Raw genomic sequence first — 57671 nt, 5'->3', positions numbered from 1 at the left:
GCGCGTGCGTGTCCACGCTCGGCCAGGCGCTCGACATCGCCTCGTCGTTCGACCCGAAGGCCGTCGGCGTGACCGTCGACACGTTCCATATCTTCTGGGACCCGCAGGTGCTCGACTCGATCGCCCGCGCCGGCCGCGAGGGCCGCATCGCCACGTATCAGGTGTGCGACTACCGCACCCCGTTCGAGAAGGACGTGCTGCTGAGCCGCCACTACATGGGCGAGGGCATGATCGACTTCAAGCCGCTCACCGAAGCCGTGGCCGCCACCGGCTGGCGCGGCGACATCGAATGCGAGATCTTCAACCAGGCCGTGTGGGACACCCCGTTCGACGAGGTCGCCAGGCGCGTCTCCGACGCGTTCGACAAGGAAGTGGCCCCGTACTGGCCGGCCGACTGAGGCGTGAGGATTCCTGCATACGGATGACGAAAGGGACGAGGCCCGAATCGTGGCTTCGTCCCTTTCTCCGTGGTGCGGGCGTGATGCGGGCGAGTCCATGATGTCCACATAGCGCGGCGGACGCGTCGGAAACATGGCCGCCGGCGTATCCTCGCACGAGGTCGTAGAAGTGCCTTGAGGAAGGAACCGCCGTGATCGCGGGATTTTCAATACTGACGCTGTTTCTGATCCTGCTGGCCGGCGTCGGCGCAGGATTCGTCGGCTACGCGGTGGGCGCGTCCTCGCTGGTGTCGTATCCCGCGTTGCTCGCGCTCGGCATTCCGCCGGTACTGGCCAACGCCAGCAATACGGTCGGAGTGGTCGGCACCGGCATCGGCGGCCTGATGGGGGCCCGCAAGGAGCTCAAAGGCCAGGCCCTGCGCTCGGCCGCCTACATCGGCATCGGCGCCGTGGGCGGCGTGATCGGAGCGCTGCTGCTGCTCGGCCTCGACCCGAGCGTGTTCGAATTCCTCGCGCCGCTGCTCATCCTGTTCAGCGCGCTCATGATCGCGTTCAACCCGCGCGGACGCATGCAGGCCAAGCAGGCCGCGCGCGCGGCACAGGCCCAGTTGGACGGCGCCGCCCCGGGCGACTTTGACCAGCTGGTGCAGCCCATGAGCCAGGACCGCTGGTGGGTGTGGCTCGGCGTGGTCGCCGTCGCCGTGTACAGCGGCTACTTCGGCGCGGGCGCCGGCACGGTCGCGCTCGCGGTGCTCGACGCGGCGAACATCGGCCCGTTCCACAAGATCAACGCGTTGAAGACGCTGATCGGCACCGGCGCGAACATCACCGCATCCGTCGTGTTCATCGTGCGCGGCGTGGTCGACTGGCCGGCCGCGATCATGCTGTGCATCGGCTGCTTCATCGGCGGCTATATCGCGCCGCCGATCACGAGGAAGATCCCGGCGAACGTGATGCGCGCCGCCGCGGTGATCGCCGGCATCGTATTGACCATCGACCTCGGCATCAAGACATACTGAATACCGGCCCGCGTTCGCCGGAACGACGATGCCCGCCGCCGGACCCATACCTATGGAACGGTCCGGTGGCGGGCATCGTCATATGCGCCGCGTCGTCAGCTTTCGGCGACGGCCTGGATGGCGACCGCGCCGACGAAGTTGATCGGCTGGCTGAAGTTCGGCTGGAAGAACAGGTCGGCGCCGGCCAGCTGGTCGATCGTGAACCCGGCCTGGATGGCGACGGACACGACGTTCGCGGCCTGCGAGATGTCGTGCTTCGACAGGAACTGCGCGCCGAGGATGCGCCGCGTGGCCGGGCTCCACACGATCGTCGCCGTCACCGGCGTGGTCGTGAGCATGAAATCGGGTCGGTAGTCCTGCGTGATCGTCGTGGATTTGGCCGCGATGCCGCGCTTCTCGGCGCCGCCCAACGTCAGTCCGGTCGCGCTCATCGCCAGATCGTACAGCTGGACCGCGCTCGTCGCCTGCGTGCCCGGGTAACGCTTCGTGGCGGACACGATGTTCTCGCCGATGAGCAGGCCCTGGCGCACCGCGTTCGTGGCGAGCGGGATGTAATCGTCCGCGCCGGTCGGATTGTACCGGACCGTCGCGCTGTCGCCGGCCGCGAACACGTCCTCAAGCACCACGTCGTCCGGCAGACAGGCGCGCATGTAGTCGTCGACCACGATCGCGCCGTTGCCCAGCATGCGCAGCTGGTCGCGGAACAGCGCGGTGTTCGGGCGGAAGCCGGCGCCGAGAATCGCCACGTCGGCCGTGTACTCGCCCTTTTCGGTCACGACGGTCACGCCGGAGCCCTCCCTGCCGTCGGAGCCGGCTGCCGGACGGAACGCGACGACCTTCTGGCCGAGCGCGAGCGTCACGCCGTGGGATTCGAACGCGCGCTCCACCTCGTCCGAGACGCTCCGATCGAAATTGTTCGCCAGCACGCGCGGCAGTGCGTCGACCAGCGTGGTCTTGACGCCGATCTCGCTGAACTGCTCGGCCAGCTCCGCGCCGATGTATCCGGCGCCGATCACCACGGCCGACTTCGCGCTCTTCGCACGCTCCTTGATCGCCAGTGCATGGTTCCAGTTCTTGCACAGCATCACCGTGCCGGCCGCCATCGCCGCGTCCAGGCCGTCGATCGGCGGGATGACCGGCGCGGAGCCGGTGGTGATCACCAGCTTGTCGAACGCGTACTCGGTGATCTCGCCGGTTTCCAGGTCCTTCGCATGCAGGGTCTTGCCGGTCACGTCCACGTCGAGCACGTCGTGACGCATGTGCATCGTCGCGCCCGCCCCGGCCAGCGCCTCGGGCGACGAATAGAACATCCTCTTCGGATCGGACACGTGGTCGCCCACCCACAGCGCGATGCCGCACGACAGGAACGACAGCGAATCGTTGCGTTCGAACACGTGCACGGTCCAATCGGGGTGATGCTGCAGGATCGACGTGGCGGCGAACGTGCCGGCGTGCGTGCAGCCGACGATGGCGACGGTGGTCATGAAAGATGCTCCTTTGCTTCAAGGCGACGTTGTCAACCACCCATTGTGCCATCAATCGGCGCCATCCAAGGGGCCGGCTCAGCTGTCAGCGGTATCGGCCGACGAGGGATCCATGCCGGTCTGTCCGAATGACGGACGTGTCGCGACATTTTTCGCGGCGCGCGCGACCGGGGATTGCGCGGCATGAGAACGCCCTATAAGTAACGCTTATGCAAGCCGGTTTGTGCCGGAAACGTTTACCGTCGTACCGTCTTAGGCGTCACGAACGTAAAGCCGGACGCCCGCCGCGCACACCATGAGACATCGAACGGAGGAACGCATGACCGTCGTCACGACACCCGAACAGTACGCCGCCGAATGGGAACGTTGGCATGCGGCGCGCGTCGCCGAACTGGCGCGCCCGGACGGATGGCTGTCGATCACGTCGATCACCTGGCTGCTGCCCGGCGCGAACAAGACGATCGAAGGCTTCCCCGGCTCCTTCCGTGCCACGAAGGACGGCGTCGCCTACACGCCGGACGCGAGTGAGCCCGCCACGGTCCGCGCCACCGGCGAAACGGTCGACGCGGCCGCCACGTTCGCGCCGCAGGTCGACGGCGCATCCGTCACCCTCGCCGCCGGCGGCAAACTCGCCGAGATCATCAACCGGTCCGGCTCCTACGCCGTGCGCATCCGCGACCCCAAATCGCCCGGCCTGCTCGCCTTCCACGGCGTCGACCACTTCGAACCGAACCCGGCATGGGTCGTCCCCGCCCGCTTCGAACGTTTCGAACAGCCGCGACGTGAACAGGTGAACTCCGTGCTCGGCACCGTCACCCACAACAAGCAGGTCGTCGGACTGCTGCACTTCGCCATCGACGGACAGGACCTGACGCTTGAGGCATACGACGACGGCGCGGAATCGCCCACCGTGATCTTCACCGACGCGACCAGCGGCGACGAAACCTACGGCGCCGGCCGGTTCCTGTACCTCGCCGACCAGCTCGACCGGCCCGATCCCGTCATCGACTTCAACCGCGCGATCAACCCGCCCTGCGCGTTCAGCGAATTCTGCACCTGCGCCGTCGCCTCCCCGCGCAACCGGCTGTCCGTACGTGTCGAAGCCGGCGAGAAGAACCCGCACAACCACTGACATCCGTTCCGGCACGGTCCCGGCCGTCCAATCATCCGCACAGACCTTTTCCAAGACAGGAGCACAACCCCATGAACAAGACCATCCGCACCGCAATCGCGGCCGTCGCCGCGCTCGGCCTGATCGCACTGTCCGCCTGCGGCACCGCCAACGACAAGTCCGGCACCGAGCAGACGGCCTCATCCTCCACCAGCGTCCCGACCATCAAGACCGGCGTCCTGCAGGTCGCCTTCGCCACCGCCGACCCGCCGTCCTCCTACCTCGACGGCAACACGCCGGCCGGCTACAACGTCGACCTCATCAACAAGATCGCCGACGGACTCGGCCTCAAGGTCGAATGGAAGAGCGCCGACTACAGCGTGCACATCCCCAACATCGCCAACGGCACGTGGGACACCTCCACGCAGGGCGCGCTCGTGACCCCCGAACGCAAGAAGCAGGTCGCCTTCTCCGAGCCGATCGACTACGCGCAGGCCGTGCTCATCTCCCTGAACTCCGCCAAGTTCTCCACCTTCGCCGACGCGGCCGGCAAGAAGATCGGCGTGTACACCGACGCGCACCAGAAAGTCGCCGAGGAGCAGATCCCGAACGTCCAGATCGTCAAGTTCCAGGATCAGGCTGGCGCGCTCAACGCGCTGCGCATCGGTCAGGTCGACGGCTACGTCAACGGCCAGAACAGCGGTCTCAAGCAGGCCGCCGACAACAGCGACCTCGTCCTGTCCAAGTCCGTGTCCACCGGCCAGGTGGCCATCCCGCTGCCGAAGGACAACGAGAAGCTCGTCAAGGCGTTCGACGAGCAGCTCGACAAGCTCGCCGCGGACGGCACGCTCAACGAGCTGCACAAGAAGTACTATCCGAGCGTCGACGTGCCCGAGGACCTCAAGAAGGCCTACGACACGTTCTCCGAATGACCGACGGCCTTCGCGGCCCGCGCATCCGTCATAGCAGCCATCGTCCTAGCAGTCACCACAGGCATCACACATCATGAAGAACCCATTCGTCGACTGGGACATCTACCGGCAGGTGTTCCCCACATACATCACGCAGGGCCTGGGCAACACCATCCTGCTGTCGCTGCTCGCGGCGCTCATCGGCACCGTGTTCGGCATCCTGCTCGGCGCGCTCGCCGGCAGTCGGCACATCGTGATCCGCGCGGTCTCGGCCGTCTACACGAACATCATGCGCGCCCTGCCGGCCATGCTCACGATCTACATGATCGGCCAGGGGCTGCCTCTCGCCGGCATCAAGCTGTTCGGCGACAGCACCTATGGCTATGCGGCGTTCGCGATCGGTCTCATGGAGGCCGCCTACCTGGGCGAGATCTTCCGTTCCGGCATGCAGAGCGTCGATCGCACGTACGTCGAATCCGGCATCTCGTTCGGCCTGCCGCAGTGGAAGATCCTCGCGACCATCATCCTGCCGATCGGCATCCGGCGGATCATCCCCGCGCTCGCCAACCAGTACATCCTCATCATCAAGTCCACGTCGCTGGTCTACCTGCTCGGCCTGTCGATCGAACAGCGCGACCTGTTCTCGATGGCCAAGGACGACGTCGGCCTGACCGGCTCGCTCGCGCCGCTCGTCATGGCCGGCGTGGCGTACATGATCCTCATCCTGCCGCTCACCTGGCTGGTGGAATGGCTCAACAAACGGCTCAACCGGCGCTACGGCACGGCCGGCGGCGGGCTCGAGTCCAACACGGAGGCGTGACATGACCCAATCGCAGACCGACACCACGGCCGCATCGCAGGCCGGGAACGACGGCCAGTCCGACCGGACGGCCGTTTCCTTCGACCATGTGAGCAAGCGGTTCGGCGGGCGCACCGTGGTCGACTCCGTGAGCTTCACGGTGGAACAGGGCAGCACCGCGGTGATCATCGGACCATCCGGCTCCGGCAAATCCACCGTGCTGCGCATGATCAACCAGCTGGAAACCCCGACGAGCGGCACTGTGCGCGTGCTCGGCAAGGACCTGGCGGATCCGGCCACCGACATCCGCGCGCTGCGTTCCTCCATCGGCATGGTGTTCCAGCACTACAGCCTTTTCCCGCAGCTCAACGTCGTCGACAACGTCGCGTTCCCGCTGCGCCACGCGCAGGGACTCGACAAAGCGGCGGCGCGCAAGGCGGCGCTCGAAGCGCTCGAACAGGTCGGCATCGCGAAGCTCGCGAACCACTATCCGGACCAGATATCCGGCGGCGAACGCCAGCGCGCCGCCATCGCGAGGGCGCTCACCACGAAGCCGAAGATCATGTTGTTCGACGAGGTGACCTCGGCGCTCGACCCCGAACACGTCAAAAGCGTGCTTGAGCTCATCGCCGGGCTCAAGGACCAGGGCATCACGCTCGTCGTCGTGACCCACGAGATGCGTTTCGCCCGGCAGGCGGCCGACACCGTGCTCTACATGGACGGCGGTCACCTGCTCGAAACCGGCAGCAGCGACGAGATCTTCAACCATCCGCGTTCGGAACGCCTGCAAGCGTTCCTGTCCGCGGTCGAATGACCGGCGGCGGCCCGAACCGTCAGTCGGACCGTCAGCAGAGACAATCAGCCACATAGTCAGCCGAACGGCACGAAAGGACACGAACATGACAGGAAGACTCGAAGGCAAGACCGCGATCGTGACCGGCGCGGCGGGCGTGATCGGATTCGCGACGGCGAAGCGGCTCGCCGAGGAGGGCGCGAACGTCGTGCTCTCCGACATCGAGGCGAAGGCCGACGACCTGACGGCCAAGGCCGGCGAGATCGAGGCGGCGGGCGGCTCGGCGAGCGCGTTCGCGGCCGACATCACCGATTATCCGCAGGTGGAGGCGCTGTTCCGTCACGCCGTCGACACGTACGGCCGGCTTGACGTCGTGCATGCGAACGCCGGCGTGCTGTGCCGCACCTCGTCCAAGGACACCGTCGGCGTGCAGGCCGAGCAGTGGAAGCAGGCGCTTGACGTGAACATCACCGGCACCTGGCATACCCTGCAGGCGGCCGCGGCGTACTTCCGCGAGGCCGGGCACGGCGGCAGCATCGTCATCACCAGTTCGGTCGCCGGCGTGCGCGGCGGGCTGAACAACTCCGCGTACAGCGCCACCAAGCATGCGGTGCTCGGCCTGCAGAAGACCGCCGCCCATGAGCTCGGCCGTCTCGGCGTGCGCGTGAACGCCGTGCTGCCCACCGGCGTGAAGACCCCGATGTTCGTGCGGCCCGCCCGCGTGGTGCAGGCGCGCCCCGACCTGAAGAACCCGACCGTGGAGGATGCCGAGAAGGTGTGGAAGCACACCAACCTGCTCGGCGTGCCGTGGGTCGAGGCCGTCGACGTGGCGAACGCCGTGCTGTTCCTCGCCAGCGACGAGGCTCGCTACATCACCGGCATCCAGCTCATCATCGACGCCGGCCAGACGCAGATCAACCCGTTCTCCGTGATCGAGCGCTGGCTGAGCGACGAAAGCGCGGCCGGCGATGAGTGATCCGGCGGCGAACGCTCCGGTGGCGGGCGGACCGGCGGACGCGCTGCAGCCATGGCTGGAGGAACGGTTCGTCTGGTTCCATCGGCATCCGGAGCTTTCCCACCGGGAGACCGGCACGACCGCGCGTCTTGCCGAACTGTTGGACAACGCCGGCATCGAGATCCTCGACACCGGATTGGACACCGGTCTGGTCGCGATCGTGCGCGGCGGGGCGGTCGACTCGGACGCGGAGCCCCGGCCGACGGTCGCGTTGCGCGCGGACATCGACGCACTGCCGGTCGACGAGGACACGGACCTGCCGTACCGGTCGCTCACCCCCGGCGCCATGCATGCGTGCGGGCACGACTTCCACATGACGACGATCCTCGGCGCCGCGCTGCTGCTGCACGGGATCGCCGACCGTCTGCCCGGAGACGTGAAGATCGTCTTCCAGCCGGCCGAGGAGGTGCCGCAGGGCGGGGCGAGCGAAGTCGTCGACACCGGCGCATTGGGCGACGTGCAGGCGATCTTCGGCGCGCACACGACCTCGCTGCTGCCGGTCGGATCGCTGGCGATCGGCGCGGGGCCGATATGCGCCGCCGTCGACCAGTTCACGATCGACGTGCGGGGCACCCAGACGCACGGCGCGCACCCCGACCGCGGCGTCGACGGCATCCTCATCGCCGCCGCGACCGTGCAGAACCTGCAGTCCGTGGTCAGCCGCAACCTGTCGCCCACGCATGACGGCGTCGTGTCGGTCGGGCGTTTCGTCGCCGACGGCGCGTGGAACGTGATCCCCGAACAGGTGACGATGGAAGGCACCGTACGCAGCTTCCACGCCGAAGACCGGCCGATGATGCGCCGACGCGTCGAACAGGTCGCCGAAGGCACCGCCGCGACGTTCGGCGGCCACGCCAGCGTGACATGGAGCGCCGGGCCGCCGTCGGTCGACAACGACCCCCATTGGACCGAGCTCATGCGCCGCACCGCGCTCGAAGACGGGTTCACGGTCGTCGAACCCATCGCCACGATGGGCGGCGAGGACTTCGCCTGCTACCAGCAGGTCATCCCCGGCGCGTTCATCAACGTGGGCACCGGCGTGATCGAGGCGTCCAACCACAGCCCCCGGTTCCGCGTCGATCCGGCCGCGCTCGCGCCCACCGCCCGGTACATGGCGCACGTCGCGCGAGCGGCGCTCGCCGAACTGGCCGGAGCGAGCGGCGCCGGACACTGAGAGACGAGGCCGGCCGGCGCGTTTTCAAGACGCATGCGCGTCACTCCGGCCGATGACGGCTAATATGTCCGTCGTCACCAACTCAAGCAATCAGGGAGCAAACCAGCCATGACGGACCTGACCACCAAGGCCATCCATGCCGGATACGATCGCGCGGACAACGCGCGCGCGGCGAGCGTGCCGATCTACGCGTCAGCCGCGTTCGACCTGGAGAACGCGGCACGGGGACGGGCGCTGGCGGCCGGCGAACTGGACGGCTTCGAATACTCGCGCGTGGCCAATCCCACCGTCGACGTGCTTGAACGCCGCCTCGCCGCCCTCGAAGGCGGCGTCGGCGCGGTGGCCGTCTCCTCCGGCATGGCGGCCGTCTCCTACGCCCTGATGTGCGCGGGGGAACGCGGCGGCCGCATCATCGCGTCGCGCAACCTGTACGGCGCGTCCGTCGACGCGCTCGACGACTTCCTGCCCGGTTTCGGCATCGACGCCGATGTCGTGGACGACATCAACGACCTCGCGCACGTCGAATCGCTGATCGGACCGGACACGCGCGCGATCTACACCGAGACCGTCGCCAATCCGGGCACCGAAATCGCCGACATCGAAGCGCTCGCCGACCTCGCGCACCGCCACGGCATCGCGCTGATCGTCGACAACACCGTGCCCACGCCGTACCTGCTGCGGCCGATCGAATTCGGCGCCGACATCGTCGTCCACTCGACCACGAAAGGCATCACCGGACACGGCAACGCGATCGGCGGCGCGATCATCGACGCCGGACGCTTCGACTGGGCCAACGGCCGGTTCCCGCAGTTCACGCGGCCGCAGCAGGTCATCGCCGACGCGGACGGCACGCCGCGCAGCTTCGCCGGCGCGTTCGGCCGCGAGGCGTTCATCCGGCGCGTCCGCATCAAGTACCTGCGCACGTTCGGCGCGGTGCAAAGCCCGTTCAACGCGTACCTGACGCTCGTCGGGCTGGAGACGCTGCCCGAACGCGTGTCGCGCCAGGTCGCCACCGCCACGAAGATCGCACGCCACCTGACCCACGTGCCGCACGTGCTCAAGGTCAACTATTCCGGGCTCGGCAACACGCCGCAGTACGAGCTCGCCGCGAAATACCTGCCTAACGGCGTCGGCCAGATCCTCTCGTTCCTCGTCGACGGCGACGTCTCCAACGTGCGCCGCATCCTCGACGGCACGACGCTGTTCTCCTACGTGCCGAACATCGGCGACGCGCGCTCGCTGATCGTCGACCCGGCGAACATCACGCACCGCGAAGTGCCGGACGCCGTGCGCCGCGCGGCCGGCGTGACCGGAAACCTGATCCGCCTGTCGATCGGGCTGGAGGACGCGGACGATCTGATCGCCGACCTCGACCAGGCGATCGCGGCCGCGTACTGACGGGCCGTTTCGCGCATCCGTCCCTCACATCCGCCGCGGCGCCGTGGCAGTTGCCGGATCCGGAGGAAAGCCCCCGTTTGCGGCGGTCATAAGAAACGCGTATAGCCACGCCGCCGGCCGGCCCGCGGCGATCGGCTATGCTCGGAAACCGTCCGACAATCGACGACACATCTCAAGGGGGTGCTCCATGACGAGGTTCAACACGCAGCTGGTCCACGGCCTGCCGGTAGGGGACAACAACACCGGTGCCGTCAACCCGCCGATCTACAACTCATCCACGTACGCTTATGAATCGGTCGACAAGATGCCCCGCTGGGATTACGCCCGCTCCGGCAACCCGACCCGCGACTTCCTCGAACGACAGATCGCGCAGCTCGAACACGGCACGCGCGGCTTCGCGTTCGCGTCCGGCCTCGCCGCGATCCACGCGGTTCTGTCGATCTTCAAGCCGGGCGACCGTGTGGTCGTCGGCAAGAACATCTACGGCGGCACCTACTCGCTGTTCAACGAATACTTCGCCGAACGAGGCATCACGTTCGAGCCGGTCGACACCGCCGACTACGAGGCGCTGGACGACGCGGTGTCCGGCCGCGCGCGCGTCACCTTCGACGGGCGTCCGCTGGAAGCGTGCGCGCCGGCCAAGGCCGTGTATTTCGAAGTGCTCACCAATCCGCTCCTGCAGGTCAACAACGTGGCGCGGATCTCCGAGGTCGCGCATCGCCACGACGCGATCGCGATCGTGGACAACACGTTCGTGACCCCGTACCTGCAGCAGCCGCTCGACCTGGGCGCGGACGTCGTCATCCACTCGGCCACCAAGTACCTGGCCGGCCATTCCGAGGTGAACGCCGGACTCGTCGTGGTCAAGGACGAGACGGTCGGCCGCGGGATCTACTTCGCGCAGAACCGTCTCGGCGGCGTACTGCCCCCGGCCGAATGCAACGACGTGCGCCGCGGCATCCAGACGCTCGCGCTGCGCATGGACCGCCAGCAGGCCAACGCGCAGGCCATCGCCGAATACCTGCTCGTGCACCCGCTCATCAAATCCGTGAACTATCCCGGCGTGCGCGGCGACAGCGCCCGCGTGCTCAAGGAGAACGGCCTCAAGGGCTTCGGCGGCGTGCTCTCGTTCGAGGTCGTGCCCGGTGTTGACCCGGGCATCGTGCTCGACAACCTGAAGATCTTCCGCCTCGCTGTCTCGCTCGGCGCGGTCGAAAGCCTCGCGGAACTGCCGTGTCGCATGACGCATTTCGAACTGCCGAAGGCCGAACGGCTCAAGGTCGGCATCACCGACGAGCTGGTGCGTCTCGCGGTCGGCATCGAAGATGCGGCCGACCTGATCGAGGACCTCGGCCAGGCGCTCGACAAGGCGTATGAGGCGTATCTGCAGACGCACGCCGAACTCGACGTGTTCGCGCAGGTGTCGTCTGGCGTGTTCGCGTAGGGGCGTGTCGGAATCGTCATGGCGGATGCTCACCCCCTCAGTCAGCTGCACTGACAGCTCCTCCTTCAGGGGGAGCAGACCAGCCGTTGACATTCTCTTTTCGTTGGCTTGGATATCGCATGATATCCAAGCTTTTTTATTGCGTCGGCTCATATGGTTGGTTATAAGTTTGGTTGGTGAAAACAGCTTCGGTTATAAACTGGGCTGATACCTCGGTATTGGGATAAGCGAACGCGAAAACGGCGGAATTCCGCGGTTTGTGGACGATCATGCGCTAGAGTGGAAATCACTTCCGCAAGGGGAACGCAACCCGGTATGGGACAGCATGACAGGTTGCGAACAGAAGGGCGGAAACCGAGAGAAAGCAATCAGTTCTCCCGATCTCACATCAATCACTTGCAGTTTCGATGATCGTAGCAGCGACATCACCATCTATCGCGGCCGATCCATCGAAACCAACGGGGAAGAGGGGATACCAATCATGATCACCGAACATCGCAGCGCAATACTGAAGGCGGTCGCCGTCTTCGGCACCCTGCTCGCGCTCATGCCGGTCGCCGGATGCAGCATCATCACCACGGACGGCGGCGGCACAAGCAGCGCGAACACCGACAACAACGCCACCACCAAGCAGGTCAAGGACTTCGGCACCATCGAATTCCCGAAGTCCGGCTCCCTGTGCAGCTCGCCGATCGCCATCGCCGTGGAGATGGGCTATTTCAAGGAGGAAGGCATCACGCCGAAACTGGTCACGGCCGACGCGGAAACCCGCAAGGTCGGCCTTGACACCGGCCGCTTCCCGATCACCAACGGCGACTTCCAGTTCTTCCCGTCCATCGAAAAGGGCGTGAAGACCAGCGTCGTGGGCGCCCTGCACAAAGGCTGCATCAAGATCGCCGTGAAAAAGGGATCCTCGATCAAGACCGCCGCCGACCTCAAGGGCAAGACCATCGGCGTGGACGAGATCGGCGGCACGCCGTACATGGCCGCCAACCTGTGGCTCGGCGACGCCGGCCTGAACGTCGACCAGAAAAACGGCGACGTCAAGTACCTGCCGTTCGACGACGCGAACCTCGAATTCGAGGCCCTGCAGAACGGCCAGATCGACGCGGCCGCCCTGTGGGACCCGCTGCCGACCATCCAGGAGCAGAAGGGCACCGTCGACATCATCTTCGACCTCGGCTCCGACCCGAAGTTCTCCAAGCGTTTCTGCTGCTTCATCTACGGCTCCAACAAGGTCATCAAGGAGAACCCCGAGGAGATGGCCGCGATCCTGCGCGCGCTCAACAAGGCGCGCGACTACATCGCCCAGCACCCGGAGGACGCCGCCAAGATCATCACCGAGAAGAAATACTCGACCATCACCGACCAGGCGCTCGCCGTCAAGCTGTTCAAGGACTACGACTACGCCGTGCAAACGGACGAATCCAGCCTCATCGAAAGCGACGTGGACTACTTCGTCGACGGCCTGAAGAAGATCGGCTTCCTCGAGACCTCCGACACCTCCGGCTTCGCCAAGAAGATCTACCAGAAGATCGATCTGTGACCGATCGCCTGTAGTCCGGCCGGACGCTTCTCTACGCATGACGGAAGCGTCCGGCCTGACATACCGAAAGGAATCATCATATGAGTAGCGTCACCGTCGATCTCGCCGAATCCGCGGCCCCGCAAGCGCGCCGGTCCGGGCGGGATCAGTCAGCCGTCAAACCGACGCCGCTGTTCACCCGCCGCCGCAACACGGCCGCGAACACCGTCGCCTCCGCCTCGGACGCGCATTCGCCGGCGCGATCGACGGTCGCGCTGCGTTTCCTGCCGTATCCGCTGGTCGTCGCGTTCACCGCCGCCGGCTTCGTCATCGCGCTGCTGGCCAACATCCTCGTCCCGCAAATCGCCCCCGTCGAATTCAAACAGGGCCAGCTGTGGATCCTCGCCCTCAACGGGCAGGAGGCGTACCAGGGACTGCTGGTCATCCTCGCGCTCGTCTACATCGCCATCGGACTGGCCGATGCGCGCAAGCCGGCGGCCGCGGCCCGTTTCCGCTACCGCGCGCAATTCAGGTTCGCGGCCGGCCTCGCGCTCGCCGCATGGGACATCGCCGGCACCAAGATCCAGTCGCTGCCCCAGCCGTTCTTTCCCGGCCCGGCGCAGGTGCTCGAACCGTTCCTGACCAGCGGCGACTACATCGCGCTCAACACGTTCTACTCGCTGCGCCTGTTCGCCGCCGGATTCATCGTCGGCGTGATCCTCGGCGTGGTCACCGGCGTGCTCATCGGCTGGTTCTCACGCGCCTACTACTGGGTGTTCCCGGTGCTCAAGATCACCGGCGTGATCCCGGCCGTCGCATGGATGCCGTTCGCGTTGACGCTCATGCCGACGCCGTTCATCGCCGCCGTGTTCCTGCTCGTGATCTGCTCGTGGTTCCCGGTCGCGTTCCTGACCGCGCAGGGGATCCAAAGCACGCCGAAGATGCTCGTCGAGGCGTCGCGCACGCTCGGCGCGAGTACCCCGTACATCCTGTTCCACGTGGCTATCCCGCACGCGATGCCGAGCATCTTCACCGGCATCGGCATGGCCAACAGCCTGTCGTTCCTCACGCTCATCATTTCCGAGATGATGGGCCAGCCGGGCGGTCTCGGCTACTACATCGACCAGGCGAAGGTCTGGTCCGCATACAACGAGATCCTCGCGGCGATCGTGGTGATGGCCGTGCTGTTCTCGCTGATCATGAAACTTATCGAACTCGTGCGCGGCCGCGTGCTGCGCTGGCAGAAGGGACTGGTGAAATGAGCGACGTACTGACATCCCCGGTCGAAACGGTCGCGCGATCCGACGAGCGCGCCGGCGAACGGCCGCTGATCTCCATCAGCCATATCGAACGCGACTTCGTGACCGACAACGGCGACGTCGTGCAGGTGCTGTCCGACGTGAACCTCGACATCGCCCGCGGCGAGCTGATCTCGATCATCGGCCCGTCCGGCTGCGGCAAGACCACGCTGCTGCGGCTCGTGTCCGGACTCGACCAGCCGCAGCGCGGCACGGTGACGTTCAAGGGGCGCCCGGTCGACGGACCGAACCCGGAGCGCGGCTACGTGTTCCAGCAGGGCAGCCTGTTCCCGTGGCTGACCGTGCGCGAGAACGTGGCGTTCGGTTTGAAGGCGCAGGGCGTGTACAGGCAGCGCAAGGACGAGGTCGACGAGTACCTCGCCAAGGTGGGGCTGACCGGGTTCGAGAACGCGTATCCGCACCAGATCTCGGGCGGCATGGCGCAGCGCGTGGCGATCGCGCGTGCGCTGATCGACCACCCGGAGGTGCTGCTGCTCGACGAGCCGATGGGCGCGCTGGACTCGTTCACCCGCGCCGACCTGCAGGACCGGCTGCTCGACTTGTGGGAGCAGTACCACATGACGATGATCCTGGTGACGCATGACGTGGACGAGGCGATCTACCTCGGCAACCGCGTGGTCATCATGTCGCCGCGGCCCGGACGCATCAAGAAGATCGTGCCGATCGACCTGGCGCACCGCGACCGCGTGTCCGACGACTTCACCGCGTACCGCAAGGCGCTGCTGACCGACCTGCACTTCACCGTGCACGGCGGGGAGTAGGCTGCCGGAGTTTGCGCCGCCCGGGGGATGAGCTGTTCGCTCGTCCCCCTTTTTCGTTGTTGCGGCTGTGACCGTCGGGATTGTGATTGCCGGAAATAGTTGCGCTGGGAGTTCGGCAGTGCAACTATTTTCGGATGATAAGGACGATTTCCTGAAATAGTTGCGCTGGGAAACCGGCCGTGCAACTATTTCCGGACGATGGGAATGATTTCCCGAAATAGTTGCGCTGGGTAACGGAGAAAATGCGCTGGGAAGGGAGACACGTGCCCGGGAATCGGAGAACATGCGCATGGGACCCGGAAGGCAACGAAACCTGGCATCGACCTTTCGGCGATCGATGCCAGGTTTCGTTGATATCGGCTGATATTGAACGATCTCGGGTCAGGCGCCATAGGTGGCGGCGAATGCCTGCGTGAGGTCGGCGATCAGATCGTCCGGGTCTTCCAGTCCGATCGACAGGCGGATCGTCGTGGGCGTCACCCCGGCGATCTCGCGCGCCTCGGGCGTGAACTCGCGGTGCGTGGTGTTCGCCGGGTCGACGATCAGCGACCGTGCGTCTCCGATGTTCGCCAGATAACTGAACAGCCTCACATGGTTGATGAACGCGGCCGTCTGCTCGGCGCCGCCCTCCAGCTCGAACGACAGCACCGATCCGATGCCGCTCGGGAAGTCGCGGGCCACCAGCTCATGCTGCGGGTCGCCGGACAGGGCCGAATAGTTGACCTTCCTCACATGCGTCTGGCGGGCCAGGAACGCGGCCACCGCGGCCGCCGACGCCGTCTCCTTGGACACGCGTTCGCCGAGCGTCTCCAGGCCGATCAGCTGCAGGTACGCCTCGAACGAGCCGAGCACCGCGCCGCCAAGACGCAGGTACTTGAGCCGGATGCGACGGATGAACGCGAGCGGCCCGGCGGCCTCGACGAAGCTGCGCGGCGCGCGGCCCGCCGCCTCGCCGAGGATGAACTCGGGCGTGGTGAACTGCGGGTAGCGGCCGTTCGCCCAGTCGAACGAGTCGCCGGATGTGACCACGCCGCCGATCGCGTTGCCGTGGCCGCTCAACGCCTTCGTGGTCGAATAGACGACGATGTCCGCGCCGTGCTCGAGCGGACGGTACAGGTAGGGCGTGGGCAGCGTGTTGTCGATGATAAGCGGCACGTTGTGCCGGTGCGCGATCGCGGCCAGCGCGTCCACGTCGGTGACGACGGTGGTCGGATTGGACACCGATTCGGCGAAGATCGCCTTGACGTCGTCGCCGATCTGCGCTTCGACCTCGGCTGGATCGTTGATGTCACGGACGAACGTGGTCGTCACGCCGAACTGCGGCAGCAGCGTGCGCAGCAGGTCGAACGTGCCGCCGTAGATGTCGTACGGGGCGATGATGCGTCCGCCGCCCTCCGCCGCGTTGAGCAGCGCCGCGTTGATCGCCGCCATGCCCGAGGCGAACGCGACGGCCTCCTTCGCGCCGTCGAGCTCGGCGATGCGCTTCTCCAGGAAACCGACGGTCGGGTTGGCGACGCGCGAGTACAGGAAGCCCGGCGTGTCCCCGTTGGCGACCGCGTGGCCGCGCTGCGAGTTCTCCAGCCAGAACGCGGCGTTCGAATAGATGACCGGCGTGACCGAATCCAGGTTGGCGGCCGGATCGTACCCGGCGTGCACCTGCGCGGTGCCGAAACGATGATCTGCTGTCATGAAATCCCCCAATGATGACGTGTGACGCATGATGTCGTCGGAATATGCGGATGATGTGATTGCCGGGTGCAAAACGGTACGCGCCGGCAGGTGGCTCACAATCTACCATGCCCGGCATTGCGCCATTCCGGGCCGATCATCGGGAAAACTTATGGTCGCATACACGCAAAAATTAGAACGGGACATTCCGCTATACCCGCTGCTTATACCGGCGGACGGCCACCGGTTATAGCGAGGTGCCGACTGTGCCTCCCGAACGGTTGCGACATTTCGCCCCGATGACCGGCCCAAACCTCAGGTTATGACGAAAACGGCGGAAAACCGCGGTTTTGCCGGGTTGACGACGGTGTAATCGTCCCATACGATGCAATCAACATCAACGCCATGCAGGGGATGCGCGGCGGACATTCAAGGGGACTTTCCATTTCGGTCATCAGGGGGAACCATCGTGACGAACACCACCGACGCAACCATCGCGGACGCAGCGGGCGCAACCGCGGCGGGCATCACCGAAGCACAGGCCGAAGCGGTCGAATTGACCCGCCGGCTCATCCGTTTCGACACCCGCAACAACGGTGACGGCACCTGCAACGAGCGTCCGGCCGCCGAATGGGCCGCCGAACGGCTGCGCGAGGTCGGCATCGAGCCGACGTTAAGCGAAAGCGCCCCGAACCGCGCGATCCTCGTCGCCGACATCCCCGGCGCCGACCCGAGCCTGCCGACGCTGCTCATCCACGGCCATCTCGACACCGTGCCCGCCAATCCGGACGACTGGTCGGTCGACCCGCTCGCCGGCGTGGTGCAGCCCGATGAGGACGGCATCGAATGCGTGTGGGGCCGCGGCGCGGTCGACATGAAGAACATGGTCGCGATGTCGCTCGCCGCGATCCGCTCGCTCGTCAGGCGGGGCGTCACGCCGCGCCGCAACGTGCGCTTCGTGCTGCTGCCCGACGAGGAGGCCGGCGGTCATCTCGGCTCCGACTGGGTAGCCGAACACCGCCCGGACATCTTTGCGAACATCGGATTCGTGATCAGCGAGACCGGCGGATTCTCCGACTACGTCGACGGACGGCGCGTCTACTACGTGCAGGTCGGCGAGAAAGGCGTGCAGTGGTTCCGGCTCGACGCGCGCGGCACGCAGTCACACGGCTCGCAGATCAACCACGACAACGCGGTGGTGCGCGTGGCCAAGGCCGCGACCCGCATCGCCGATTACCGTTGGTCCGCCGACCTCAACCCGGTGACGCGCGCGCTGCTCGGCGGACTGGACCGGATCGTCAACAAGCGGGATGGCGAGGTCGCGGACGGCGACCTGTACTCGGACGGCAACGTGCGCAAACTGATCGACGCGGCCGGCGCCACCAAACCGTGGATCGCATCGTCGCTGAGCAACACGTTCAACGTCAGCTCGATCGACGCGGGCAGCACCGTGAACATCGTGCCGGCCAAGGCCAGCGCGCTGGTCGACGGCCGCGCCCTGCCCGGCCGGGAGGACGTCGTGTTCGGCAAGCTCAAGGAACTCGCCGGCGACGGCATCGACATCAGCCCGATCCACCGCAGCAACGGCTACCTGATCGACCCGAACGGTGAACTGTTCACCGGCATCACCCGCGTGCTGCGCGAGCTCGACCCCGACGCGGTCGTCCTGCCGTTCCTTTCGTCCGGCGGCACCGACAGCAAAGCCGTCGTCCAGCTCAACCCCGGCGCGCAGTCGTGCGGATTCATCCCGCTGCTTGTGCCGCAAGGGTTCAGCTACATCGCCCAGTTCCACGGCATCGACGAACGCGTGCCGGTCCAGGCGCTGCACTTCGGCGAACAGGCGCTCGAACGGTTCATCGCCACGTTCTGACGGACGCGAGCCGTCACGGTTCGTCGTCGTCCGCCGCAAACCGCCGTACATCAAGATTTTGACCACAAGTCGACACCAACCACACCACCATCCACCTCAACCAAACAACCCAAACCACCGACCACCGACCCGAACCAACCACACCATAGAAGGGAACCCGCCCATGACCAGACTGCTCACCTCCGAATCCGTGACCGAAGGCCACCCCGACAAGGTCTGCGACATCGTCTCGGACACGATCCTCGACGCCTACCTCGAGCTTGACCCCGACTCGCGCGTCGCCGTCGAAACCTCCGCCAAGGACGGCCTCGTCGTCGTCGAAGGCGAGGTGTCCGCGCCCAGGACGCTCGACCACGTGGCCCTCGTGCGCAAGGCCATCGCCTCCATCGGCTACACCGACGCGGCCAGCGGCCTCGACCCGGAAGGCGCCGGCGTGATCAACAACATCCGTCCGCGCGAATTCGACAGCAACGACGGCGGCGCATGGGGCAACTACGGCGACGACAAGAAGGTCAGCAAGGAGGAGGCGTACAACACGTTCGGCGGCGACCAGGGCCTCATGGTCGGCTACGCGTCCGACGACACGAAGGCGCTGCTCCCGCTGCCGATCTACGCGGCCAGCCGCCTCGCGGAACGCCTCGCCTACGTGCGCAAGAACGGTATCATCCCGCTGCTGCGCCCGGACGGCAAGACCCTCGTCTCGGTCGAATACGCGAACGACGACATCACCGACCCGCGCGCCATCCGCCACATCCTCATCTCCACGCAGCACTCCGACAAGCTCGCCCTCGACGACGTGCGCGAACAGGTGCGCAAGGAGGTCCTCGAACCGGTGCTCGCCACGCTCGATGTGGACGCGTCCGAAGCCGAGGTCGTCATCAACCGCTCCGCGTTCATCAACGGCGGCCCGAAGGCCGACGCCGGTCTGACCGGACGCAAGATCATCGTCGACACGTACGGCGGCATCGCCGGCCACGGCGGCGGCGCGTTCTCCGGCAAGGACCCGCGCAAGCCCGACCGTTCCGCCGCCTACGCCGCACGCTGGGCAGCCAAGAACATCGTCGCCGCCGGCCTCGCCCGCCGCGCGCAGGTCCAGCTCGGCTACTTCAACCGCGTCGCCCGACCGATCACCATCGACGTCGAGACGTTCGGCACCGAAACCGTGGACCGCACCAAGATCCAGGAAGCCGTCGCCAAGACCTTTGACTTTCGCCAGCTCGCCATCATCGACGAACTCGACCTGCGCCGCCCGATCTATCGCAAGACCGCCGCGTACGGCCACTTCGGCCGCGATGACGCCGACTTCACCTGGGAGCGCACCGACAAGGTCGAGGAACTGCTGAGGAACGTCAGGTGACGGCTTCGACGACCTTGACGGCCGACCCGTTCCGCCGCGAGTACTTCGACGATTTCGAACGCGACCATCCGAACATCTTCGCGTCGAAACTCGACCTGCTGCGCGTCGCGATCACGTTGAACGGCACCCGCGGCATCGGCCGGGCCGTATCCGTGGGCGCCGGCACCGGCTCGTACGAGGCCGCGCTGCGCGAACGGGGACTCGTGGTCGACCGGATCGTCGAACCGTCCGCTAACCTCGCCGCCGAAGCCCGCGCCCGCGGATTCGACGTGATCGAAGCGTTCGCGCAGGACGTGCCGTTCGCCGACGATTCGCTCGACACCGTGTTCTACAACGGCAGCGCGTTCGGATTCATCACCGAGACGGACCTGCGTGATCTGTTCCGCGCCCACTGGCGGCAACTCAGGCCGGGCGGCGTGCTCGCCCTGCTCGACGTGCCTCCGGCCAGCGCGCTGGGACTTGCGGTGCAGGCGTCGTTCGAACTGCCTGGCGGAGGATACGTCTCGCAGGTGCTGAAGGCCAGCTGGTACAGCGACGACACGCCGCACAAAACCTACTGGCGCACGGCCGAAACCTACCGAGAACTGTTGGAATCGGCCGGATTCGCGGACTTCCGCACCTGGCAGACGCTGCGACGGCACCTGATCTACCAGAACGACTCGCCGGAGCCGGTCGCGGAAGGATACCGGGAAGGCAGCTACGTCGCGCTCGTCGCCGTCAAGTAGACGGCTGGCGGATCGTAAGAGAAGGGGAGAGAAGATGACCATTACGACAACCGGCAAGATGTCTGTATGGCTGAAGCGGGCTGCGGTCGGCGTGATCTGCGTGGTCGCGCTGACCGGACTGGCGGCCTGCGGCGACGCGGGGCACGCGGCGCACGTTGGACAGTCGACGACGCAATCGGTGACCGGCGACACGACGGACGGCGCGACGTCCGATCAGTCGACATCGACTGACGACGACGCTGCCGCCGATAACGGTACGGCTGACGAGCAGGATACGCACGCCGATCATGCGGACCATACCGATCACGCGCATCACGACAACCAGTCAGCCGACGGTCAGTCGGACACCACCGACGACCAGTCGGCCGATTCGACCGGCGACGACACCACGTCGGCCATCGACGCGGCGACCTCATACGACCACAGCTGCTGCTGACTGAGGCACAGCTTCGAACAAGGCATAACGGCTTTGCTTCCCCTTGTCAGGGGAACCGTCGGCGGAAGCTGACTGAGGGGACGCAAAGTCACCACGTCACATTCACCGAACCACACACCGACAACGACACTCACGTAAGGGGAACCATCATGGGGGAAGCCTACTTCGACCGCTATCAGGACAACGGCCGCATTCTGGACGACACCTGGAAGGCGCGGCCCAACATCTACGAATCGCGCCTCAGGCTGCTGCACCGGGCGCTCACCACCAAGGATCCGGGCAAGATCCTGTCCATCGGCATCGGCTCGGGCATCTTCGAGACGCTGCTGCGCTCGCGCTACGGCATTGAGGTCGCCGAAGCGGTCGAACCGTCCGCCAGCCTCGGCCAGGAGGCGCGCAGCAAGGGCCTCAACGTCGTGCAAAGCACCGCGCAGGACTACGACTACGCCGGCGCACCCTACGACACGATCGTCTACAACGGATCCAGCTTCGGCTTCATCCCCGACGACGAGATCGAGGCGACGTTTGCGCGCAACCGTGACGTGCTCGCCGAAGGCGGCCGACTGGTGCTCACCGACGTGCCGGAGGAAAGCGCGCTCGGCATCATTCTGAAGCTCGCGCAAAAGTACGACATCGACCGCAACGACATCGACGACCTGCTCGCCGGCACCACGTTCTTCAATCTCAACACGCACGCGTACAAGCCGAACTGGCATCCGATCACTTGGTACGCGAACCTGCTCACGCGCATCGGCTTCACGAACGTCCGCTACTTCCAGACCGTGCTCGCCAACCCGCCCTACCAGAAGGACGAGGTCGAGGAGCCGATCGAGGGATTCACCAAGGGCAACTACGTGGCCATCGTCGCGGAACGCTGAACCGGCCGGCACGCCGCGCGCGTTGCCATGCCGGACTCATGTCGATCGGGGAGACGTACATCACGGTATCTGCTCGATTGACCGGCTCGCGGTGTTCTACAGCGGTTTGCTCAGGGCTGGCTTGGCCAGCCCTTTTTGTGTTGCCGGTGTGATCGTGTGACGCGTTTGTCGTTGTGCCGGATCGATTTGTATGCCGGGATTGGTTCGCGTATCCGTCGCATGGGCCATACCGGTTGCTGCTGCATGTCGTCTGTCACACCTTGCCGAAAACGTCATATGAGGGCCGGTGAGACAAACGACGATATGCAAGAACCGGAATGAAGCATGGAGATCGTTGATATTGCAACGATCCCGTGACATGGAAATTGGCGCACCGATTGCATACGGTCGTTTTTTGTCGTGGTGCGACAAAACCAGCTGTCACACCCGGCGATAATTCGGGAAATATCGAAAGTGCGACAAATGAGGCATGCTTTGCGAAAATATCGGCTCCGTGATGAGAGCCGTGCCGAGTCCTCGTGATCATGGTTTCGGCCGTTCTCATATCACGGTTGCGCTGCCTGCGCGACGATAGCGCATGAAAAAGGGGATATGCTACGATCGCATATCCCCGAGGCCCGGTAACGGCAAAGATCACCAGGTCGGGATCTCGGCGCCCTTGGACTCGTTCTCCATCAGCTCGCGCACGTTGTCCTGATGGTAGGCCTTGATGACCTCCTTGTAGATGTCCTTGTCCTTATCCTCGGTGCGCGCCACGATCACGTTGATCCACGGCTTGTTGATCGCCTTGCTCGGGTCCGGGTTGATCTTGAAGATCGAATCCTTCTCCGGGCTCTTGCCGTAATCGACCACCGCGTTCGCGTTCGCGATGCCCGCGGCCGCGTCCTTGAGCGAGCTCATGATCATGTTGCGGTCGGTCGGCACCAGCTCGATGTTCTTCGGGTTGGACGTGATGTCCTCCTCGGCCGGGTACACGCCGTTCGCCGGATCGTTCTTCTTCGGGTCGATCTTGAGCACGCCGGCCTCCTGCAGCACGATGAGCGCGCGGCCGCCGTTGGTGACGTCGTTCGGGATCAGGATCTTGTCGCCGTCCTTGAGCTCGGAGACGTCCTTGATGTTCTCGGAGTAGATGTTCAGCGGGCTGATGTACGCCTCGCCGATCACCGTGAACTTGTAGCCCTTCTCCTTGATCTCGCCGTTCAGGAACGCGTAGTGCTGCTGCGCGCTCAGGTCGACGTCGCCCGCGGACAGCGCCTGGTTGCCGAGCACGGCGCTCTTCATCGGCACGGTCTTGACGCGGACCTTCGCGCCTTCCTTCTCGAGGTTCTTGTTGACCTGGTCCCACAGCGGGTCGTCGGTCGAGGTGGTCAGGGCCACCTTCAGCGTGGTCACGCCGTTCGCGTCGGTCGAACCGCACGCGGCGGCGGTGACGAGCATGCCGAGCGCGGACACGATGGCCAGTCCGGCGCGCAGGGCCTTTCCGATTCCGGTTCGAGTAAATCTAGTGTTCATTCTTCCTCCCGATGAACGTTCCGATGGTTTGGATGATGGTGATGAAGATCAGCAACGCGATCACGGCCGCCACGGTCACGTCGAGCTGGTTGCGTTCGAAGCCGTAGCGGTTGGCGTAGTCGCCGAGACCGCCGGCGCCGATCGCGCCGATGACGGCGATCTCGGAGTTGAAGCTGATGCAGGTGATGGTGGTCACGCGAGCCAGTCCCGCGATGCTCTCGCGCAGGTACACGTGCCAGATAATCGACAGCGGCCCGAATCCCATCGACTGCGCCGATTCGATGAGCGTCGGGTTCAGGCCGTTGAACACGGACTCGACCTGACGCGAGAAGAACGGCGTGATGCCGACGATCAGCGGGAAGATCGCGCCTTCCACGCCGATGGCCGTGCCCGAGATCAGTCGCGTGAGCGGGAACAGCAGGGCGATCATGATGACGAACGGGATCGAACGGCACAGGTTGACGAGCTTGTCGAGAAACTCGAACACCGGCCGGTTCTCCAGCAGGCCCCCCTTCTTCGTCACGCACAGGACCATGCCGAAGAACAGGCCGAGCACGAACCAGAACGGCGCGGCGGTGAAGAACATCTGCAACGTCTGGATCAGCGACTCCACGAAGACGTCCGGATTCTCCATCACGTCCGGGAACAGGGTGTTCAGGATGCTCATCGCGCGTCCTCCTTCTCATGTGCGGTGTGGTTTGCGGCCGCGGCCCGGACGTCGGTCGTCTCGTCGGCGTCGCTTTCGGCGGCCGCCACGTCGCCCGGCTCGATCAGCGTGGTGCGGATGCCCTTGCCCTTCAGGAACTCGAGCGCCTGGTCGATTTGCTCGTCGCTGCCCTTGTATTTCGCGACGATGCTGCCGAGCGGGTAGCCGTCGACGATGTCGAGCGAGGCGAACAGGATGTTGACCGTCAGGTCGAATTTCGTCGAGATGATCGACACCAGGCCTTCCGACACGGTCTTGTCCACGTACTGCATGTGGATGAGCCGCTCGCCGGCCGCGGTTTTGAGAATCGGCGAACGCTTGGCTATCAGCTCGTAGATGCGGCTCAGGCCGGTCGAGTTGGAAACGAAGCGGCGGGTCAGGTCGGCCTTCGGATCGGAGAACACGGCGAACGCGTCGCCCTGTTCGACGATGGTGCCCTTGTCGATGACGGCCACGTCGGTGCAGATCTGCTTGACGACGTCCATCTGATGCGTGACCACGATGATGGTCAGGTGCAGCTGCCTGTTGAGCCGTTCGACCAGTTCGAGGATCGTTTTCGTGGTGTCCGGGTCGAGCGCGCTCGTGGCCTCGTCGAGCAGCAGGATCTGCGGGTGGTTGGCGAGCGCGCGGGCGATGGCGACGCGCTGCTGCTGGCCGCCGGAGAGCTGCGACGGGTATTTCTTCGCCTGGGATTCGAGTCCGACGAGCTGGAGCAGTTCGGTGACGCGTGCCTTTTTCTGTTCGCGGTTCAGGTTCGATTTGCGCAGCGGCAGGGCGACGTTGTTTTCTACGGTGCGTGACGGCATGAGGTTGTATTGCTGGAAGACCATGCCGATTGATTTGCGCAGTTCGCGCAGTTCGGTGGGCTTGAGATCGGGCACGTTCTTGCCGAGGACCGTGAGCTGGCCGCCGGTGGTGGATTCGAGGCCGTTGAGGCAGCGTACCAGTGTGGATTTGCCGGCGCCGCTCAGGCCGATGATGCCGAAGATGGATCCTTCGTCGATGGTGAGGCTGACGTCCTTGAGCGCCGTGTACGGACCGTTCGCCGTGGTGTATGTCTTGTTGAGATTCGTGATCTCGATGATGGGTTTCGCCATCGGGCAGCGTCCTCCTTCTCTGGCTATGAAATTTCAAATAAGTCCCAACGATTGTCGAGACTAGCCGGGGAGACGGTGCGACGCGGCGGGTCGTTTATCGGCGTTGCTTATGACCGGTTACAAAAGGGCGGCAGTTGTTGTGAGCGCTCACAGCAACTGCCGCCCTGTTGTGCGGATCGGTCACAGGTCGTGGTCGAAGTAGATCACGTCGGGACGGGTCTTCCATCCCTGGTGCTTCCAGAACTCCTGGCCGTTGACGTTGTCGACCAGGACGAGGATGCCGACCTTGACGATGCCGTTGGCCTTGAACACGTCCTGAACGCGGTTGATGAGCGTGGTGCCGATGCCGTGCCCGCGCCACTGCTCGTCCACGGCGACGTGGTACAGGTAGCCCTTGCGTCCGTCGGTCGCGCCGAGCACGGTGGCGACGATCTTGCCGTCGCCGTCCGTGGCCGCGAGGCAGCTGTCGGGGTTCTTTGAGATCAGCAGCGCGATGCCGCCGTACGTGTTGTTCAGCGACTGCAGGTGCATGCCGGGGGTGCGTTCCCACAGCGCGTACGCCTCGTCGTAGTCCTCCGGGGTCATGCGGCGGATATGGACGTTTTCGTCCTGCCAGTTGGTCATTCTTGTTCCTCTCTTTTGCTGGTTGTGATGCTTGTTATCGCGTATTGGTATGGGATCGTACGCACTGTCGTGCGTACGATGCTGTGTTGTTAGCGGCTTCGCCGCGGTACCCCACCCGCCCGACCTGCGTCGGGCATCCTCCCCTAAGAGGGGAGGGAGAGGCAATTCGCTTTCCTCCTTAAGAGGGGGAGTAAATTTATCCCTGCTTCTTTCCTCCCCTCTCAGGGGAGGATGGCGCGAAGCGCCGGGTGGGGTACGCGGCGAAGCCGCCGGAAACACAGCATCGCGCGAAGCGCGATCCCATTCTCACTTCGCGCGCGCCAGGTTGTCGTACGGTGCGATCTCGTGCGGGCTGGTGCCGCCGGTGATGATCGCCAGCGCGTCGTCCAGCGACTGCTGGGCCATGTTTTTGACCGCGATGTCGGTGAAGAACGCGATGTGCGGCGTGATGATCACGTTGTCCATCGCGTTGAGCCTGTCGTAGTACTCGTTGCCGGTCGGCTGGTCGGGGTCGAGCTCGTTGCCGAACAGCTTCGCCTCGCTTTCGAGCACGTCGATGGCCGCGCCGGCGATCACGCCCCGCTCGAGCGCGTCGATGAGCGCGGGCGTGTCGACCACGCCGCCGCGCGAGTTGTTGACGAAGTACGCGGTCGGCTTCATGTGCGCGAACCGTTCGGCGTTCATCAGGTGCCTCGTGGTCGCGTCGAGATACGTGTGCATGGTCACGACGTCGGCCCGCGCGAGCAGCTCGTCCTTGCTCACCCACGTGAGGATGCCGTCGAGATCGTGGTTTTCGGCGATGTCGTTGCCGAGCACGGTCGCGCCGAGCGCGTGGAAGATGCGCGCGACGGTCGAGCCGATGCGGCCCACGCCGATGATGCCGATGGTCAGTTCGCTGATCTCGCGCGAGATCAGGCCGTGGACGGAGAAGTCGTGGCGCTTGGCGCGCGCGTCGAACTGCGGGACGTGGCGGATGAGGCGCATGATGTGCGTGAGCGTGAGCTCGGCCACGGCGGTGGGGGAGTAGGACGGCACGTTGGTGACGCGGATGCCGTTGCGGGCCGCGGCGGCAAGGTCGATGGTGTCGTAGCCGGCGGAACGGATGGCGATCTGACGGATGCCGTAGCCGGCGAGACGGCGGTAGAAGTCGGGGTCGGCGCTCGGGGCGCTGCGCTGCTTGTAGGAGATGCCGTCGAAGCCTTCGACGGTGTGCAGCGTGTCCTCGTGCAGCTCGAACGGGAAGCATTCGACGTGCACGCCGTGTTCGGCGGCCCACTGCTGGGCGAACGGCAGTTCCTCGTCGATGGTGTGGTAGAAGGCGATCGAAGTCATGTGCGTGGTGTCTTTCCTAATCGAAAACGGATAAGTGAATGAGGGAGGGAATTGTCGTTCCGAGTCATTTTCCCTTGGCTCCCCTTCGGGAGAGCTGTCAGCGAAGCTGACCGGGGGTGAGGAAGCAATCGCCTCAAGCCCTGTCGCGGAACGCCGCGATGCGCGCGACCGCTTCCCGCAACGTGTCGAGGCTCGCCGCGTAGCTGAACCGGAAATACCGCGACGGCCGGCTGGTGAACGCCTCGCCCGGCACGCCGGCGACCTTCGCCTCACGGGCCAGCAGCCGCGCATAGTCGAAGCTGGATCCGTCGAACCCGTCGGGCACGGCCACGTACAGGAAGAACGATCCGGTCGGGTTCGCGGTCCGGTATCCGAGCCCGGTCAGCCCGTCCACCAGGAAATCGCGGCGGCGACGGTATTCGGCGACCATCCGGTCGATCGACTCGTCGCCCTTCTCGTAGGCGACCTGCGCCGCGTCCATCGTGAACATCGCCGCCGTGGACACGTGGATCTGGTGCACTTTCGCGATGAACCCGGCCAGCTCGTGCGGCGCGGCGAGGAAGCCGAGCCGCCATCCGGTCATCGCGTATGTCTTCGACGTGCTGTCGACCACGACGGTGCGATCCGGCGCGAACAATGCGATCGACGGCGCGGGCCGCGTCTCGTAGCTGATCTCCGCATACACCTCGTCGCTGAGCATGGTCACGTCGTATCGTTCGACCACGTCGGCCAGTGCGCGCAGCTGATCGGCCGTGTACGTCACGCCCGTCGGATTGTTCGGCGAGTTGAGCACGAGCACCGCGTCACGCCCGGCGACGGATCGCAGCGCGTCCTCCAGCGCCTCCGGCGTGAGCACGAACCCGGTGCCGGTCGTGTCGATCTCGATCTGGTCGGCGCCGGTGAGCTTGGCCATGTTCGCGTACAGGCCGAACCCGGGAACCGTGTACAGCAGCGCCGCGCCCGGATGCAGCAGCGCGGTCAGTGCGCTGCTGACTGCCTCGCTCGCGCCTTCGGTCACGATGATGTCCTCCGGCGCATATTGCAGGTTGCGCCGGCGCGCCAGATAGCCGCTGATCGCCTGACGCAGGCCGGGTGTGCCGGCGTTCGGCGCGTAGTGCGTGCGATTGCGGGCGAGGGAATCGACCGCCGCGTCCTTGATGAACTGCGGAGTGGCGAAGTCCGGTTCGCCCAGCGTGAGCTTGAGAATGCCCGGAATCGTCGACGTTTCGGCGTCGAACGAACGGATGATCGATGTGGTGAGCGTGCGCAGCTGCGGAATGACCGCGTTCGCCGGGTCGAATCCGGCTTCCGCGGTCCGCTGCGATGTGTTGTCGGTTGGTTCGCTCATAGGATGCTCCCGGATGACTGGTGATGGTTGGATTGATGATTCGTGTTGATGCGTGTGGTTGCCGTTACGTTGCCGATGCTCGTGCGATTCGTGCGCCGCGTTCTCAGGTTCCGGCGTGCAACGCGGCCACACCGGTCCGCCGCGCGATGACGGCCAGCTGGTCGAACGTCGCCTGATCGATCGGCACGTCGGTTCGGTTGACTCGTGCCGCGGCACGTTCCTTGTCGCCGGGAACCAGCACGTCGTGGCCGTCGACCGACGGCAGGGATCGCAGTCGTCGCGCCAGATCGGCCACGCGGTCCGCGACCGCGTCGGCGCCGCCGAACACGGCCGGATCGATCGCCGCGAAGCAATGGCAGATATGCTGTCCCTTCATGTCCAATGACAGCAGGCCGCCCGACAGCACGCCGGTCAGGATCTCCACGACCAACGCCAGGCCATACCCCTTGTACCCGGCGTTGGTCTCGCCCGCGCCTCCCAGCGGGGTCAGTCCTCCGGTACGCGGCGTCGCGCGCACGTTGTCCATCGCGCGGGCCGCATCGTGTTCCACGCTGCCGTCATCATTGACCGCCCAGTCCCCGGGAATCGGCTCCCCGATCTTCTCCAGGACTTCGATCTTGCCGAGCGAGACGGTGCTGGTCGCCGCGTCGTACACGATCCGGTCGTCGCCGCGGCCCACCGCGAACGCGATCGGATTGCTGCCGAGCGCGGGCGTGCCGGAGTGCGTGGGCACCGTCAGCGGATTGCTGTTCGTGCTCGCCCAGCCGATCAGCCCTTCGTCGGCGGCCATGCGCGCGTAGAATCCGGCCGTGCCGAAATGGTTCGAATCGCGCACCGCCACGATGCCGATGCCATGTTCGCGAGCCTTGGCGATCGCCAGTCGCATCGCGTCGCGCGAGACCAATTGCCCCATGCCGCTGTGGCCGTCCAGCACCGCGCCGGCCCGGTCATCGCGCACGAGTGTAGCGCGGGCCGCGGGGTCGATCATGCCGTGGCGCAGCTTGTGATCGTACATGGCCATGCGCTGCACGCCATGCGAGGCGATGCCGTGCCGGTCCGCGTCGATCAGCGAATCCGCGATGAACGCCGCATCGTCGGCCTTGAAGCCACGGGCGACGAACACGGCCGTCAGAAAGGCCGACAGTTCATCCGTGTCAACCCGCACATGAGCGCGCATGACCGCCTCCCATTCCGTCATTTTCGTCGTGAAACCCCCGTCCGGACGTCGCACAACCAACAGGACGTCCATATGACAAGACCGAACCTATCAGAATGCGATGCACCCGACCGTGGCGTGGCGTTCGCAAAAACCGATAACCTGCTACAACCCGAGCCTGTACCGGCGGATGGGGATCGGGACCTCAGTCGTTCGTCTCGCTCTCGCCAATCGGGATCGCCTGCGTCGCATCTTTGGCGGCGCAACGAATTTCGGAAATAAGGGGCCATCTCCGAACATCGTTGGCTGAGCCGTAGCCGGCGCAACAATTCTCGGAAAAGAGCGGCTTCGGTCGGAATTTGTTGCGCTGAGATATCGTCAGCGCAACAAATTCAGGCCGAGTGGGGTTATTCCCCGGAATAGTTGCGCCAAGATTCCGTCAGCGCGACCGTTCTTGGAGCCCGCGGACTGCCCATGCCGAACCGGTTGCAAGACGGTATAGATTTTTCGTATGCGAGGGACGGCGTGGCACAGGGAACCGCGGTGTTGAGTGGATACGGAACGTTGAGGGGTGCCCGAGGCATCGGGCATGTCACAGAAGGGGACAGACCATGGCCGACACCGCGCTGCAACGGGAACTGGAAACCTACTACCGCTGGTTCCACCAGCATCCCGAACCCTCGTACCGCGAATACGAGACGACCGCGCATATCCGGCGGATTCTCGAGGAACACGGCATCGAGATCCTCGATTCCGGACTGGAAACCGGCTTGGTGGCACGGATCGTCGGCGCGGTGACAGATGGTACGGATGACACGGATGATCGGATCGGCAGCGAGGCCGCCGGCACATCGGATATTCCGGGCGCGGCGGACGCCCCCGGAACCGGCCATGTCGTCGCCATCCGCGGCGACATCGACGCGCTGCCGATCACCGAGGACACCGGCGTGCCCTACGCCTCGCTCAACCCCGGCTGGCTGCACGGCTGCGGCCATGACTACAACCTCACCACGGCGCTTGGCGCGGCCCTGCTGCTGCAATCGCGACGTGACGCGTTCGCCGGCGCCATCAAGGTGATCTTCCAGCCCGCCGAAGAGGTCGCCGCGACCAAGGACACGCCCACCGGAGCCGTGAGCGTGCTCGACACCGGCATCCTCGACGACGTGGAGGCGTACTTCGGCGTGCACGACACGAACGCCGCCGAACCCGGAACGGTCCTCATCGGCGCCGGCCCCGACTCCGGAGCGGTCGACAAGTTCCGCGTGCGCATCCACGGCAAGGGCACGCACGCCGCCCGTCCGCACGGCGGCATCAACCCGATCCGCACGCTCGCCGCGCTCATCGACGGCATCCAGTCGATCGCCGGACAGGACGTCGACCCCACCCATCCGCGCGTCGTCACCGTCACCCACGTCGAATCCGGCAGCACATGGAACGTCATCGCACCTGACGCGTTCCTCGAAGGCACCGCCCGCACCGCCTACCCCGACGACCGCACGGTCATCCACGACCGGCTGCGATCCATCGTCGACGGCATCGCCGCGGCCTACGGGGCCGACGTCGAATTCGAATGGGAATACGGCTCGCCGTCCGTCGTCAACGACCCCGCGTGGTCCGCGCTCGCCGCGACCACCGCAACCGATCTGGGACTGAACGTCGAGCCGCCGGTGCCCACGCTCGGCGGCGAGGACTTCTCCTATTATCTGCAGCGCTCGCCCGGAACGTTCATCCACATCGGCGTCGGCAACGGCGACCGCCCGATGCACGGACCGACCTTCTGGGCGAAGCTCGACGCGCTCGCCGACGGCGCCGACCTGCTTGCCACGCTCGCCGTGCGCGCGCTCGCCCGACTCGGCGAGTGAGCGCCGTCGCCCTCCGGTCGAACAGACGATGATCCGGGCGGTTCGCATCGCACGCTGATAGGATGGAAGGCGGGAACCGGCGTCGAAGGCGGCGCCGGCCTGAATGGAAGGGGATACCATGCCGCTCATCGTCACGGCCGTGGTGGTAATCATCGTCATCGCCCTGCTGAGCGCCGCGATCTTCGTCGTACCGCAGCAGCAGGCGTACATCATCGAACGCTTCGGCAAATTCCACAAGGTGCAGTTCGCCGGCATCCACGCACGCATCCCGTTCGTGGACCGCATCGCCACCAAGACCAACATGCGCGTCAGCCAGCTCAACGTGCAGCTCGAGACCAAGACGCTCGACAACGTGTTCGTCACCGTCGTCGCCTCCACGCAGTTCCGCGTGAACGCCGAGAACGTGGCCACCGCATACTATGAGCTGCGCGACCCGGCCGGCCAGCTGCGCTCCTACATGGAGGACGCGCTGCGCTCCGCGATCCCGGCTCTGACCCTGGACGACGCGTTCGCCCGCAAGGACGACGTCGCGTTCGACGTGCAGAAGACCGTCGGCAACGAGATGGCGCGCTTCGGCTTCACCGTCGTCAAGACCCTGATCACCGCGATCGATCCGAGCCCGCAGGTCAAGAATGCGATGGACTCCATCAACGCCGCCCAGCGCGAGAAGGAAGCCACCCGTCAGCGCGCCGAAGCCCAGCGCATCCAGATCGAGACGCAGGCCGCCGCCGAGGCCGAGAAGACCCGCCTGCAGGGCGAGGGCCAGGCGAACTACCGCCGCGAGATCGCCAACGGCATCGTCGACCAGATCAAGAGCCTGCAGGCCGTGGGCATGAACATCAACGACGTGAACAACGTCGTGCTGTTCAACCAGTACCTCGACGTGATGCGCTCGCTGTCCGAGTCGAAGAACGCGAAGACCGTCGTGCTGCCGAGCGCCACGCCCGGCGGCTACGAGACGCTCTACCGGCAGATCACCGAGGCGATGCTCACCGCCAACGAGACCAAAGGCGACGACGGCGACGCGCCGTCCGTGCGCGCCAAGTAGTCCGACGGCATCTGCCGTCCGCGCATGAGGCCGTGACCCGGCGACGGAACCATCCGTCCCGCCGAGCCACGGCCTTTTCCATGTCCGCGAAGGACGCCGCCCGGCGGCGCGGCCCCCGTCGGCGGTCATACAATGGGCCGTATGAACAGGATGATCATCAACTGCCTGCCGCTGACCGACGAGGAACGGCGGGCGTTTCGCGACGCGACGGACGGCACCGACGTGCGACAGGAATTCACGGGCGTGGCCGCACAGCGCGGCATGATGGGCTGGAAGGCCGTCGTGCCGGAGAGCCTGCGCGAATCGGCCACGGCGGTGATCGGCAACATCTCGCCAGCCGACTGCGCGCACTATCCGAACCTCGAATGGCTGCAGACCTGGAGCGCCGGCGTCGACCCGTACCTCGCGCCCGGCGTGCTGGGGGAGCGGACGCAGGTCACGAACGCGACCGGCGCCTACGGGCAGTCCGTCGCCGAGCACCTGTTCGCGATGATGTGGTCGCTCATGAAGAACATCCCGATGTACGCCCGTCAGCAGAACGACAACCGCTGGCACGACCTCGGGCGGGCGCTCTCCCCGGCGGGCGCCACGGTGCTGGTGATCGGCACCGGCGACATCGGCTCGCATTTCGCGACGCTGTGCAAGGCCGTGGGCGCGCATACGCTCGGCGTGCGACGCGATCCGTCCCGTCCGGCCGACGGCCTCGACGAGATGCACGGGTTCGACGAACTGGACGCGCTGCTGCCCGACGCCGACGTCGTGGCCATGGCCGTGCCCGCCTCGCCCGACACCCATCACCTCATCGACGGGCGTCGCCTCACGCTCATGAAATCCACCGCCGTGCTGCTCAACGCCGGTCGCGGCACCGCCATCGATCCGCGCGCGCTGGCCCGTGCGCTGGCCGAGGACCAGCTGCACGGCGCCGGTCTCGACGTCACCGAACCGGAACCACTGCCCGCCGACAGCCCGTTGTGGAAGGAGCCGCACTGCCTGATCACCCCGCATGTCGCCGGCGGCAACCATCTGGCCGTCACCGAACGTCGCATCATCGCGATCGCGCTCGACAACGTCCGCCGCTACGCGCACGGCGAGCCGCTCGCCAACCGCCGGAAGTGAGTGCGGGCATGGGCGCGACAGACCGGTCCTCGATTGCTTCGGACGATATCGTCCGCGTTCATGCCATTGTCACCGGACTGGTGCAGGGTGTGGGATTCCGCTACTTCGCCGTGACCAAGGCGCGCGCGATCGGCGTGACCGGCTGGGTGCGCAACCGCTACGACGGATCGGTCGAAGCCGAGGCGCAGGGTGCGCGCGCCGACGTGGAACGGTTCATGGCCTGCCTGCAGTCAGGTCCGCGGTTCTCGCGCGTCGCCCATGTCGCCGTCACGGACATCGCCGTGCGTGACGACGATCCGCGGTCGTTCCGCGTGTTCGCGTAAGCCGTTGCGTTGAGTCGTCGTGCCCGCGCCGGCATCCGGCCGTACGACGTCTCGTCTCCGCGCTCGCACGGCCGGACGGTGGGTATCGGACGGCTTGCGCGGCCGAAGACTCGCCGCGCTTGTCGTTATTCTGATGCTGTGCTAAAATCTGAAATTTGCGTATATGCATGTCATATTGCGGGCATGCTGACAAAGACGAAGCGCCCGCAGTTTCAGGCATATGGCGGCCTGAACGGCGCTTGTCGGGGAACTAAGAACAGTATCGAACGAACAAGCGAGCGATAAGGAACGTCCATTGGCTACTGAGTCTACGACGAATACCACCACCATGATCGCACGCGCCGACCAGCACGACATTGACGTGCACAAGGCGTCGGACCGTGTGAACTTCGGCTCCATCCGCGAGCCCATCGATGTGCCCTACCTGCTGGGCGTGCAGACCGACAGCTTCGACTGGCTGATCGGCTCGGAGCGCTGGAAGAAGCGCGTCGAGGAGGACGAGAAGAACGGCACCAACACCGTGCCGCATATGTCCGGCCTCGATGAGGTCTTCAACGAGATCTCCCCGATCGAGAACTTCGCCCAGACCATGTCGCTGACCTTCTCGGACCCGTACTTCGAGGAGCCGCGCCACACCGTGCAGGAGTGCAAGGAGAAGGACTACACCTACTCCGCGCCGCTGTATGTGAACGCTGAATTCGAGAACGGCGACACCGGCGAGATCAAGTCCCAGACCGTGTTCATGGGCGACTTCCCGCTGCAGACCCCGCACGGCACCTTCATCATCGGCGGCACCGAGCGAGTCATCGTCTCCCAGCTCGTGCGCTCCCCGGGCGTCTACTTCGACCGCTCCACCGACCGCGCGTCCGGCAAGGAGGTCTTCGGCGCGAAGATCATCCCGTCGCGTGGCGCCTGGCTCGAGTTCGAGATCGACAAGCGCGACGTGCTCGGCGTGCGCGTCGACCGCAAGCGCAAGCAGTCCGCGATCGTCTTCCTCATGGCCATCGGCATGACCAAGCCGGAGATCCGCGACGCGTTCGAAGGCTACCCGCTGGTGCTCGACGCCCTCGACAAGGAGACCGTCGAAACGCAGGACGAGGCCCTGACCGACCTCTACCGCAAGATCCGCCCGTCCGACACCGCCACCCCGGAAGCCGGCCGCAACCTGCTCGACTCCTTCTACTTCAACACCAAGCGCTACGACCTGGCGCGCGTCGGCCGTTACAAGATCGACCGCAAGCTCGGCCTCGAGCACGAGATCAACGATCGCTCGCTCAAGCGCGAGGACATCATCGCCACCATCAAGTACCTGGTGACGCTGCACGCCGGCGACGCGACCTTCCCGGGCAAGCGCAAGGGCCAGGACGTGGACCTGCGCGTCGAGACCGACGATATCGACCACTTCGGCAACCGCCGCATCCGCCAGGTCGGCGAGCTGATCCAGAACCAGCTGCGCACCGGCCTGTCCCGCATGGAGCGCGTCGTGCGCGAGCGCATGACCACGCAGGACGCCGAGGCGATCACCCCGCAGTCGCTGATCAACATCCGTCCGGTGAACGCCACCATCAAGGAGTTCTTCGGCACCTCCCAGCTGTCGCAGTTCATGGATCAGAACAACCCGCTGGCCGGCGTGACCAACAAGCGCCGTCTGTCGGCCCTGGGCCCCGGCGGCCTGAGCCGCGACCGCGCGTCCATGGAAGTGCGAGACGTGCACCCGTCCCACTTCGGCCGCATGTGCCCGATCGAGTCCCCTGAAGGCCCGAACATCGGTCTGATCGGCTCGCTGGCGACCTTCGGCCGCGTCAACCCGTTCGGCTTCATCGAGACCCCGTACCGCAAGGTCATCGACGGACAGGTGACCAACGAGGTCGAATACATGACCGCCGACCAGGAAAACGACCATGTGATCGCCCAGGTGAACCAGAAGCTCGACAAGGGCGGCAAGTTCGTCACCGACACCGCGCTGGCGCGAGCCGACGAGGAAGAGGCGGTCGACGTTCCGGTGAGCTCCGTCGACTACATGGACGTCTCGCCGCGCCAGATGGTTTCGATCGGCGCCTCGCTGATCCCGTTCCTTGAGCACGACGAGGGTCACCGAGCGCTGATGGGTACCAACATGCAGCGTCAGGCCGTGCCGCTGGTCGAATCCGAGCGCCCGCTCGTGGGCACCGGTTCCGAATGGCGCGTCGCGTACGATTCCGGCGACGTGATCATCGCCGACAAGGCCGGCGTCGTGACCTACGTGTCCGCCGACCTGATCCGCGTGATGAACGACGACGGCACCCAGTCCAGCTACAAGCTGGCCAAGTTCCAGCGTTCCAACCAGACCACCTGCTACAACCAGCGTCCGATCATCAAGAGCGGCGAGCGCGTCGAGGCCGGCACCGTGCTGGCCGACGGCCCGGCGATCGAGAAGGGCGAGATCGCGCTCGGCAAGAACCTGCTGGTCGCGTTCATGCCGTGGAACGGCTACAACTACGAGGACGCCGTGATCATCTCGCAGCGTCTCGTGCAGGACGACACGCTGTCCTCGATCCACATCGAGGAGTACGAGATCGACGCCCGCGAGACCAAGCTGGGCGCCGAGGAGATCACCCGCGACCTGCCGAACGTGGGCGAGGACGCGGTGGCCAACCTCGACGAGCGCGGCATCATCCGCATCGGCGCCGAGGTCGAGGCCGGCGACATCCTCGTCGGCAAGGTCACGCCGAAGGGCGAGACCGAGCTGACCCCGGAGGAGCGCCTGCTGCGCGCCATCTTCGGCGAGAAGTCCCGTGAGGTGCGCGACACCTCGCTGCGCGTTCCGCACGGCGAGACCGGCACCGTGATCGCGGTCAAGGAGATCACCCGCGAGGATGCCGAGGAGGACGGCGACGAGCTGCCGAACGGCGTCAACCAGATGATCCGCGTGTACATCGCGCAGCACCGCAAGATCACCGTCGGCGACAAGCTGTCCGGCCGTCACGGCAACAAGGGCTGCATCTCGCGCATCCTGCCGGAAGAGGACATGCCGTTCCTCGCGGACGGCACCCCGGTCGACATCATGCTCAACCCGCTGGGCGTGCCGTCGCGAATGAACCTCGGCCAGGTGCTCGAGCTGCACCTCGGCTGGATCGCGCACTCCGGCTGGGACATCTCGCTTGACCCGGACCTCGAGGCCGAGTGGAAGAAGTACGTGCCGGCCGGCGCCGAGAAGGGCGAGCCGGGCACGCCGATCGCCACCCCGGTGTTCGACGGCGTCAAGCCGGAGGTCATCAAGGGCCTGATGAAGTCGACCCTGCCGAACCGCGACGGCGACCAGATGGTCGGCGAGGACGGCAAGGCGTGGCTGTTCGACGGCCGCACCGGCGAGCGTTTCGGCAAGCCGATCTCCGTGGGCTACATGTACATGTTGAAGCTCCACCACCTGGTCGACGACAAGATCCACGCGCGTTCCACCGGTCCGTACTCGATGATCACGCAGCAGCCGCTGGGCGGCAAGGCCCAGTTCGGCGGCCAGCGCTTCGGCGAGATGGAGGTGTGGGCCCTCGAGGCCTACGGCGCCGCCTACACGCTGCACGAGATGATGACCACCAAGTCCGATGACGTGGACGGCCGCGTGCGCGTCTACGGCGCGATCGTCAAGGGCGATAACCTGCCGCCGGCGGGCATCCCCGAGTCGTTCAAGGTGCTGCTCAAGGAAATGCAGTCCCTGTCGCTGAACGTCGAGGTGCTCAACGCCGAAGGCGTGGCCATCGACATGAAGGACGAGGACGACGACCCGGTCTCCGCAGGCGACGATCTGGGCTTCAACATCGGTGCCCGCCCCGACGCGGCCGCCAAGGAAGACCAGAAGGCCGAGACTCCGGAATACCAGTGATCCGCAAGGCGTGCGGCCTGGCTCGGGCGCGGGGAGGAACGCGGCAATGCGTTCCCTCCGCGCCGGCGCCGACCGGACGCCGTCCCACGAAACCGTGAACGATCCGACGCGTGCGACGCGTCGAACAACGTATCGAAACCATCGATAGATTTACAGACAGGACAATAGAGTGCTGGACGTCAACGCATTTGACAAAATGAGGATCGGCCTGGCCACCGCCGACGACATCCGCGGCTGGAGCCACGGCGAGGTCAAGAAGCCCGAAACGATCAACTACCGTACCCTCAAGCCCGAGAAGGACGGTCTGTTCGGCGAACAGATCTTCGGCCCCACCCGTGACTGGGAGTGCGCCTGCGGCAAGTACAAGCGCGTGCGCTTCAAGGGCATCGTGTGCGAGCGATGCGGCGTCGAGGTGACGAAGTCCCGCGTGCGCCGCGAGCGCATGGGCCACATCGAGCTGGCCGCCCCCGTGACCCACATCTGGTTCTTCAAGGGCGTGCCGTCGCGACTGGGCTACCTGCTCGACATCGCGCCGAAGGACCTCGAGAAGGTCATCTACTTCGCCGCGTACATGGTCACCAAGGTCGACGAGGAGCAGCGTCACCAGGACCTGCCGGACCTGCAGGACGAGTTCGACACCGAGATCAGCCACCTGGCCAAGCGCCGCGACAACGAGATCGAGGAGCGTGCCAAGAAGGTCGAGGCCGATCTGCACGAGCTCGAGGACGCCGGCGAGGCCACCGGCGCCAACAAGGCGAAGCTGCGCAACGGCGCCGAGCGCGACATGGCGGCGATCCGCCAGCGCTACGACGACCAGATCCAGCGCCTGAACGCCGTGTTCGACCGCTTCAAGAACCTCAAGGCGGGCGACATGGAAGGCGACGTCGACCTGTGGCGCGAGATGGAGGACCGCTACGGCGACTACTTCGAGGGCTGCATGGGCGCGGAGGCCATCAAGAAGCGCCTGCAGGACTTCGACCTGGAGGCCGCGTCCAAGCAGCTGCGCGAGGAGATCGACACCGGCTCCGGCCAGCGCAAGGCCCGCGCCCTCAAGCGTCTGAAGGTTATCAACGCGTTCCTGACCACCGAGAACAAGCCCGAGGCCATGGTGCTCGACGTGATCCCGGTCATCCCGCCGGATCTGCGCCCGATGGTCCAGCTCGACGGCGGCCGTTTCGCCACCTCCGACCTCAACGACCTGTACCGCCGCGTGATCAACCGCAACAACCGTCTGAAGCGACTGATCGAGCTCGGCGCCCCCGAGATCATGCTCAACAACGAGAAGCGCATGCTCCAGGAGGCCGTCGACTCCCTGTTCGACAACGGCCGTCGCGGCCGCCCGGTCACCGGCGCCTCGAACCGCCCGCTCAAGTCCCTGTCCGACATGCTCAAGGGCAAGCAGGGCCGTTTCCGCCAGAACCTGCTCGGCAAGCGCGTTGACTACTCGGGCCGTTCCGTGATCGTCATCGGCCCGTCGCTGCGCATGCATCAGTGCGGCCTGCCGAAGCCGATGGCCCTCGAGCTGTTCAAGCCGTTCGTCATCAAGCGCCTCGTCGACATGAACTACGCGCAGAACATGAAGAGCGCCAAGCGCATGGTCGACCGCGGCGACACCGAGGTGTGGGGCGTGCTCGAAGAGGTCATCTCCGAGCATCCGGTGCTCCTCAACCGTGCGCCTACGCTGCACCGTCTGGGCATCCAGGCGTTCGAGCCGATCCTCGTCGAGGGCAAGGCCATCCACCTGCCGCCGCTCGCCTGCGCCGCGTTCAACGCCGACTTCGACGGCGACCAGATGGCCGTGCACCTTCCGCTGTCCGCGGAGGCGCAGGCCGAGGCCCGTTCGCTGATGCTCGCGTCCGACAACATCCTGAAGCCGGCCGACGGCCACACCGTGACCATGCCTTCTCAGGACATGATCCTGGGCCTGTACTGGCTGTCCACCGTGCTTGATGGCGCCAAGGGCCAGGGCCGCGTGTTCTCGTCCATCGCCGAGATGCAGATGGCGCTCGACCTGCACGAGATCGACATGCAGGCCAAGGTGCTTGTGCGTCTGCCTTCCGACTTCGTGCTGCCGACCGGCTGGGAGCCGGGCGAGGTCGAGGTCGTCGACCCGGAGCCGGGCAGCCCGGCCGTGGTCCGCGAGGAGCGTTTCAAGGACGGCACCGTCCTGTTCGCCACCTCCATGGGCCGTCTGCTGTTCAACGAGACCCTGCCGACCGACTATCCGTTCGTCAACGAGCAGGCCCCGAAGAAGGTCCTGTCCCGCATCGTCGACGACATCGCGACCCGCTACTCGACCGCCCAGGTGGCCGCCACGCTCGACGCGCTCAAGGATCTCGGCTTCACCCGCGCGCCGTGGTCCGGCGTGACCTTCGCGTTCTCCGACGTCACCGAGCCGCCGGAGCGCGAGGCTCTCGTCGCCGAATCCGAGGCCCAGGTCAACAAGATCAACCAGCAGTACGACCTCGGCTTCTTCACCGAGGACGAGCGTCGCCAGGCGATCATCGACGAGTGGACCAAGTGCACCGAAAAGGTGTCGGACGCGGTCGTCAAGCACTTCGACCCGCGCAACAACCTGGCCATCATCGTCCAGTCCGGTGCACGAGGCAACATGACCCAGATCAACCAGATCGCGGGTATCCGTGGCCTGGTGAACAACCCGAAGGGCGAGGTCATTCCGCGACCGGTCGAGTCGAACTACCGTCAGGGCCTGTCCGTCCTGGAGTACTTCATCTCCGAACACGGCGCCCGTAAGGGCCTGGCCGATACCGCACTGCGTACCGCCGAGTCGGGTTACCTGACCCGTCGTCTGGTCGACGTCTCGCAGGACGTGATCGTGCGCGAGGAGGACTGCGGCACCAAGAAGGGCCTGCCGATGCGCGTGGCCGACCGCAATGCCGACGGCACGCTGCAGCTCGTCAAGGCTGCCGACGGTGGTCCGTACTCCCGTCTGCTGTCCGCCGACGTGGTGGATCCGGCCGACGGCACCACCGTGCTGTACAAGCGCGGCGACGCGCTGAGCATGGACGTGCTCAAGGACCTCGTGGCGCATGGCGTCGAAGAGGTCAAGGCCCGTTCCGTGCTGACCTGCGAGTCCAAGCGCGGCGTGTGCGCGAAGTGCTACGGCTGGTCGCTGGCCACCAACAAGCTGGTGGACGTCGGCGAGGCCGTCGGCATCGTCGCGGCCCAGTCCATCGGTGAGCCTGGTACCCAGCTGACGCTGCGTTCCTTCCACTCCGGCGGCGTTGCGGCGGCTTCCGACATCACGCAGGGTCTTCCTCGTGTCACCGAGCTTTTCGAAGCCCGTACCCCGAAGGGCGAGGCGCCTATCGCCGAGTTCCCGGGCGTGATCAAGACCGACGTGGAAGCCGATCATGTGTACCAGATGACGCTGACCCCGGACGACCAGTCCGTCGAACCGATCGTCTACAGCGTGACCCGTCGCGCGCCGCTCAAGGTCAAGGACGGCCAGCACGTCGAGGCCGGCACCCAGCTGACCGAAGGCTCCGTGGATCCGAAGAAGATCCTTCGCATCCTCGGACCTCGCGCCGCTCAGGTGAACATCGTCGAGGAAGTGCACACCGTGTACCGCGACCAGGGCGTCGACATCCACGACAAGCACATCGAGGTCATCGTGCGCCAGATGCTGCGCCGCATCACCGTCATCGACTCCGGCGACACGTCGCTGCTGCCGGGCGAGCTGGTCGATCAGGCGCGCTTCAAGGAAGCGAACATGAACGCCGTGAAGAACGGCGGCAAGCCCGCCGCCGGCCGTCCGGAGCTCATGGGCATCACCAAGGCCTCGCTGGCCACCGACTCGTGGCTGTCCGCCGCCTCCTTCCAGGAGACGACGCGCGTGCTCACCGAGGCCGCCCTGAGCCAGAAGGTCGACGACCTCAAGGGCCTCAAGGAGAACGTCATCATCGGTAAGCTCATCCCCGCCGGCACGGGCCTCGCCCGTTACCGCAACGCGGTGGTCGAGCCCGACAAGGCGATCCGCGACACCATCTACCCGAACTTCGGTCTGGGTGGCGGCACCGACGCGGACACCGACTTCTCCGATGCCGACCTGTCCGACGTGGACTTCGCGAACATCGATTTCGGCGATCTGAAGCTCGGCGACGACTTCAACCCGGACGACTACCTGGACGACCAGGGCGGCCAGGGCGATTTCGAGTGATCCGAGGGGATCGCGAACGAGGCTTCCGCGCATAGGAGCGGAAACCCTAGGCCACGAACATGAGCCGATCTGAGGGGGCGGCCGGAAGGAATTGACCTTCCGGCCGCCCCTCTGTCGTTCGGAGCTTCTTTGTGGCATACCATTTCCGCGTGTACGGCCATACGGGGCGACGCGACGGATGCCATGCGGGGGCTGCGAGGATGGGGAGGCGAGCATGCCGGCGGCGAGCGTCGCGGTCGGTGCCATGCATGAGTTGCGGGGACGGGGACCATTGGGCGGGAATGTCGCGTACGAATCCTGGCTGTCGGTCGTGTGGCGTGCGATTGCATGGCGTGCGATTGCATGGCCTGTGGTCGCATGGTGCGCGGCCGCGGACATGGTTCAGCACCGCCCGATCATTCCGCGGCAGGACAGTCTTGCCCTCACGCGCCGCGGCCGGGAACACGCCTTCAGCAGGCCCCGTCGTAGGAGCATCACCTCCTTCCAATAGGTGCGTGCATCATCATCGTCCGGCGTACGACCGGAGAACATCGCATCATCCGCGAACCGTGCCGCGGCGAGCAGCCGCATGACCAGCCTCGTGACGGAATCCGTGCCGGTGCCGGGAAGGGCTTCGGCGATCCGTCGCGCCTGCTCGAGTCGGGTCGCCGTCCCCCGGGTCTCCTGCGGAACAAGCATGCCGCATTGCAACGCCTGCGCCATGAGCGCGCGCCATCCCTCCTCGATCCGGCGCCCGGGCGAACCGCGGCAACGGATAACCGTCGTCATCAGCCATTTGAACGCCATCAGGGACAGGCACGCGGACAGCATGACCCATACCGGACCGCCGTACGTCAGCACCATGACGACGATACGCGCCGCTATATGCCATGGGGAATCGGGGGCTGCGGGTTCGGCGTCGTCGCCTCCGACCGTCGACCGTCCCTGTACCGTATGATCCTCATCCGGCGGGTCGGTCAACGGCGGCAGCGGATGGCGCATCATCGTCCGCGCTTCGGGGATCGACTCGGCATTGGCCTCAAGGGTATGCGATTCCTGCGGCGACGGGCGGAACATGACCCATCCCAGTCCGTCCAATTCGATTTCCACCCATGCGGCGATATCGTTGCCCGTGAACTCCACATGGGTCGTACCGTCCGCCCGGACCACGGTACGACCCATGTCCGGATCGCCCGTCTCGTCCTTGGGCAGGAAACCCATCACCACGCGGGAGGGCAATCCCACATGGCGGGCCATCAATGCCATCGCCGAAGCGTACTGCTCGTCATCGCCGACCATGACGGTGCCGGACACCAGTTCGTCAAGACGTTTGCTTCCATGGCCCGGGGCCGACGGGTATTCGTCCCGGCCCCCGTGCGAAAACCATCCGCGCTCCCGCAACGCGCGCGTCAGCAGTTGGGCCGCATGCCCGTCCGACCGCCGGGCGGACACGGCATCGTCGGCGAAACGCCGCAACGATTCGGGAATCTCCTCGGGAGCCGGAAGAACGGCATTCCCCGCATCGGCTTCGGCGACGGCGGAATCATCCGGTTCGGACACGACGGTACCGACCTGCACGTAGGAGGTTCCCCGTCTGAGACCATGGGGCAATATCGCCGAACCAGTGGCATCATCGTGGAACGCGACGCCGTCGACGGCCTCATCCGATACCGCGATGGCGGATACGGTGCCGGCGGTCGGCAGCCATATGTCACCGAAATTCACTCCCACGGTGAACGTCGCCGTAAACGGTTCCCCGGTTGTCTGCCCGCCCGTTCCGGTCGCGTCCGGTCCGGAACGGGCGGGCGAAGACGCCGAAGGCTCCATTGGCGCAGGCGTCGCCACGGAGCGTATGCGACTGAATCCTTCCCGTCGCGATGATGCGCGTCGCCCGGCAGACAGGTTCCACACGGTGCCGTCGAACGCCTCCATGACGGCGAGTCGTATCGGCGTTCCGGCCGGCAGTCCCGTGACGCTCAGCGCGACGTCGTCTCCGAACCGCTTGACATAAGCCCGCATGCCGCTGAGCGGACTCGTATGATCCTGCAGGATGACCGGAGGCTCATAGCGGTCCCGTAGCGTGAAACGTCGCGCTTCGACGAGTCCGCAGACGGCCATGGCCGTCAGAACGGTGACCAACGTCATCGACACGGGGATTCTCCAACGCGCGAACGGCCGGATCGTCTTGCCGTGAACATGTTGCGCGCCGGCATGTCTTCGTGACGTGGCATCGGTCCGGGACGACGCATGCGCCTGCCGGGATGAGGAAGGGGCCAGAGCGGCCAGCGTCATCAGCGTGGCGGCGATGCCAGCCTGCGCCCGCAGGAATCCAGCAGCGGTTCCCAACGACGCGCACAGGCCGAATGACGCCATGGACAGCACCGGCGTCAGCACAACCGGCATCATTCCGACGCGCGGGCGAAGCGGCGCATGCCCTTCGAACAGACAGACCCCCAAAAGGAGCGAGACCCACAGGCAGATGGTCCATACCGCGGACAGCGACCCATCGGAGGTTCCTATCGGCGGGGCCACGGCAAGCAGATACTGAAATGAGCCGACCGTTCTCACCCACCCTTCGGACACCACGGAGAACATGGATGCCCGGTCCGAGCCGCTTATGCCGCCGACGGCCAGCGGGCCGACGAGGAACTGTCCGGCCGACAGCAACGACAGCCTGAGCCAAGGAACGATCCGTGACATGACACGGTCGAATACGCGGCCCGTCTCCCGGATGGCGTCGCTCCGGCCGGAAGCACGGCCGGGCATGCCGGATTGCCCGGTGTCGCGCGCCGTGGAACCCATGACAAGGGGAAGGACCGCCGCGGACATGCCATATACGCATGCAGCCAAGGCGACGAAAGCCCAGCGCAGAACATCCCCGTAGACATCGATGAGATTGGACGATGCCAGCAACGGCAACGATACAGGCAGACACATGCGCCTCAGGACCGATGACCGGTCATGACACGGAACGGAACGAGTGACGACGTGACCGGTCATATGATCGCCCCCATGACCTTCGGCAGATCGGCCAACGCGCCCACGACCGCCACCGTGCCCCATGCCGCCGTCCTAACGGAAGGTCTTTCGCCAAAGCGGATACGGAACGACACCTGACGTGTGCCGGACGTTTCGTCCCGCGTGTGATGACCCGTCCATTCGGGAGACGTCGCCGACCCGGAGACCATGAACCGGTATGCGACTCCTTCGCCGCCGGACCACATCGTGGATGTAGGGAGAGCGGAGGCCTCCGGGCGTTCACCGCGACCGGCATCGGACCCATTCGGCGCGATCCCGCTGCAATGATCCAGCCACGCCGGCACGGATGCCGGGCGCAACGTCCATGTGCCGTCCGTGACGATCAGCGGGCGGCGAACGGACAGGCACGCCTCGCCCAAGGACGCGTACACCGCCACGGCGAGCTCGAATTCGTCCGATCCGGAGTAACCATTCGGATCGGCATCCACCGCCATCACGGTGGCGATCCGCATCCATGGCTCATATTGGCGAACCATCGGCACGCCGGTCTTCGCCGAACTCGGCCAGTGGATGCCACGCACGGGATCCCCCGGACGGTATTCGCGCAAGGACAGGAAATCCAGACCGTCATCGACCGTGCCGTTGACGGGGGATCCCTCCGGCGATCGCAACGAGCCGGAGGCCGGCAGGAGACACCACACGGTTCGAGGCCAAACCCGCACCGTAATGGCGTCGGACATGTACCGTCGGCGCAAGACAAGACCGAACGGATCGCCGACACGCATGCACGCCGGTCCGATACGCAATATGGTGCGTGACGACGCCGTCCATGAACGGTCCAAGGTCACGGATGCCCCATCGGCCAACGGCGGAATCTCGAACCACTCCTCCGTGCGGGACGTGGACGACGGTTGCGGGACCGAGGTTCCCGTCGCGTCGTCGAAGGAACGCGTTCCGGCGATCGGAACGACCAGCCGGATGACGAACCGTCGTTTTCCGCAGCCGAACCGTCGTCGTGCGCCATACGATGCCGTGAGCCGCAATCGAACCTCATCGCCCTGCACGATGGCGTCGGGAGCTTCAAGCGTGACATGCAACCGGCCGCCGCCCCGTGCCATCAGCATCGCGTATGCCAGCGGAATGCCGAACGCCATGCCGGCCGACAGAAATTCGCGCCATCCGGTCAACGGCCAGACCATGAGACACACCAAGGTCATGCACGATGCCGTCCATCCGCGTGGGGACAAGCCGACCGACCTTATCCGGTCATCCAGCATCCGACGCAAGCGATGCATCCGCACTGGCGGAAACGATACGAACATGCCGGGCATCGACGTACCTCCCCTCATGCGTCTCTCTGCGGCATACGCTTGCGCGCGTACGCGGCAGAAGGTTTGCCGGACTTCGATGAGGTGCCTGATCGGGGAACAGGCACCTCATCCAACGCCCGCGACACCACGGTTCCGCCGGTGTCTCCCGCGAGCACCGCATCGGGACGGAGCGTCAGACGATGCGCGATCACGAACGGGGCCAACGTCTTGATGTCGTCGGGAATCACATGACCCCTGCCGTCGGCTGCGGCCCAAATACGGGCGCATCGGACCAACGCCAATAACCCGCGAGTCGAGGGCCCGCTTGCCGTGGCTTCGGAGCTTCTGACATGTTCGACCACCCGAACCGCATAATCGAGCATGCCGGCGGCGACATGGATGGATCCTGCCATGCGCCTCAGTGCCAATACCCGTGGTCCGTCAAGCACCGGTGACACCGTGGCGGAACGGTCCGGAACGTCAAGCTGACGCGCCAGGGCCAGGCTCGTCTCATGACCGGGATGCCCGAGCGCGGCCACGATCATGAAACGGTCCAGCTGCGCTTCCGGAAGACGATAGGTGCCCAGATGATCCGCGGGATTCTGCGTGGCGACCACCATGAACGGCTGCGGCACGTCATGCACGGTGCCGTCCGCCGTCACGCGGTGCTCATCCATGACCTCCAGAAGCGCCGACTGGGTTTTCGCCGACGCGCGGTTGATCTCGTCGGCCAGGACGATGGACGCGAACACCGGTCCGGGGCGAAACGAAAACGATGAACTGTCCCGGTCATAGAACGTCACTCCCAGGATGTCCGACGGCAAGAGATCGGCGGTGAACTGGATTCTGCCGAACGAAACGTCAAGGGAACGGGCAAGGCCCTTCGCCAACTGGGTTTTGCCGGTGCCCGGCTCGTCCTCGATCAGCACATGACCGTCGGCCAGCAATGCGGTGACGCACAATCGCACTGGCAACGACTTGCCCACCACGACTTTGCCGATATTGTCCGCCAGCGCGTCGAATCCCCGCTTCAACGCGAGAACGGCATCCGTATCGTCGCAGGAGGCCGTATCATGTCCGGGCCTCCCATTGACGGTCATGCCCTGCGATGCGGTCATGCCCTGCAGAGTCGAAATCCGTGATCCGGCGTACTCCGGGACACGGTGGACCGGCCCCTCGTCCGCATCGGTTGGAACGGACCGGTGTGGGAAGCCCATAGGCCGGTTCGGCCGGGAACGTGTGTCATCGTTCCTGATCCACGTCGCATCGTCCGAGGACGTGATGAGTGTCGTGTCATCCATCATGCCTCCTTGCCGGGTATGCGGCCGGACTGCGTAAAGACGTTGCCGGCTTGGCCGGTTCCGAATGGCGCTCGGCCTCGGGAACCGGCGTGAACGTGATGCTGGTGCCGGCAGGCGCCGCCGACGCCTTGAGCGGATGCACCGTCGCGGTTATCGTCAACGCGGCGGCATCGCCCTTGCCCTCGTCGCGGTCCGGATCGTCTGAGAACGGCGCATCCTCGTGCGTCGACTGCCGGAGCCGCCGCCATAGGTGACGAATCGAGGAGGAGTCCTTCGGTGTGGGGCCACCGCCTTCCTCGATCTCGTCGAGTCTGAACGATGCCGACGGCTCGTCGCATCGCAGTTCCCGCGACACGGAACCTCCCAGTATGATCTTCGAACAGCCGGCGTTGCGCAGGTTGCCCAATGTCACGTTCACCGTGAACGTATCGGCGTCCTGTCTTACGTCCACTTGCGGAGGGTCGGGGTCGCTCCAGACGAGGGCATCGTCGCCGGACGTGCCGGAGACGCCTGCGCCCGCCTGGTTGTGAGCCGTTACCGTTGCCCGGAATCCGACGCCGTCAAGGACCGTTTCATGCGCGACGGCGAACGTCGCCTGCGTCGCATCCACGGTTTTCGTGTCGCGATGTCCGCCGGCCGTGTCAGACAACGTCACGGTATACCGTTGCGGACGGCTTCCCGCATACGACGGTTCCTGCCATCGCACCGTCACGGTGCGATATCCCGCCTCCACGGTGATCCCGGTCGGTTGCGTGGGCACCGTATCCGGCATGACGCTGACGGAAGCCGACGCGTCGGACCATCCGACGTCATTGCGCGCCCGAACGACGAACGTATGAACCCGGCCGTTTGCCAACCCGTCGATCAGACAAACAGTGGCCATGCCGCAGGATTGCGAGCCGTCACCCCATTCGACCGCGTATTCGATGATCGGGCTGCCGTTGGCGGCACCGGAAACCCATGACAGTTCCGCCGAAGCATTCGAAGCCCGGGCATCCGACGGCAGCATCAGCGGGGCGGACGGGCGGTCGATCACGGTCACGGCGATCGACGTGACCACCTGACGGTCCACGGTATCGGTGGCGTCCTTCACCGTCACCCGTACGGTACCGGACACGGCTCCGGATCCTTCGGCAGCCGACACCGTGACCATGCCGTTCCCCGCGCATTCGGTCACATCGATCGCGTCGGAACCCTCGACCGTGCAGGCAGCCACCGACAATCCGACGTCCGGGAACGGATCATAGGCGCCTTCCAGCACGTTCGTCGATTCCCGGGATCCGGCACGCAGGGTGAGCGTACGGCCAACGATCTTTGCCAAGGGGCGTGAGGAGGCCGACACCCGTACCGTGATACTGCCGTCGACCGTTCCCCGTTCATGCATGATGCTGACCGGAATGACGCGGATGGTCCCCGGCTTCGTGTCATCGGGCGCGCCCACCGTCAACCGTCCATCCTCGCTTACGGAGACATCAAGCATGCCGGCCTCGTCTCCGGCGCTGGAGTACCGGTAGGTGCGGGCGGCGCCATCCGCACCCGTGGGCGTTCTGGTGAGCATCGTCAGGTCAAGCGAGACGGCCGGCTCTCCCGCCGCCACATCGACGGTCGTTGACAGGAACGTCGGGGGCGGAGCATCGCCGCCGATCACGGTGATCCGTAACGTCAGGACGGCCGTGTTGACGATGCGGCCCGTGCCGGACTCCGCCGGCGGCACATCGGATACGGAGAACGTAATGGACGCCGGACCGGAATAGCCGGTCTGCGGAACGAACCGCAACGTCTGCGCGTCGACGTACGGCGATCCCTCCGACGCCTTGGTCGCGCTCACCGTATCCGGTGCCGTCACGTACGCCGTTTTTCCCGGCCCCACCCGCACATGTTCGGCCAGTCTGATCGTCAGCGATTCGCCGTCGTTCACGGTCAACGTCGGCGCCTGCGGGCGGAGCGTCGGCGCGAACACGCCATAGGCCGGCACATGGATGAACGCGGTGACGGCGATGCCATGGGTGACATTGGTCACCGTATAGGGGATCGCGCGGGCCGATGGCGTCAGATCGATGGAAACGATCGTGGAACCCGCGTCGCCCCGACGTCGCGCATGCGACGCCGCCGACGGATCCACGTCCACGACCAGCTCTTCCACGGTGCCGGACGGGTTGCCTATCCACGCCGAGACATCCACCTCGACGGATCGCTTGTCGACCGTATCGGACGGCGGCACCCGATAATCACGGGCGGTCGGTGCCCTGATCGGGGCCTGCGCGTCGACGCGTACGCTCAGGGTCGCCGTATCGGCCAAACCGGTTTCATGCCGCACCGTATATGCCGCATGATACGTTCCCGGCTCGGACGGCGTGACGAACGACAGCATGTCATGCTCCACCTCGACCGCGGACAGGCCCTGCACGTCGGCCACCGCCTCCAGTGACAGCGCCGAGCCGTCCGACGACAGATCGTTGTCCGCCACCGCAACCGCGGCGTTCACGTTCGGACGCAGCGTCACCGTGTCGTCGCGAGCCATCACACCGAAACCGGAATCGCCCTGGCATACGGCGACGCGCACCGACGCCTGCGCCCGTCTTCCGGACCAGTCCTCCACGGCGTAGGAGAACGAATCGGTGCCCGATGAATCCGGATACGCCTCATAGGTCAGGTGTTCCGCTCCGACCTCCACGATCCGGCCCAATCGTGGGACCTGATCGCCCAATCCCAGCAGCATGACGTCGTCGCCGTCCACGTCGATGCCGGACAAGGGAATGTCGATGCGAACCATTCGCCCGGCGGTGGCCTGCGCCTGAACGGAACGCGGCAGGGGAGCGGGCTTGTTCCGCGCATCGGCCTGATGCACCTCGAGACGAATGACGCCGTCGGCGACGTTGCCGGAGTCATCGCGCACCGTGTACCTCGCCTCGTACGATCCCGGATGATCCGCCGCCTGATAGCGGATGGTATTGCCGGATACGAAGATCAGACCATCGAATGACGTCGCTTCGTACTGAAGCCCATTGTCCAACATAATGATGGAGCCGGTCGCATGACGGACATGATCCCGGATGTCCGTCGACGTGATGCCTCCGGTACGGACCCGCAACGTGATGTCCTCCGCCACGATCATATGCGCCGTTGCCGGCGCCGGAGGCTGCACCGTGATCGACCCGTATGCCGTGCCGGCGGCATTCGCCGCAACATAACGCACCGTGACGGATGATGCAGGAATGCGCGTCGCCGACAGATGCACGCGGCCTGCGACGACGATCGCGTCGATGCCCGATTCCGTATCGGGTTCCACCGCAATCAGACCAAGCGCGCCGGCCATGGGATCGACGTCGTTGTCCAACGGATCGACGACCGCCGAACCGTCCTCGCCAAGCAATGCCACGTCATTGACCGTAATCGGAGGCGCATGGCGTTCCGTTGCCGAATGCACGTCCACGCGAACCAGTCCGCCGGTGGATACGGTCCCCTGCATCAAAGTGAACGGCAGATAATAGGTGCCCGGTTCGTCGGCCGTGACCGTGAACGACAGACCGTCCTCATCCCGGTCGACCGTCATCCCCTCTGCGGTCTGCACGTCGTCCAACACCGTTGTGGCGGTAGACGTGACATGCACGTATGGCTTCAGATCGACGACGGCCGGCGTTCCCGGGCTGGCCGTCACCGTCACGGGATCGACCCTCGCCGGCAATGTGCCGGGCGGATGCACCGAGCAGTATATGGTTCCGGTGCCTATGGCGACGCCGTCATACACCGTCAGTTCCACGCCGACGCGGCCTTGAGCAGTCGGACCGGCGATGAATTCCACCAACCCGTCCGTCCGGACGCCGACCTGCGTGCCGTCATCCCGTGTATCGGGAATCGTCGCCGCCAGCAGCGTCAGAGGATCCCCGTCCGGGTCAAGAAACGATTCCAACGCGTTCAGATCGGCCAATGTCCCCTGTTCCACGTCGTATTGCATAGGAGTGCCGATCTGTCGCGGAGCCCGATTGCCGTCCGACCCGACCACCTCCATAACGACCTGCGCCGTGGAAACCCGTCCCCGTCCATCGTCGACCTCATAGGTGAACCGAGCTTCGACGGTGTCCCGGTCCGAGACGGACACCCGTTGCGCGTCGATCTGCAGATATCGGCCGTCGTGAACCGTGGACACCGAGATATCCGCGCCCGATGGCGCGCCGACACGACTGATCCGCAATACCGCGCAGTCGGCCTGCTCATCATTGCCCAACACGTCCAGTAGTCCCGAAAATCCCGCTCGTATGCCCAGCCTATCGTCCACGGCACGCAACGAACCCGAATCCTGGGTGCAGGATTCGGCGTATTCCCGCCGTTTCCCGGCAATGGCCGTCGATTCGCCTTCGTGACGATCGTCGCCGTTCTCGGCGGAAGGCGCATGCCACGGGACGTCCAGGGCCTCCATGGCGGTGTCCGGATCCCACAGCGTGCCGGTCGTGACATCGTTCAGCACCACCAAACGATGGTTCGTCCTGAATCGCAGATCTCCGGAAGCGGATACCGCATCCAGGCTTTGGAATACGCCCGGCGTTCCATCCGCATCGCGTCCGTCGGAACCGCAGACCCGACGGTAGTTGAATGCCCTCTGGCTCCATGCCGCATAGACGCAGCCGCCTACGGACACGGGTCGCGCCGGTTCGCCGCCGCCCGTGGTACGCAGCACGGTAGGGGTCGCTTCACGGTCTTCGGAATCCAGCTTGATCAGGAACAGTCCGGTGTCATCGGACGCCGCCACCCAAGAGCCCTGATCGCCGTTGACATCCGGATCCTGCAGGGTCAGCCGACGGTCGGAGCCGGTATCGGCGGAGCCTTCCCGCCATCGTATGACGCCCTGCGCCGCCACGACCGGCACGCCGGAGACGACCGTGAAATCATCGGCATCGAGACGGGCTCCACCGCTGAGCGATCCGAGTCGGGAAACGGAACAGGAGACGTCGGAGGACAGCACCATACCGTCATGAGGGCGATAGCCATACACCGTACCCGTATGATCCACCGTCATCAGCCCGCCGGAACCGAGTTCCATGCAAGGCCTTGACGACTGATCGGCGGCGTTCAGATCGTCCACGCGCATGATGCGCACGCCGCCGTTTTTCGGATCAAGCAACGCGACCACGTCGGACCCCAACGATGCCCGCACATTCGCGGGGAAAATGGCCTGGGCCTTTGCCTGTGCGGTGGAGGCGCCCAGCGAGGTCACGGTGCCGTCCTCGACAAGCACCGTGACGTCGTCGTGCTGGACGACGTCGAATCGTGCCGTACCGACCGGCACCGATGCATCGATCTCACCGGCACGGACATTCAGCCTTGCGGCGGTCCGGCCGGACGAGGACGTCACCCACACCGTGCCGTCATCCAAATGGACCATGCGGCGAGCCGCGGACACGGAATATACGGCGCCGACGATGACGGCGACGAGCGCCAGTGCCGTCAGGACCGTGGCGATGCGATGAGTCTGCGAGCCGTGTGCGGTTTTTCCGTTCGTCGTGCGTTTCTTGTGTCGGGTGGGGTGTTTGGAGAGGAGGGGAATGTTGCGGTTCATGGTGTGTCACCTGTCGGCATCCGGTTCGTTGCGTTGTTCGTGTGCGTCGTGTGGGGCGTGTTGTCCTGGGCCGTGTGATGGTCGTTGTCGGCAGTTGCGTCGAGTAGGTCGTCCGGCATGGACCGTCCGCGGCGGTTTGCGCTCGGGGTTTGGGGATCCTTGTCGGTTACGATGCCGGACGGTCCGATTTCGGCAGGGTGTTCGGATGATGGCGTGATGCTTGCCGGTGGGAGCGGTATCGCCAGTGCGACGACGAGCAGCGTTATCAGCGGTGACATGAGACGGGGCAGGGGAGCGATCGCGCGTTTCGCGTCTGTCCGGGGAGCGGATCCGTTCGCGGCGTTTTCGGTTTGTGGTCGATCGGAACGGTTCGGCGTTCCGGCGGAGGTCCGGTTATGCGTGGCGTTGCGTGCCGAGTCGTTCCCCCGGCCGTGACGTTCGTGGCGGGCCGCGTGTTCCAGGGCGTTTCGGAAGTCGGCCATTGACGCGAACCGGTCGTCGGGGTGCTGCGCCATCGCCCGGTACAGTACGTTGAGAACCCGTGCATGAGTGTCGCCAGGGGGCATATGGCCGTTGCCGGAGCGAGTCGGATCGTCCGTGGCGGGCCTGTCGTGTGATTGCGAGGAGGCGGTATCGGGACGTTGGAGGGGAGGTTTCCCGGTCAGCAGCGCGAACAGCGTCGCTCCCAGCGAGTACATGTCGGATAGGTCGGTGCCGCCGTTGATGCCGGCAAGCACTTCGGGGGCGGACCAAGCCGGTGACAGTCCGGTGACCGTGTCCGAGCCATAGAGGTCGGCGCAGATCCCGAAATCGGCGAGCAGCGGCATTCCCTGTTCGTCGAGCAGCACGTTGGACGGTTTGATGTCCCGGTGCACGATGCCGTGGCGGTGCGCTTCATGCAATGCGTCCGCCAGTCGCATCCCCATGTCGGCCACGTGATCCGCGCTGAACGGACGTTTGCCCAGAAGGTCGGCGCACGAACCGTTCGGAGCGTATTCGAGCAGCAGACAGCCACGTCCGAGATCGTCGACGAACGCGTCGTGTGCGGTCAGGATGTTCGGATGGTCCGACAGCGTCGTCAGGGCGCTTGTTTCCGCCTGAAACCGTGCGAGGTCCGTATCCGAAAGGCGACGTTTCGTGATTTTCACCGCGAGGTCGCCGTCCTGTCCGTGGTCGCGGCCGGCTGTCCGGTACAGGCATACGTCGGCCGTGGCCCCTGAACCGAGCACGTGCGAGAACGTGTATCCGGGTATCGTCGCCGGCCGCCAGGGGAGTTGGGCATCTCGGCCGGGAGCATCGTGACCGGTCATCATGTCACCTCCTTCGTCGGATGAGCTGCGAGTGTAGCCGGTTCGTCCTCATCGCAGAGCGGGATGCAAACCATGTGGTCGAACGGTCCGAAAACGTTGGAAAACCGGCATTGTGAAGAAATCGTGCGCATGAAAATGTGGATAACTCAGCGAGCGGGAATCCTGAAAACGCTGGAAAATCAAGGTTTTAGCGGTTCATCGATGCGGGACGCGTCGGCCGGTGAACGGCCATGCCGATTTGTCCGACGGCGTGTCGTGGACGCGACACGACGAGGCTTCTCGCCAGCCGCAAGGGCTGGCCCGTCGACGTGGCGGACGTCGGGCTGACCGTCATTTACGCTGGGGAACATGAACGGGAACGAGTCTGGAATCCGATATACGCTGCGCGACGGCGCACGGCATGCAGATGCCGTCATCGCCGCCGCCGACGTGCTGTCGTCGCTGCTGCGACCTCATGAGGCGCCGGTCCTGCTCGTCTCCGGCGCTCCCCGCTGCGGCAAGACGGCCTTCGCGTTCGACGCGCTGATGCATGGGCTTCGCGCAGAGAACGGCGGCACCTCGACGATGGTCGTGCAGAACCGTCGCGTGGCCGATCTCCTGGGAGACGAGGCGATCCGCCGCGTCGGTTCCCTGTCACAGGCAAGACCCGTCACCACGCTGTCCGCCATCGCGTTCCGGATCATCTCGGCCATACGCAAACGGACGAACGAACCGTTGCCGAGACTGCTGAACGGAGCGGAACAGGATGCGATGCTGCGGACGGTGACCGACTCGCACGTCGGACACGTGCGATCCGGCGACCCCTGTGGCACCTGCATGCTGTTGAGGGATTATTTCGGCGTCGACGAATGGGAGGATGTCCTTTCCGGCGGCGAACACGCCGACGGAGAAGTGACGGCACCCGGGATCAGCGACGCGTTCATCATGCAATTGCGCGACATGCTGTCGCGTATGAACGAATTGGGCGTCTCGCGGCGGAACGAGCCTGAGATATTGGCTTCGCTGGGGGATTGGACGCCCCATGTCGAACGGCTGCGCGTGCAGTGGCGTCTCGCGTTCGCATTGCGACGCCAATACGAGGATCTCATCGGACGCACATACGTCGACGAGCTCCGTCTTGACTCGTCCCGTCTGCTGGTGGAAGGAACCACGGCGATAGGCATGGCCTCCGACGACGACCTGCCGCGCCTGCTGGTGGTGGACGACTTCCAGGACCTCACCTTGGCGGGATTCTCGTTCCTGGAAGCGTTGCATGACCGGGGTGTGCCGCTGGTGCTGGTCGGCAACCCCGACGAGGCGGTGCAGACATTCCGAGGCTCCTACCCGGATTACCTGTTCGCCCAGGCCCGTGAACGGTTCGGCGCTCGCCGGTTGCGCATCGAACGCGCCGAAGTCGGCACGACCGTCCGCGATCCCCGGGAACGGTCCGGAAGCGTGAAGGGTTCCCCGTGTTATCGGGATCTGATCGCATCCAGGATCTCGCTCTCCATCCAACCGGATCTCGATGATGATCTGGCGTTGCCCGAACGGCCCGGCAAATTGCCCCGACTGGCTGGAAGTCTGCCCATCGCGACATCCGAGGAGTCCGAGACGCTGTCCCGGGACGGCAGTCTGCGGACGGCGCTGTACCGCAGCGAAACCGAGGAGCTTGACGATGTGGTCTGGCACATCAAGCGAGCGCGTCTGACCGGCGGGCTGGCCTGGAACGACATGGCCGTGATCGCGCACGACAACGCCACGGTGCGCCGGTTCGGCGAGCGGCTGCGCCGTGACGGCGTGCCGGTGAGGTACTCATCCGTCAGCCGGCCGCTCAGGGACGAATCGTTCGTACAGGGATTGTTCGCATTGCTGGAGCTCGCGCATATGCGTCGGCGAACGCTGTACGACATGACGATGAGCCTGTCCGCGGCGGCCGCCTTCGTGCGTTCGCGGGTCGCCACCCTGATGGGCTGCCCGCTGATCGGCGTCGGCGCCACGCGCAGCCATGAGGGACGGCCCGCGCGCCTGTCGGGAGTGGAAGCCGCGATGGGCGCTCTGGACTCGCTGGCCGGTATCGTGGACGATGACGGGAACGGGCGGCCGACGGGCGATTCCGTCACGGTTCCGGACGATCACGCGTCGTCGCTCGTCGCGTTGATGAACCGGTGGGCGGCCCTGCGAGATGATGCGCTGACGCGTCGCCGTGAGGGGAACGTGGAACATGACGACACGTTGATGGACGGTGACGGTTCCGGAGATGACCTGCCGTTCGGCATCGACGCGCTGTATCTGATGCTGGAATTCGACGACGCCGACGCAGTGCTTGCCGCCATCCAGTCGGTATGCGGGTCGGATCCGCATGCCAAAGCGTTCGCGCATCTGTGGAACCTCGTATCCACGGTCGATGCCGGCCTTCGCGCATTGCCGTCGGACGAACCCCAGTATGCGTTGACCGTGGCGTGGAACGCGTGCGCGGTGGCCGACCGTTGGCAGCGCGAAGCACTGGACAACACGGACGACGGCCGCACCGCCAACGACCGGCTGGATACGGCGATGCGCCTGTTCGACTATGCGGCCGGCTCGGCATCCTCCGATGATTGGCGCGAGTTCATCGGACAGGTCCGTTCCATGCGCATCGAAGCCGACTCGCTGGCCAAGGTCGCCCCCGTCGACCAGGCCGTGACGCTGACCACTCCGGCGGGCGCCGCGGGACGGTGCTGGTCGCGGGTATGGATACCCGCGGTGCAACAGGACGTGTGGCCGAACCTGGCCGCGCGCAACACGATGTTCGGCGGTGAGGAACTGGCCGACATGATGCTCTTCGGCCGCATCTTCGACGGTGCCGACGTCGCATTGGACCCCGGCTTGCGATCGGTGCTGTCCTCCGAACAGAAAAGCCTGCTGGTGGCCGTGACCCGTGCCGAAAGCGAGGTGACCGTCAGCGCCGTATGCAACGATGCGTTGACCCCCTCCGATTTCCTGTACGGCTATCTGCCGGAACGGTTCGACCG

The 57671-nt window shown here is 65.5% G+C and carries 39 protein-coding genes (2 of these 39 cut by a window edge); 25 read left to right on the top strand and 14 right to left on the bottom strand.

Translation table 11 applies throughout. The annotated features are described in order from the left end of the window. Both GFD25_RS00420 and GFD25_RS00415 read left to right on the top strand, forming a co-directional pair. Positions 1-398, top strand: the 3' portion of a protein-coding gene (locus GFD25_RS00420; RefSeq protein ID WP_163228832.1) for a sugar phosphate isomerase/epimerase family protein. It extends 448 nt beyond the left edge of the window; only the last 398 of its 846 coding nucleotides appear in the window; the start codon falls outside the window, past its left edge; the stop codon is at positions 396-398. A gap of 191 nt (positions 399-589) precedes the next feature. Continuing rightward, complete coding sequence (locus GFD25_RS00415; protein ID WP_163228830.1) at positions 590-1417, top strand: TSUP family transporter; 828 nt, start codon at positions 590-592, stop codon at positions 1415-1417. 95 nt (positions 1418-1512) lie between these two features. On the opposite strand, the gene GFD25_RS00410 is transcribed toward GFD25_RS00415, so the two are convergent. After that, complete coding sequence (locus GFD25_RS00410; RefSeq protein WP_163228828.1) at positions 1513-2901, bottom strand: FAD-dependent oxidoreductase; 1389 nt, start codon at positions 2899-2901, stop codon at positions 1513-1515. Positions 2902-3220: 319 nt separating this feature from the next. Between GFD25_RS00410 and GFD25_RS00405 the strand changes: the two genes are divergently transcribed. From GFD25_RS00405 to GFD25_RS00355, 11 genes are all read left to right on the top strand, one after another. Continuing rightward, on the top strand, positions 3221-4033 hold the full coding sequence (locus GFD25_RS00405; RefSeq protein WP_163228826.1) for a DUF1684 domain-containing protein: 813 nt from the start codon (positions 3221-3223) through the stop codon (positions 4031-4033). Positions 4034-4104: 71 nt separating this feature from the next. Continuing rightward, positions 4105-4944, top strand: coding sequence for a substrate-binding periplasmic protein (locus GFD25_RS00400; RefSeq protein WP_163228824.1), 840 nt, complete (start codon positions 4105-4107; stop codon positions 4942-4944). Positions 4945-5017: 73 nt separating this feature from the next. Continuing rightward, positions 5018-5743: an amino acid ABC transporter permease gene (locus tag GFD25_RS00395; protein ID WP_163228822.1), complete on the top strand. Its 726-nt coding sequence runs from the start codon at positions 5018-5020 to the stop codon at positions 5741-5743. Between the two features lies 1 nt (position 5744). Further along, positions 5745-6536 (top strand): amino acid ABC transporter ATP-binding protein, encoded by a 792-nt coding sequence (locus GFD25_RS00390; RefSeq protein ID WP_163228820.1) that lies wholly within the window; start codon positions 5745-5747, stop codon positions 6534-6536. A gap of 85 nt (positions 6537-6621) precedes the next feature. Beyond that, entirely contained in the window at positions 6622-7491 is an 870-nt protein-coding gene (locus tag GFD25_RS00385) for an SDR family oxidoreductase (RefSeq protein ID WP_163228818.1), read from the top strand. Continuing rightward, entirely contained in the window at positions 7484-8704 is a 1221-nt protein-coding gene (locus GFD25_RS00380; protein ID WP_163228816.1) for a M20 metallopeptidase family protein, read from the top strand. Before GFD25_RS00385 ends, GFD25_RS00380 begins: the two co-directional genes overlap by 8 nt. Before the next feature lie 108 nt (positions 8705-8812). Continuing rightward, positions 8813-10102, top strand: a complete 1290-nt coding sequence (locus GFD25_RS00375; RefSeq protein ID WP_163228814.1) for an O-acetylhomoserine aminocarboxypropyltransferase/cysteine synthase family protein — start codon at positions 8813-8815, stop codon at positions 10100-10102. Positions 10103-10289: 187 nt separating this feature from the next. Continuing rightward, on the top strand, positions 10290-11546 hold the full coding sequence (locus tag GFD25_RS00370) for a trans-sulfuration enzyme family protein (RefSeq protein WP_163228812.1): 1257 nt from the start codon (positions 10290-10292) through the stop codon (positions 11544-11546). A 481-nt stretch (positions 11547-12027) separates the two neighbouring features. Further along, positions 12028-13092 carry an ABC transporter substrate-binding protein gene (locus tag GFD25_RS00365; RefSeq protein ID WP_163228810.1) on the top strand — a complete coding sequence of 355 codons (1065 nt, stop codon included), beginning with the start codon at positions 12028-12030 and terminating at the stop codon, positions 13090-13092. Between the two features lie 80 nt (positions 13093-13172). Then, entirely contained in the window at positions 13173-14333 is a 1161-nt protein-coding gene (locus tag GFD25_RS00360) for an ABC transporter permease (RefSeq protein WP_163228808.1), read from the top strand. Further along, complete coding sequence (locus tag GFD25_RS00355; RefSeq protein ID WP_163228806.1) at positions 14330-15151, top strand: ABC transporter ATP-binding protein; 822 nt, start codon at positions 14330-14332, stop codon at positions 15149-15151. Before GFD25_RS00360 ends, GFD25_RS00355 begins: the two co-directional genes overlap by 4 nt. Positions 15152-15532: 381 nt before the next feature. Here GFD25_RS00355 and GFD25_RS00350 read toward each other — a convergent pair whose 3' ends face one another. Further along, a complete protein-coding gene (locus GFD25_RS00350) occupies positions 15533-16840 on the bottom strand; it encodes an O-acetylhomoserine aminocarboxypropyltransferase/cysteine synthase family protein (RefSeq protein ID WP_163228804.1) in 1308 nt (435 codons plus the stop codon). Between the two features lie 448 nt (positions 16841-17288). Between GFD25_RS00350 and GFD25_RS00345 the strand changes: the two genes are divergently transcribed. From GFD25_RS00345 to GFD25_RS00325, 5 genes are all read left to right on the top strand, one after another. Continuing rightward, positions 17289-18689, top strand: a complete 1401-nt coding sequence (locus GFD25_RS00345) for a M20/M25/M40 family metallo-hydrolase (protein WP_163228802.1) — start codon at positions 17289-17291, stop codon at positions 18687-18689. Between the two features lie 163 nt (positions 18690-18852). Further along, positions 18853-20046: a methionine adenosyltransferase gene (metK, locus tag GFD25_RS00340; protein ID WP_163228800.1), complete on the top strand. Its 1194-nt coding sequence runs from the start codon at positions 18853-18855 to the stop codon at positions 20044-20046. After that, entirely contained in the window at positions 20043-20771 is a 729-nt protein-coding gene (locus GFD25_RS00335) for a methyltransferase domain-containing protein (RefSeq protein WP_163228798.1), read from the top strand. Before metK ends, GFD25_RS00335 begins: the two co-directional genes overlap by 4 nt. Positions 20772-20805: 34 nt before the next feature. After that, positions 20806-21207 (top strand): hypothetical protein, encoded by a 402-nt coding sequence (locus GFD25_RS00330; RefSeq protein WP_163228796.1) that lies wholly within the window; start codon positions 20806-20808, stop codon positions 21205-21207. Positions 21208-21356: 149 nt separating this feature from the next. Continuing rightward, positions 21357-22085, top strand: a complete 729-nt coding sequence (locus GFD25_RS00325) for a class I SAM-dependent methyltransferase (RefSeq protein ID WP_163228794.1) — start codon at positions 21357-21359, stop codon at positions 22083-22085. Between the two features lie 633 nt (positions 22086-22718). Here the strand turns inward: GFD25_RS00325 and GFD25_RS00320 are convergent. The 7 genes from GFD25_RS00320 to GFD25_RS00290 all read right to left on the bottom strand — a co-directional run bounded on the left by GFD25_RS00320 (position 22719) and on the right by GFD25_RS00290 (position 29881). Then, on the bottom strand, positions 22719-23597 hold the full coding sequence (locus tag GFD25_RS00320; protein ID WP_163228792.1) for a MetQ/NlpA family ABC transporter substrate-binding protein: 879 nt from the start codon (positions 23595-23597) through the stop codon (positions 22719-22721). Beyond that, a complete protein-coding gene (locus GFD25_RS00315; RefSeq protein ID WP_163228790.1) occupies positions 23587-24264 on the bottom strand; it encodes a methionine ABC transporter permease in 678 nt (225 codons plus the stop codon). The genes GFD25_RS00320 and GFD25_RS00315 overlap by 11 nt, the downstream gene beginning before the upstream one ends. Next, the gene (locus GFD25_RS00310) at positions 24261-25400 is read right to left on the bottom strand and encodes a methionine ABC transporter ATP-binding protein (protein ID WP_204314715.1); all 1140 of its coding nucleotides are present in this window, start codon (positions 25398-25400) and stop codon (positions 24261-24263) included. The genes GFD25_RS00315 and GFD25_RS00310 overlap by 4 nt, the downstream gene beginning before the upstream one ends. Before the next feature lie 180 nt (positions 25401-25580). After that, positions 25581-26024, bottom strand: a complete 444-nt coding sequence (locus GFD25_RS00305) for a GNAT family N-acetyltransferase (RefSeq protein WP_163228788.1) — start codon at positions 26022-26024, stop codon at positions 25581-25583. Positions 26025-26330: 306 nt separating this feature from the next. After that, on the bottom strand, positions 26331-27356 hold the full coding sequence (locus GFD25_RS00300; protein ID WP_163228786.1) for a D-2-hydroxyacid dehydrogenase: 1026 nt from the start codon (positions 27354-27356) through the stop codon (positions 26331-26333). A gap of 133 nt (positions 27357-27489) precedes the next feature. Then, a complete protein-coding gene (locus GFD25_RS00295; protein WP_163228784.1) occupies positions 27490-28704 on the bottom strand; it encodes a pyridoxal phosphate-dependent aminotransferase in 1215 nt (404 codons plus the stop codon). Between the two features lie 103 nt (positions 28705-28807). Continuing rightward, the gene (locus tag GFD25_RS00290) at positions 28808-29881 is read right to left on the bottom strand and encodes an Ldh family oxidoreductase (protein WP_163228782.1); all 1074 of its coding nucleotides are present in this window, start codon (positions 29879-29881) and stop codon (positions 28808-28810) included. A 590-nt stretch (positions 29882-30471) separates the two neighbouring features. Here GFD25_RS00290 and GFD25_RS00285 point away from each other — a divergent pair. The 6 genes from GFD25_RS00285 (at position 30472) to GFD25_RS00260 (ending at position 42248) form a co-directional block, all read left to right on the top strand. Beyond that, complete coding sequence (locus tag GFD25_RS00285; RefSeq protein WP_163228780.1) at positions 30472-31722, top strand: amidohydrolase; 1251 nt, start codon at positions 30472-30474, stop codon at positions 31720-31722. Between the two features lie 118 nt (positions 31723-31840). Next, positions 31841-32770 (top strand): SPFH domain-containing protein, encoded by a 930-nt coding sequence (locus GFD25_RS00280; RefSeq protein ID WP_163228778.1) that lies wholly within the window; start codon positions 31841-31843, stop codon positions 32768-32770. A 132-nt stretch (positions 32771-32902) separates the two neighbouring features. Continuing rightward, a complete protein-coding gene (locus GFD25_RS00275; RefSeq protein WP_163228776.1) occupies positions 32903-33886 on the top strand; it encodes a D-2-hydroxyacid dehydrogenase in 984 nt (327 codons plus the stop codon). An 8-nt stretch (positions 33887-33894) separates the two neighbouring features. Then, positions 33895-34209, top strand: a complete 315-nt coding sequence (locus GFD25_RS00270; protein WP_163228774.1) for an acylphosphatase — start codon at positions 33895-33897, stop codon at positions 34207-34209. A 328-nt stretch (positions 34210-34537) separates the two neighbouring features. Then, positions 34538-38068 carry a DNA-directed RNA polymerase subunit beta gene (gene rpoB / locus GFD25_RS00265; protein ID WP_163229031.1) on the top strand — a complete coding sequence of 1177 codons (3531 nt, stop codon included), beginning with the start codon at positions 34538-34540 and terminating at the stop codon, positions 38066-38068. Positions 38069-38237: 169 nt separating this feature from the next. Continuing rightward, positions 38238-42248, top strand: coding sequence for a DNA-directed RNA polymerase subunit beta' (locus tag GFD25_RS00260; RefSeq protein WP_163228772.1), 4011 nt, complete (start codon positions 38238-38240; stop codon positions 42246-42248). 381 nt (positions 42249-42629) lie between these two features. On the opposite strand, the gene GFD25_RS00255 is transcribed toward GFD25_RS00260, so the two are convergent. The 5 genes from GFD25_RS00255 to GFD25_RS00235 form a co-directional block, all read right to left on the bottom strand. Further along, on the bottom strand, positions 42630-44927 hold the full coding sequence (locus GFD25_RS00255; protein ID WP_163228770.1) for a transglutaminase-like domain-containing protein: 2298 nt from the start codon (positions 44925-44927) through the stop codon (positions 42630-42632). Positions 44928-45223: 296 nt separating this feature from the next. Further along, positions 45224-46423 carry a DUF58 domain-containing protein gene (locus GFD25_RS00250; RefSeq protein WP_163228768.1) on the bottom strand — a complete coding sequence of 400 codons (1200 nt, stop codon included), beginning with the start codon at positions 46421-46423 and terminating at the stop codon, positions 45224-45226. A gap of 128 nt (positions 46424-46551) precedes the next feature. Next, positions 46552-47634 (bottom strand): AAA family ATPase, encoded by a 1083-nt coding sequence (locus GFD25_RS00245; protein ID WP_239512317.1) that lies wholly within the window; start codon positions 47632-47634, stop codon positions 46552-46554. A gap of 175 nt (positions 47635-47809) precedes the next feature. After that, positions 47810-53371 carry a fibronectin type III domain-containing protein gene (locus GFD25_RS00240; protein ID WP_163228764.1) on the bottom strand — a complete coding sequence of 1854 codons (5562 nt, stop codon included), beginning with the start codon at positions 53369-53371 and terminating at the stop codon, positions 47810-47812. Beyond that, on the bottom strand, positions 53368-54684 hold the full coding sequence (locus GFD25_RS00235) for a serine/threonine-protein kinase (RefSeq protein ID WP_163228761.1): 1317 nt from the start codon (positions 54682-54684) through the stop codon (positions 53368-53370). Before GFD25_RS00235 ends, GFD25_RS00240 begins: the two co-directional genes overlap by 4 nt. A 522-nt stretch (positions 54685-55206) precedes the next feature. On the opposite strand from GFD25_RS00235, the gene GFD25_RS00230 reads away from it, so the two are divergent. After that, positions 55207-57671, top strand: partial view of a PD-(D/E)XK nuclease family protein gene (locus tag GFD25_RS00230; RefSeq protein WP_239512322.1) — the 5' portion only. Its footprint extends 1492 nt past the window's final position; the window shows 2465 of its 3957 coding nt (coding positions 1-2465); its start codon is at positions 55207-55209; its stop codon lies off the right edge, out of view.

It is taken from the genome of Bifidobacterium aerophilum (genome assembly GCF_010667685.1).
In the GTDB taxonomy this organism is placed as follows: Bacteria; Actinomycetota; Actinomycetes; order Actinomycetales; family Bifidobacteriaceae; genus Bifidobacterium; species Bifidobacterium aerophilum.
The sequence above is the reverse complement of the archived record's forward strand: the minus strand, read 5'-3'. Positions and strand labels throughout refer to the sequence as shown.

Coding starts and splice junctions, on each gene's coding strand:
- GFD25_RS00410 (WP_163228828.1), bottom strand. CDS start 2,901: ATGACCACCGTCGCCATCGTCGGCTGCACGCACGCCGGCACGTTCGCC.
- GFD25_RS00405 (WP_163228826.1), top strand. CDS start 3,221: ATGACCGTCGTCACGACACCCGAACAGTACGCCGCCGAATGGGAACGT.
- GFD25_RS00400 (WP_163228824.1), top strand. CDS start 4,105: ATGAACAAGACCATCCGCACCGCAATCGCGGCCGTCGCCGCGCTCGGC.
- GFD25_RS00395 (WP_163228822.1), top strand. CDS start 5,018: ATGAAGAACCCATTCGTCGACTGGGACATCTACCGGCAGGTGTTCCCC.
- GFD25_RS00390 (WP_163228820.1), top strand. CDS start 5,745: ATGACCCAATCGCAGACCGACACCACGGCCGCATCGCAGGCCGGGAAC.
- GFD25_RS00385 (WP_163228818.1), top strand. CDS start 6,622: ATGACAGGAAGACTCGAAGGCAAGACCGCGATCGTGACCGGCGCGGCG.
- GFD25_RS00380 (WP_163228816.1), top strand. CDS start 7,484: ATGAGTGATCCGGCGGCGAACGCTCCGGTGGCGGGCGGACCGGCGGAC.
- GFD25_RS00375 (WP_163228814.1), top strand. CDS start 8,813: ATGACGGACCTGACCACCAAGGCCATCCATGCCGGATACGATCGCGCG.
- GFD25_RS00370 (WP_163228812.1), top strand. CDS start 10,290: ATGACGAGGTTCAACACGCAGCTGGTCCACGGCCTGCCGGTAGGGGAC.
- GFD25_RS00365 (WP_163228810.1), top strand. CDS start 12,028: ATGATCACCGAACATCGCAGCGCAATACTGAAGGCGGTCGCCGTCTTC.
- GFD25_RS00360 (WP_163228808.1), top strand. CDS start 13,173: ATGAGTAGCGTCACCGTCGATCTCGCCGAATCCGCGGCCCCGCAAGCG.
- GFD25_RS00355 (WP_163228806.1), top strand. CDS start 14,330: ATGAGCGACGTACTGACATCCCCGGTCGAAACGGTCGCGCGATCCGAC.
- GFD25_RS00350 (WP_163228804.1), bottom strand. CDS start 16,840: ATGACAGCAGATCATCGTTTCGGCACCGCGCAGGTGCACGCCGGGTAC.
- metK (WP_163228800.1), top strand. CDS start 18,853: ATGACCAGACTGCTCACCTCCGAATCCGTGACCGAAGGCCACCCCGAC.
- GFD25_RS00330 (WP_163228796.1), top strand. CDS start 20,806: ATGACCATTACGACAACCGGCAAGATGTCTGTATGGCTGAAGCGGGCT.
- GFD25_RS00325 (WP_163228794.1), top strand. CDS start 21,357: ATGGGGGAAGCCTACTTCGACCGCTATCAGGACAACGGCCGCATTCTG.
- GFD25_RS00320 (WP_163228792.1), bottom strand. CDS start 23,597: ATGAACACTAGATTTACTCGAACCGGAATCGGAAAGGCCCTGCGCGCC.
- GFD25_RS00315 (WP_163228790.1), bottom strand. CDS start 24,264: ATGAGCATCCTGAACACCCTGTTCCCGGACGTGATGGAGAATCCGGAC.
- GFD25_RS00310 (WP_204314715.1), bottom strand. CDS start 25,400: ATGGCGAAACCCATCATCGAGATCACGAATCTCAACAAGACATACACC.
- GFD25_RS00305 (WP_163228788.1), bottom strand. CDS start 26,024: ATGACCAACTGGCAGGACGAAAACGTCCATATCCGCCGCATGACCCCG.
- GFD25_RS00300 (WP_163228786.1), bottom strand. CDS start 27,356: ATGACTTCGATCGCCTTCTACCACACCATCGACGAGGAACTGCCGTTC.
- GFD25_RS00295 (WP_163228784.1), bottom strand. CDS start 28,704: ATGAGCGAACCAACCGACAACACATCGCAGCGGACCGCGGAAGCCGGA.
- GFD25_RS00290 (WP_163228782.1), bottom strand. CDS start 29,881: ATGCGCGCTCATGTGCGGGTTGACACGGATGAACTGTCGGCCTTTCTG.
- GFD25_RS00285 (WP_163228780.1), top strand. CDS start 30,472: ATGGCCGACACCGCGCTGCAACGGGAACTGGAAACCTACTACCGCTGG.
- GFD25_RS00280 (WP_163228778.1), top strand. CDS start 31,841: ATGCCGCTCATCGTCACGGCCGTGGTGGTAATCATCGTCATCGCCCTG.
- GFD25_RS00275 (WP_163228776.1), top strand. CDS start 32,903: ATGGGCCGTATGAACAGGATGATCATCAACTGCCTGCCGCTGACCGAC.
- GFD25_RS00270 (WP_163228774.1), top strand. CDS start 33,895: ATGGGCGCGACAGACCGGTCCTCGATTGCTTCGGACGATATCGTCCGC.
- rpoB (WP_163229031.1), top strand. CDS start 34,538: ATGATCGCACGCGCCGACCAGCACGACATTGACGTGCACAAGGCGTCG.
- GFD25_RS00255 (WP_163228770.1), bottom strand. CDS start 44,927: ATGTCACGGATCGTTCCTTGGCTCAGGCTGTCGTTGCTGTCGGCCGGA.
- GFD25_RS00250 (WP_163228768.1), bottom strand. CDS start 46,423: ATGACCTTGGTGTGTCTCATGGTCTGGCCGTTGACCGGATGGCGCGAA.
- GFD25_RS00245 (WP_239512317.1), bottom strand. CDS start 47,634: ATGACCGCATCGCAGGGCATGACCGTCAATGGGAGGCCCGGACATGAT.
- GFD25_RS00240 (WP_163228764.1), bottom strand. CDS start 53,371: ATGAACCGCAACATTCCCCTCCTCTCCAAACACCCCACCCGACACAAG.
- GFD25_RS00235 (WP_163228761.1), bottom strand. CDS start 54,684: ATGATGACCGGTCACGATGCTCCCGGCCGAGATGCCCAACTCCCCTGG.